The organism is Enterobacter sp. FW301-JW81 (assembly GCF_058788735.1).
The window spans coordinates 1-57,671 of sequence record NZ_JBYTBA010000008.1 but is presented as its reverse complement, the minus strand read 5'-3'; the positions used below and the strand labels follow the sequence as shown (position 1 = coordinate 57,671).

General features: G+C 56.4%; 47 protein-coding genes (1 of these 47 running past the window's edge). 17 read left to right on the top strand and 30 right to left on the bottom strand.

The features are described from left to right. From arnT to AC3WOK_RS20865, 6 genes are all read right to left on the bottom strand, one after another. Positions 1-710: the start of a lipid IV(A) 4-amino-4-deoxy-L-arabinosyltransferase gene (gene arnT / locus AC3WOK_RS20890; RefSeq protein WP_492355062.1), read on the bottom strand. Its footprint begins 946 nt before the window's first position; the window shows 710 of its 1,656 coding nt (coding positions 1-710); its start codon is at positions 708-710; its stop codon lies beyond the left edge, outside the window. After that, positions 707-1,609 carry a 4-deoxy-4-formamido-L-arabinose-phosphoundecaprenol deformylase gene (gene arnD / locus AC3WOK_RS20885; RefSeq protein WP_492355061.1) on the bottom strand — a complete coding sequence of 301 codons (903 nt, stop codon included), beginning with the start codon at positions 1,607-1,609 and terminating at the stop codon, positions 707-709. The genes arnT and arnD overlap by 4 nt, the downstream gene beginning before the upstream one ends. Next, positions 1,606-3,588 carry a bifunctional UDP-4-amino-4-deoxy-L-arabinose formyltransferase/UDP-glucuronic acid oxidase ArnA gene (gene arnA, locus AC3WOK_RS20880; protein ID WP_063958024.1) on the bottom strand — a complete coding sequence of 661 codons (1,983 nt, stop codon included), beginning with the start codon at positions 3,586-3,588 and terminating at the stop codon, positions 1,606-1,608. Before arnA ends, arnD begins: the two co-directional genes overlap by 4 nt. Beyond that, the gene (gene arnC / locus AC3WOK_RS20875; RefSeq protein WP_063428563.1) at positions 3,585-4,568 is read right to left on the bottom strand and encodes an undecaprenyl-phosphate 4-deoxy-4-formamido-L-arabinose transferase; all 984 of its coding nucleotides are present in this window, start codon (positions 4,566-4,568) and stop codon (positions 3,585-3,587) included. Before arnC ends, arnA begins: the two co-directional genes overlap by 4 nt. A gap of 1 nt (position 4,569) precedes the next feature. Next, complete coding sequence (gene arnB, locus AC3WOK_RS20870) at positions 4,570-5,709, bottom strand: UDP-4-amino-4-deoxy-L-arabinose aminotransferase (RefSeq protein WP_063428564.1); 1,140 nt, start codon at positions 5,707-5,709, stop codon at positions 4,570-4,572. Positions 5,710-6,032: 323 nt separating this feature from the next. Beyond that, complete coding sequence (locus AC3WOK_RS20865; RefSeq protein ID WP_059311426.1) at positions 6,033-6,539, bottom strand: phenolic acid decarboxylase; 507 nt, start codon at positions 6,537-6,539, stop codon at positions 6,033-6,035. Positions 6,540-6,638: 99 nt separating this feature from the next. On the opposite strand from AC3WOK_RS20865, the gene AC3WOK_RS20860 reads away from it, so the two are divergent. Together AC3WOK_RS20860 and AC3WOK_RS20855 are read left to right on the top strand one after the other, a co-directional pair. Then, the gene (locus AC3WOK_RS20860; protein WP_492355060.1) at positions 6,639-7,520 is read left to right on the top strand and encodes a LysR family transcriptional regulator; all 882 of its coding nucleotides are present in this window, start codon (positions 6,639-6,641) and stop codon (positions 7,518-7,520) included. A gap of 32 nt (positions 7,521-7,552) precedes the next feature. Continuing rightward, the gene (locus tag AC3WOK_RS20855) at positions 7,553-8,347 is read left to right on the top strand and encodes an SDR family NAD(P)-dependent oxidoreductase (protein WP_045403298.1); all 795 of its coding nucleotides are present in this window, start codon (positions 7,553-7,555) and stop codon (positions 8,345-8,347) included. A 4-nt stretch (positions 8,348-8,351) separates the two neighbouring features. Here the strand turns inward: AC3WOK_RS20855 and AC3WOK_RS20850 are convergent, their stop codons facing one another. Further along, entirely contained in the window at positions 8,352-8,879 is a 528-nt protein-coding gene (locus tag AC3WOK_RS20850; RefSeq protein ID WP_063958020.1) for an NlpC/P60 family protein, read from the bottom strand. A gap of 239 nt (positions 8,880-9,118) precedes the next feature. Here AC3WOK_RS20850 and AC3WOK_RS20845 point away from each other — a divergent pair, with 239 nt between their 5' ends. Further along, positions 9,119-9,778 (top strand): HAD family hydrolase, encoded by a 660-nt coding sequence (locus AC3WOK_RS20845; protein WP_074164600.1) that lies wholly within the window; start codon positions 9,119-9,121, stop codon positions 9,776-9,778. 83 nt (positions 9,779-9,861) lie between these two features. Here the strand turns inward: AC3WOK_RS20845 and AC3WOK_RS20840 are convergent, their stop codons facing one another. From AC3WOK_RS20840 to AC3WOK_RS20830, 3 genes are all read right to left on the bottom strand, one after another. Beyond that, complete coding sequence (locus tag AC3WOK_RS20840; RefSeq protein ID WP_492355059.1) at positions 9,862-10,887, bottom strand: TerC/Alx family metal homeostasis membrane protein; 1,026 nt, start codon at positions 10,885-10,887, stop codon at positions 9,862-9,864. A gap of 169 nt (positions 10,888-11,056) precedes the next feature. Continuing rightward, entirely contained in the window at positions 11,057-11,455 is a 399-nt protein-coding gene (locus AC3WOK_RS20835) for a potassium channel family protein (protein WP_047345691.1), read from the bottom strand. Between the two features lie 109 nt (positions 11,456-11,564). Beyond that, positions 11,565-12,758: a BaiN/RdsA family NAD(P)/FAD-dependent oxidoreductase gene (locus tag AC3WOK_RS20830; RefSeq protein WP_059311458.1), complete on the bottom strand. Its 1,194-nt coding sequence runs from the start codon at positions 12,756-12,758 to the stop codon at positions 11,565-11,567. A gap of 228 nt (positions 12,759-12,986) precedes the next feature. Here AC3WOK_RS20830 and pitA point away from each other — a divergent pair, with 228 nt between their 5' ends. Then, entirely contained in the window at positions 12,987-14,486 is a 1,500-nt protein-coding gene (gene pitA / locus AC3WOK_RS20825) for an inorganic phosphate transporter PitA (RefSeq protein WP_047345686.1), read from the top strand. 54 nt (positions 14,487-14,540) lie between these two features. Here the strand turns inward: pitA and uspB are convergent, their stop codons facing one another. Further along, positions 14,541-14,876 carry a universal stress protein UspB gene (uspB, locus tag AC3WOK_RS20820; protein ID WP_003861224.1) on the bottom strand — a complete coding sequence of 112 codons (336 nt, stop codon included), beginning with the start codon at positions 14,874-14,876 and terminating at the stop codon, positions 14,541-14,543. A gap of 283 nt (positions 14,877-15,159) precedes the next feature. Between uspB and uspA the strand changes: the two genes are divergently transcribed. Then, complete coding sequence (gene uspA, locus AC3WOK_RS20815) at positions 15,160-15,597, top strand: universal stress protein UspA (RefSeq protein WP_003861223.1); 438 nt, start codon at positions 15,160-15,162, stop codon at positions 15,595-15,597. 97 nt (positions 15,598-15,694) lie between these two features. On the opposite strand, the gene rsmJ is transcribed toward uspA, so the two are convergent. Next, positions 15,695-16,447 (bottom strand): 16S rRNA (guanine(1516)-N(2))-methyltransferase RsmJ, encoded by a 753-nt coding sequence (rsmJ, locus tag AC3WOK_RS20810; RefSeq protein WP_059311430.1) that lies wholly within the window; start codon positions 16,445-16,447, stop codon positions 15,695-15,697. Positions 16,448-16,454: 7 nt separating this feature from the next. After that, positions 16,455-18,497, bottom strand: a complete 2,043-nt coding sequence (prlC, locus tag AC3WOK_RS20805) for an oligopeptidase A (protein ID WP_064673676.1) — start codon at positions 18,495-18,497, stop codon at positions 16,455-16,457. A 177-nt stretch (positions 18,498-18,674) separates the two neighbouring features. Here prlC and AC3WOK_RS20800 point away from each other — a divergent pair, with 177 nt between their 5' ends. The 3 genes from AC3WOK_RS20800 to AC3WOK_RS20790 all read left to right on the top strand — a co-directional run bounded on the left by AC3WOK_RS20800 (position 18,675) and on the right by AC3WOK_RS20790 (position 22,773). After that, a complete protein-coding gene (locus AC3WOK_RS20800) occupies positions 18,675-19,517 on the top strand; it encodes a 23S rRNA (adenine(2030)-N(6))-methyltransferase RlmJ (protein WP_047345682.1) in 843 nt (280 codons plus the stop codon). A gap of 71 nt (positions 19,518-19,588) precedes the next feature. Next, positions 19,589-20,941, top strand: a complete 1,353-nt coding sequence (gene gorA, locus AC3WOK_RS20795) for a glutathione-disulfide reductase (RefSeq protein WP_063958017.1) — start codon at positions 19,589-19,591, stop codon at positions 20,939-20,941. Positions 20,942-21,123: 182 nt separating this feature from the next. Next, positions 21,124-22,773 carry an alpha,alpha-trehalase gene (locus tag AC3WOK_RS20790; RefSeq protein WP_059311434.1) on the top strand — a complete coding sequence of 550 codons (1,650 nt, stop codon included), beginning with the start codon at positions 21,124-21,126 and terminating at the stop codon, positions 22,771-22,773. A gap of 93 nt (positions 22,774-22,866) precedes the next feature. Here AC3WOK_RS20790 and AC3WOK_RS20785 read toward each other — a convergent pair whose 3' ends face one another. Next, on the bottom strand, positions 22,867-24,456 hold the full coding sequence (locus AC3WOK_RS20785; RefSeq protein WP_492355058.1) for an STY4199 family HEPN domain-containing protein: 1,590 nt from the start codon (positions 24,454-24,456) through the stop codon (positions 22,867-22,869). Positions 24,457-24,603: 147 nt separating this feature from the next. Here AC3WOK_RS20785 and AC3WOK_RS20780 point away from each other — a divergent pair, with 147 nt between their 5' ends. Together AC3WOK_RS20780 and AC3WOK_RS20775 are read left to right on the top strand one after the other, a co-directional pair. Beyond that, positions 24,604-25,143, top strand: a complete 540-nt coding sequence (locus AC3WOK_RS20780; protein WP_059311436.1) for a GNAT family N-acetyltransferase — start codon at positions 24,604-24,606, stop codon at positions 25,141-25,143. 72 nt (positions 25,144-25,215) lie between these two features. Continuing rightward, positions 25,216-25,554, top strand: a complete 339-nt coding sequence (locus AC3WOK_RS20775; RefSeq protein ID WP_059311437.1) for a lysozyme — start codon at positions 25,216-25,218, stop codon at positions 25,552-25,554. Here the strand turns inward: AC3WOK_RS20775 and AC3WOK_RS20770 are convergent. Together AC3WOK_RS20770 and AC3WOK_RS20765 are read right to left on the bottom strand one after the other, a co-directional pair. Continuing rightward, the gene (locus tag AC3WOK_RS20770) at positions 25,533-26,135 is read right to left on the bottom strand and encodes a helix-turn-helix transcriptional regulator (RefSeq protein ID WP_059311438.1); all 603 of its coding nucleotides are present in this window, start codon (positions 26,133-26,135) and stop codon (positions 25,533-25,535) included. The genes AC3WOK_RS20775 and AC3WOK_RS20770 overlap by 22 nt on opposite strands. Before the next feature lie 173 nt (positions 26,136-26,308). Continuing rightward, positions 26,309-27,067: an SDR family NAD(P)-dependent oxidoreductase gene (locus AC3WOK_RS20765; RefSeq protein ID WP_063958014.1), complete on the bottom strand. Its 759-nt coding sequence runs from the start codon at positions 27,065-27,067 to the stop codon at positions 26,309-26,311. Positions 27,068-27,186: 119 nt separating this feature from the next. Between AC3WOK_RS20765 and AC3WOK_RS20760 the strand changes: the two genes are divergently transcribed. The 3 genes from AC3WOK_RS20760 to AC3WOK_RS20750 all read left to right on the top strand — a co-directional run bounded on the left by AC3WOK_RS20760 (position 27,187) and on the right by AC3WOK_RS20750 (position 30,745). Next, positions 27,187-28,086, top strand: coding sequence for a LysR family transcriptional regulator (locus AC3WOK_RS20760; RefSeq protein ID WP_492355057.1), 900 nt, complete (start codon positions 27,187-27,189; stop codon positions 28,084-28,086). A 50-nt stretch (positions 28,087-28,136) separates the two neighbouring features. Beyond that, complete coding sequence (gene yhjD / locus AC3WOK_RS20755; protein ID WP_047345661.1) at positions 28,137-29,162, top strand: inner membrane protein YhjD; 1,026 nt, start codon at positions 28,137-28,139, stop codon at positions 29,160-29,162. Between the two features lie 260 nt (positions 29,163-29,422). Then, positions 29,423-30,745: an MFS transporter gene (locus AC3WOK_RS20750; RefSeq protein WP_059311441.1), complete on the top strand. Its 1,323-nt coding sequence runs from the start codon at positions 29,423-29,425 to the stop codon at positions 30,743-30,745. A 93-nt stretch (positions 30,746-30,838) separates the two neighbouring features. Here the strand turns inward: AC3WOK_RS20750 and AC3WOK_RS20745 are convergent, their stop codons facing one another. Both AC3WOK_RS20745 and pdeH read right to left on the bottom strand, forming a co-directional pair. Beyond that, positions 30,839-32,881 (bottom strand): AsmA family protein, encoded by a 2,043-nt coding sequence (locus tag AC3WOK_RS20745; protein ID WP_492355056.1) that lies wholly within the window; start codon positions 32,879-32,881, stop codon positions 30,839-30,841. A gap of 65 nt (positions 32,882-32,946) precedes the next feature. Continuing rightward, positions 32,947-33,720 (bottom strand): cyclic-guanylate-specific phosphodiesterase, encoded by a 774-nt coding sequence (pdeH, locus tag AC3WOK_RS20740; RefSeq protein WP_063430571.1) that lies wholly within the window; start codon positions 33,718-33,720, stop codon positions 32,947-32,949. 229 nt (positions 33,721-33,949) lie between these two features. Here pdeH and kdgK point away from each other — a divergent pair, with 229 nt between their 5' ends. Continuing rightward, positions 33,950-34,879, top strand: coding sequence for a 2-dehydro-3-deoxygluconokinase (gene kdgK / locus AC3WOK_RS20735; RefSeq protein ID WP_063430569.1), 930 nt, complete (start codon positions 33,950-33,952; stop codon positions 34,877-34,879). Between the two features lie 62 nt (positions 34,880-34,941). On the opposite strand, the gene AC3WOK_RS20730 is transcribed toward kdgK, so the two are convergent. The 9 genes from AC3WOK_RS20730 to bcsR all read right to left on the bottom strand — a co-directional run bounded on the left by AC3WOK_RS20730 (position 34,942) and on the right by bcsR (position 50,823). Next, complete coding sequence (locus AC3WOK_RS20730) at positions 34,942-36,435, bottom strand: M16 family metallopeptidase (RefSeq protein WP_059311444.1); 1,494 nt, start codon at positions 36,433-36,435, stop codon at positions 34,942-34,944. 227 nt (positions 36,436-36,662) lie between these two features. Further along, positions 36,663-37,949 carry a dicarboxylate/amino acid:cation symporter gene (locus AC3WOK_RS20725; protein WP_492355055.1) on the bottom strand — a complete coding sequence of 429 codons (1,287 nt, stop codon included), beginning with the start codon at positions 37,947-37,949 and terminating at the stop codon, positions 36,663-36,665. A gap of 159 nt (positions 37,950-38,108) precedes the next feature. Further along, a complete protein-coding gene (gene hmsP, locus AC3WOK_RS20720; protein WP_063958010.1) occupies positions 38,109-40,115 on the bottom strand; it encodes a biofilm formation regulator HmsP in 2,007 nt (668 codons plus the stop codon). Positions 40,116-40,235: 120 nt separating this feature from the next. After that, a complete protein-coding gene (gene bcsC, locus AC3WOK_RS20715; protein ID WP_492355054.1) occupies positions 40,236-43,733 on the bottom strand; it encodes a cellulose synthase complex outer membrane protein BcsC in 3,498 nt (1,165 codons plus the stop codon). Continuing rightward, entirely contained in the window at positions 43,715-44,821 is a 1,107-nt protein-coding gene (bcsZ, locus tag AC3WOK_RS20710) for a cellulose synthase complex periplasmic endoglucanase BcsZ (RefSeq protein ID WP_492355096.1), read from the bottom strand. Before bcsZ ends, bcsC begins: the two co-directional genes overlap by 19 nt. 6 nt (positions 44,822-44,827) lie before the next feature. Beyond that, the gene (gene bcsB / locus AC3WOK_RS20705; RefSeq protein WP_492355053.1) at positions 44,828-47,248 is read right to left on the bottom strand and encodes a cellulose biosynthesis cyclic di-GMP-binding regulatory protein BcsB; all 2,421 of its coding nucleotides are present in this window, start codon (positions 47,246-47,248) and stop codon (positions 44,828-44,830) included. A gap of 10 nt (positions 47,249-47,258) precedes the next feature. Continuing rightward, a complete protein-coding gene (gene bcsA / locus AC3WOK_RS20700) occupies positions 47,259-49,874 on the bottom strand; it encodes a UDP-forming cellulose synthase catalytic subunit (RefSeq protein WP_059311450.1) in 2,616 nt (871 codons plus the stop codon). Then, complete coding sequence (gene bcsQ / locus AC3WOK_RS20695) at positions 49,871-50,623, bottom strand: cellulose biosynthesis protein BcsQ (protein WP_059311451.1); 753 nt, start codon at positions 50,621-50,623, stop codon at positions 49,871-49,873. The genes bcsA and bcsQ overlap by 4 nt, the downstream gene beginning before the upstream one ends. Positions 50,624-50,634: 11 nt before the next feature. Further along, positions 50,635-50,823, bottom strand: coding sequence for a cellulose biosynthesis protein BcsR (gene bcsR / locus AC3WOK_RS20690; protein WP_008503237.1), 189 nt, complete (start codon positions 50,821-50,823; stop codon positions 50,635-50,637). Between the two features lie 175 nt (positions 50,824-50,998). Here bcsR and bcsE point away from each other — a divergent pair, with 175 nt between their 5' ends. The 3 genes from bcsE to bcsG are packed head-to-tail and all read left to right on the top strand — an operon-like array spanning position 50,999 to position 54,424. Beyond that, positions 50,999-52,561, top strand: a complete 1,563-nt coding sequence (bcsE, locus tag AC3WOK_RS20685) for a cellulose biosynthesis c-di-GMP-binding protein BcsE (RefSeq protein WP_063430555.1) — start codon at positions 50,999-51,001, stop codon at positions 52,559-52,561. Beyond that, a complete protein-coding gene (gene bcsF, locus AC3WOK_RS20680; protein WP_047345648.1) occupies positions 52,555-52,752 on the top strand; it encodes a cellulose biosynthesis protein BcsF in 198 nt (65 codons plus the stop codon). Before bcsE ends, bcsF begins: the two co-directional genes overlap by 7 nt. Then, positions 52,745-54,424: a cellulose biosynthesis protein BcsG gene (gene bcsG / locus AC3WOK_RS20675; protein WP_447856478.1), complete on the top strand. Its 1,680-nt coding sequence runs from the start codon at positions 52,745-52,747 to the stop codon at positions 54,422-54,424. Before bcsF ends, bcsG begins: the two co-directional genes overlap by 8 nt. Positions 54,425-54,478: 54 nt before the next feature. Here the strand turns inward: bcsG and AC3WOK_RS20670 are convergent, their stop codons facing one another. The 3 genes from AC3WOK_RS20670 to murB are packed head-to-tail and all read right to left on the bottom strand — an operon-like array spanning position 54,479 to position 57,475. After that, a complete protein-coding gene (locus tag AC3WOK_RS20670; RefSeq protein ID WP_492355095.1) occupies positions 54,479-55,471 on the bottom strand; it encodes a family 8 glycosyl hydrolase in 993 nt (330 codons plus the stop codon). Between the two features lie 16 nt (positions 55,472-55,487). Beyond that, on the bottom strand, positions 55,488-56,450 hold the full coding sequence (gene birA, locus AC3WOK_RS20665; protein WP_059311454.1) for a bifunctional biotin--[acetyl-CoA-carboxylase] ligase/biotin operon repressor BirA: 963 nt from the start codon (positions 56,448-56,450) through the stop codon (positions 55,488-55,490). Further along, complete coding sequence (gene murB / locus AC3WOK_RS20660; RefSeq protein ID WP_059311455.1) at positions 56,447-57,475, bottom strand: UDP-N-acetylmuramate dehydrogenase; 1,029 nt, start codon at positions 57,473-57,475, stop codon at positions 56,447-56,449. The genes birA and murB overlap by 4 nt, the downstream gene beginning before the upstream one ends. Positions 57,476-57,671 lie beyond the last annotated feature (196 nt).

Sequence of the window (57,671 nt, the reverse complement as noted above, 5' to 3'; positions counted from 1 at the left end):
AAGTAACGCCAGAAGTCAGGCTCACGCTGCGCAATGGCCAGCGCCCACGGCAGGACAATCAGCACGCAGCTCAGGATCGCAAGCCAGCCAAATATCAGCACCTCTTTCCAGCGCTTCTGGGCAATCACCCATGGCAGCACGCCAATCACCGGTACCGCCAGCGCCAGGAAGCCTTTGGTCATCACCCCCATCCCGCACGCCAGCCCAAGCAGCACATAGCCACCCGCTTTTCCGGCAACGGTTTGGGCCTGTGAGGCCAGCCAGAAGCTGCACATCGCCGCCACCAGCCACAGGGTGATGATGGGATCCAGCACCGCATAGGTCCCAATGCCATACACCAGGAACAGGGTCAGGAAGATAAGGCCGGAGAAAATGGCCGTCCGCTTATCCCGCCAGAGACGCCAGGCCATCCAGATAACCAGCAGCGCCGTTAACCCGGTACAGAATATGGACCCGGCGCGCACGGCAAGGTTCGTATGGCCAAACAGGAGTTGCCCGATACTGTTGATCCAGTAGCCGGCAATCGGTTTTTCAAAGTAACGCAGCCCCATAAAATGCGGGACCACCCAGTCTCCGGATGCCAGCATTTCGCGACTGATTTCCGCATAGCGCGTTTCATCAGGCTGCCACAGCAGGCGGATATCGACGGGAATAAGGTAGTAAACGATAAACAGTGCGAGAAGCGCTAAGCCATAACGGGCTGTTTTCATGGGGCCGAACTCACGGTTTGTTGATAGCCAAGCCAGCCTTCCCGGCCAGCCAGTTCATTACGTACCACCTTGCCCACGGGCAGGGTGCTGAGGTCGTCTGGCAGCAGCTCGCTCAACGGGCAGAATTCAATGCCATCCTGAGCGGCCATCGTCAGCAGCGCATCGAAATCGTGCTGATACGCAATTCCTTCCACCTCTGCATGGATGGTATAGACCGGCGTACCGGCGTCACGATGGATGCAGTCCAGAATATAGCGATTGAAACCCTCAGCGTTCACCTCGCGCCCGACGACTTCATCCCAGGTAGGAAGCGTGACCGGAATTTGCACCGTACCGTAGCGATTGTCCCCTAAAAGCGGCAAAAAGGGCCCGGTTCCGCGACAATCGCTGTTGTAGCGAAAGGCGAACGCTTCTTTGGCTTTCACGACGCGTTGATCCGCACGCCATCCTGCCACGGCGGAGCAGCGCACGGGCTGGCCGGTAATGGCCTCCAGCTCCAGCATCCCGCGCTCGACCTCACGGGACAGGCGCGGGATGTCCCAGACGCCAGCCCAGGCCTGCCAGGCATGGTGATCCCAGGCATGCAGGCCAATCTCGTGGTGCTGCGCCGCCTCACGGATAACGGCCTCATTACCCGCGCCGATGCGCCTGCCGGGCCATGCGGTGCCGGCCAGCAAAATATCCCAGCCGTAGAGGGATGCTGCGCGCGAGCGCAGCATTTTGAACAGAAACGCCGGTTTAACCAGACGCCATAAATGGCGTCCCATGTTGTCAGGCCCCACGCTGAAGAAAATGCTGGAACGCACACCGTGCTTGCTCAGCAGTTCCAGCAGTTTGGGTACGCCGTCACGCGTTCCCCTGAAGGTATCGACATCAATGCGTAAACCGACTTTTCTCATGAGGCCTGATCCGAGAGCTCCACGGTGCGCAGGAAGAAATCGAGCGTTTCATCGATGGTCTGCTCCATCTTCACCGTCGGCGTCCAGTTCAGGCAGCGCTTCGCATTGCGAATGCTTGGCTTACGGTGCTCAACGTCCTGATACCCTTTGCCGTAGTAGCTGCTGCTTTCCACTTCGCGGAAACCGGCAAACGGCGGGAACTTATCGCGCAGCGGATGGCGCTCAAAGCTGGCCAGCAGCATCTCTGCCAGCTCGCGAATGCTCGCTTCGTTTTCCGGGTTACCGATGTTGATGATTTCACCGTTGCAGCGGTTATCTTTGTTTTCGATGATGCGGAACAGGGCTTCGATACCATCGCTGATATCCGTAAAGCAGCGTTTCTGCTTACCGCCTTCGATAAGCTTAATAGGAGAGCCTTCAACCAGGTTCAGGATCAGCTGGGTGATTGCGCGGGAGCTACCGATACGCGCCGCGTTCAGGTTATCCAGACGAGGGCCCATCCAGTTGAACGGACGGAACAGGGTAAAGCGCAGACCTTCTTTCTCGCCGTAGGCCCAAATCACGCGGTCCAGCAGCTGCTTGGAAACCGAGTAAATCCAGCGCTGTTTGTTGATCGGCCCGACCACCAGGTTGGAGGTGTCTTCATCGAAGTTTTTATCGGTACACATGCCGTACACTTCAGAGGTGGACGGGAAGATGATGCGCTTGTCGTATTTCACGCAGTCGCGAATGATCTTCAGGTTCTCTTCGAAGTCCAGCTCGAACACGCGCAGCGGGTTACGGGTGTACTCGATTGGCGTCGCAATGGCGACCAGCGGCAGCACCACGTCACATTTTTTAATGTGGTACTCGATCCATTCAGAGTGGATGCTGATGTCCCCTTCCACAAAGTGGAAACGCGGGTTGTCGAGGAAACGGCTGATGGCATCCGCGCCGATATCCAGGCCATAGATTTCGTAGTTATCGTCTTTGAGCAGGCGTTCGGTCAGGTGGTTACCGATAAAGCCGTTCACGCCGAGGATCAGCACGCGGGTGCGGCGTTTGATAGCAACCACCGGCGCGCTGGTGATCAGCGCCCCTGCTACCAGACCCAGAGACTGCGCCAGCTGGGTACCCTGAACGTACAGGCCGTTGTCGGTTTGCCCGGTGACGATCTCCAGCGCCTGCTCGCCGCAGCTCACAATCAGCGGAGAGACAGAGACGACGGTGCCCGGTTTAGCGGCCGGGATGTCATCACGCACGCGAGATTTCCAGACGATAAATTTGCTGACGCCCGCAAAGCTGTATGCGCCTGGCCACGGATCGGTCACGGCACGCACCAGGTTGTGCAGCTGGCGAGCCGGCTTGTTCCAGTCCAGACGGCCATCTTCCGGCGTGCGGCGGCCAAAGCAGCTTGCCTTGCTCTCATCCTGCGCGGTTTCGCTGAAGGTGCCGCTGAGGATGGAGGGAAGCGCATCACGCAGCAGCGTCTGCGCCGTCGCATTCAGCTTTTGATGCAGCTGCAGCGCGGTTTCGTCTGCATCAATAGCGATCTTCTGCTGTGCCACGATAGCGCCCGCATCCGCGCGGCGCACCATGCGGTGCAGCGTCACGCCCGTTTCCGCTTCACCGTTTACCAGCACCCAGTTCAGCGGGGCGCGGCCACGGTAGGCAGGCAGCAGAGAGCCATGAAGATTAAAGGCCCCTTTTGCGGCCAGACCTAAGATCTCGTCGGACAGCAGGTTGCGATAGTAGAACGAGAAAATCATATCCGGCGCGAGCGCGCGGATGCGCTCCACCCACAGCGGGTGGTTGACGTCGTCCGGCGCATACACCGGAATCCCGCGCTCGGCGGCGATACGCGCCACGGAGCCGAAAAAGTTATTTTCTCCGGCCGCGTCCGGATGGGTAAAGATTGCAGCAATATCATAGCCCGCTTCCAGCAGGGCCAGTGTGCCCGTGCACCCCATATCGTGATACGCAAATACGACAGCTTTCATGGGTGAATTTCCTCTTGAGATGCTTTGTGTTCCTGACGGACAACACGTTGAATAAAGTAGCGCGGACGCGCGCGAACATCGTTATAAATTCGGCCAATGTATTCACCGAGGAGCCCCATCCCGACAAACTGGGCGCCGATGAACATAAACAGCACGGCAAACAGCATAAAGACCCCTTCCGCCGCCCACTGCGGGCCAAAGACCAGTCGCAGCACGACCAGCAGAACGGACAGCGCAAACCCGGCCAAGGCGATGATGCTGCCGAAAACGCTCAGCAGACGCAGCGGCGTGGTGGTCAGGCAGGTGATGAGGTCGTACATCAGGTTGATGAGACGCATAAAGCTGTACTTCGACTCCCCGTGCTCGCGCTCGGCGTGCAGAACCGGAATTTCCGTTGCCTTACGGGCAAAGGTGTTGGCGAGGATCGGAATAAAGGTGCTGCGTTCATGGCAGTGAAGCATGGCGTCGATAATATGGCGGCGGTAGGCGCGCAGCATGCAGCCGTAATCGCCCATCGCTTTACCGGTTGTGCGCTGGATAAGACGGTTAATGGTCCGCGAGGCCAGCTTACGGAACAGACTGTCCTGGCGGTTTTGACGCACCGTGCCGACCACGTCGTAGCCTTCATCAGCTTTAGCAACCAGGCGCGGGATCTCTTCCGGCGGGTTTTGCAGGTCAGCGTCCAGAGTGATGACCAAATCGCCCGTGACGTGGCTAAACCCCGCCATAATCGCCGAGTGTTGGCCGTAGTTACGGTTGAGCAGCACCGCAACAATATGGCTGCCTTCAGCCTGTGCGGCTTCGGTCAGCATCAGCGCGGAATTATCGCTGCTGCCGTCATCCACCAGCAGAATTTCGTAAGCCTTGCCCATCGTGTCGCAGGCGGCCGTTGTGCGGCGGATCAGTTCGGGCAGGCTCTCCTGCTCGTTATAAACCGGGATGACCACGGAAACTTTTTGTACGGGCGGTGCACTGAACATATCAATGTCCTGCAAGCTGATGGAGTGCGGTAATGACGCGGGTTGTGTCGTCATGAGTCATATCCGGGAAAAGAGGGAGAGAACAAATACGCGCGCTATTCCATTCAGAATTCGGGAGCGATACATCAGGAAAACGCTCGCGGTAGTATTTTTGCGTGTGGGCCGCGCGGAAATGGAGGCCGGTGCCGATGCCTTTCTCTTTCAGGGCCGCCATCAGGCTGTCGCGGGAAATTCCGCAGCGCGCTTCATCCACGCGAATAATAAACAGGTGCCAGGCGTGAACGTGCGGCCATGACGGAATAGTCAGCGGCTGGAACGGCGTATCGGCAAGCTCTCGCAGGTAGCGTTCAGCAATGTCCTGGCGGCGCTTGTTGGCCTCTTTCAGTTTGCCCAACTGCACCAGCGCAAGCGCGGCATTGATATCCGCCAGGTTGTATTTATAGCCCGGCGCGATCACTTCCGCCTGCGGCGCACGACCGAGCGTCTGGCGGTCATAGGCATCCACGCCCAGACCGTGGAATTTCAGACTGCGGATCCGCGCAGCAAGCTCGGCATTATCCGTAACCACTAAGCCGCCTTCTGCGCAGGTCATATTTTTAATGGCGTGGAAGGAGAAAATCGCCGTCCCTTTCCAGCCCACATGACGGTTCTTGTAATACGTTCCGGCGGCATGGGCCGCATCTTCAATTACCGGAATACCGTGACGTTCACCGATGGCATGGATAGCGTCAATTTCACACGGCGCGCCGGCGTAATGAACGGGAATAATGGCTTTGGTACGTGGAGTAATAGCGGCTTCAACGGCTTGTGGCGTCACCATCAACGTATCTTTATCCACATCAATCATGACCGGCGTTGCGCCCAGCAAAACGATCATATTTAGCGTGGAGACCCAGGTTTGCGAGGGAGTAATGACTTCATCGCCCGGGCCAATATCCAGCGCCATCAGCGTAACGTGCATTCCCGCAGTGGCTGAACAGACGGCAATCGCGTGTTGATTCCCGGTAAGTTGACAGAATGCCTCTTCAAGTTCCTGATTCTTAGGCCCCGTGGTGATCCAGCCCGACATCAAAACGTCCTGAATGGCCGCAATTTCCTCAGCGCCCATCGACGGTCGCGAAAAAGGCAGAAAATCACTCATTATTAATTTCCTTGCAATAAAAATGGCACGTTTTTGATATTAACCAAATGCCAGCCCGTTTATTTCAACGAACCATAAACTCGTCTCAAAGTAGCTTTCTTTTCTTAGGAAAAAATTAAGACAACATTTACAACGTTATAAAACAACTAGCAGATAGTTTAAAAACAACAAGTTAAATAAATATGAATTTTTTTTAATGTGATCATCTGCAACATTTTGAAATGAATTGATTTAAACCAACCATAAACAAACAAAAAAAATCCCGGCTATTCCAAAATAGTATGGAATAGCCGGGAACTTTTCTTTTTAGTTAATTGTCGCGCTTATTTTAAGTTATCTGGAAAGTTTTTTGGTAACTCGCTGGCCGCGCAGGCGATGACGCTTTCATTATTTGCACCGCAGTCGCGTACAAAGGTGATTGTCGCAAATTCATCAATGACCTCCGTTGGATACGCGGGGCCTGCATCGCGATAGCTGTTCATCAGCGGAATGTGGTCGTTCTGGAAGCAGACTGTTTTTTCCGGGTTGTTCATGACCCAACGCGGGAAGAAGATGGTGCCGTGGAACAGTTTGTCGCCCAGGTTCACGATCAGGCTGACGTCGGTACCGGTTGGCTCGGTCCAGGAAATTTTATAGATGCTTTCCCCTACCCGCACGATGTAAGCCTGCTGATCTTTCACCCAACGGTTGGCCACAAGACCGCTGTGAATACGGTAATCAAGCGTGGTCTCATTTTTTACATAAATCTCGTAATTCCAGCCGTTATCGTAGGTATAAACAAGGTGTTTACCAATAAAGCCGCTTAAGTCGTGTTTGTCGAAGGTGTTCATAAAATGTCTCCTTTGTTTTGATGAGACGATCGTACCCCTTCAAAAAATGAATGAATAACGCTATGTTTTAATCAAATCCATCCAAATTTTAGATAAATTATGCATAAGACGACTCTCGAACAATGGTCTTTACTGGCGAAAGTGGTTGAGGCGGGCAGCTTCGCCAAAGCCGCGGAAGAGACCCACCGCAGCCAGTCCTCGGTCAGCTATAACCTGTCGCTGCTGCAGGAGCGGCTCGGCGTGGCGCTGCTGGTACCGGAGGGGCGACGAGCAGTATTAACGCCCGCCGGGGAGCTCCTTCTCAACCAGGTTAAACCGCTGCTGAAGGCGTTTTCATACGTCGAGACGCGCGCCGGGACCCTTCGCAACGGGATGCGCACGCGGCTGGATCTGGTGGTAGACACGGTTTTCCCGCGTCGACGCCTGTTTGCCATTCTGCGTCAGTTCCAGCAGCGGTATCCGCAAACCCAGGTGCGTCTCACCGAAGTGTTGGAAACGTCCCGCGCCGATGCCATTAATGACGAAGCCGATGTGATGGTCTTAACCCGCCGCCAGGACGTGACCGGCCTCGGCGAATGGCTGATGAATATCGACTTTGTTGCCGTGGCGCATCACCAGCATCCCCTCTTTCAGCTCGACGCGCCGCTTAACGACGACATGCTGCGCCCGTGGCCGCTCATCCAGATTGCGGACAACCAGACGGCCGCGCGCGCGGCCGGCGAGTCGTGGACGTTTTCCACCATCGATGCCGCCATTGAAGCCGTCGTCTCTCAGGTCGGGTATGGCTGGCTGCCGGAGGAACGCATCCAGCCCCTGCTGGATCAAGGCGTGCTGAAGCGGCTGCCGCTGAGCCACGGTGCGCGCAGGGCAACGCCGCTTCACCTCATCGTTAAGCGCTCCCTCGCCCCGCTGGATGAGCAGGTAGAGGCGCTGTTGCGGCTTTTTAGCCAGGAGCCCTCATCCTCACCTGCTACGCTTTAAGGTCCGAGCGTTAAAACGATAAGGAGCAGATGATGAAAATCGACTTTGCGGGAAAAGTGGCGCTGGTAACCGCCTCAACCGGCGGGATCGGCTTCGCCATTGCCAGAGGTCTGGCAGAGAGCGGTGCGGAAGTGATCGTCAATGGCCGCAGCACGGAATCGGTGAATAAGGGCATTCAACAGCTCCAGCAGGTGGTGCCCGGCGTGCAGGTGCGTGCCGCGATTGCCGATCTCAGCACGGCCGAAGGGGTCGAGTCGCTTCTGAAGGTTGCGAATAATGTCGATATCCTGGTCAACAACGCCGGGATTTACGGCCCGCAGGATTTCTATGCCACCGACGATGAAACCTGGGAACGTTACTGGCAGACCAACGTCATGTCCGGCGTGCGCCTCTCCCGCGCCCTGCTGCCGGGCATGGTGCAGAAAGGCTGGGGACGCGTGGTGTTTATCTCCTCCGAGTCGGCCTGCAATATCCCGGCGGATATGATCCACTACGGCGTGACCAAAACGGCGCAGCTCTCGCTGGCGCGCGGGCTGGCGAAGTTCGTGGCGGGAAGCGGGGTGACGGTCAACAGCGTATTGCCGGGGCCAACGATGTCTGACGGTTTCGCGGAAATGATGAAGGATGAAATCGAAAAAACCGGCAAATCGCTGGAGCAGCTGGCGAAAGAGTTTGTGATGGCCAACCGCCCCAGTTCGGTTATCCAGCGCGCGGCTACGGTTGAAGAGGTGGCCAATATGGTGATTTATGTCTGTTCGACCCAGGCCTCCGCCACCTCGGGCGCGGCGTTGCGCGTCGATGGCGGCGTCGTGGATGACATCATCTGATCCGTCAGGCTGCAGCGCCTGCTATGCGGCGGGCGGTGATGAAGTGTTCCTGCCAGTAGCTGTCAGTCAGGGTTGAAACCGTTACGCCCTGGCTGCTTGAGGCATGAATAAACTGGCTATCACCAATATAAACGCCGACGTGCTTGCGGTGCGGACCGGTCTGGAAGAAGACCAGGTCTCCGGGCCTCAGGCGGTATTGTGCCACCTGCACACCGCGATGGATCTGCTCGCTCGTCGTGCGCGGTAAATCAAGGTGCGCCGCATCGCTGAACAGATGCTGCATGAGGGCGGAACAGTCCACCCCACGTTGCGTGGTTCCGCCCCACTGGTACTGGGTTCCCTTCCATTTCTGGTATTGGTCAAGAATTCGGGAGCGTAGCGGCCCCGTTTCCTGGTGCACCAGCGCAGTCTTCGCCGGGGATACCGCCAGCTCGCTGTTCATCGATAACATCGACGCAGGCAGTTGAAAACTTAATGCAGAGAACGAAGCAAAACTTAACGTGAGGAGTGAAATAAGCGATCTGAACGTCATATCAAAAGAGAGTCTGTGAGTGAATTTATCCTTACCTGTGAGGGACAATGGGCCCTCTAAATATCTTGCGATGTGGCGATAATATAGACAGTTCATTTCTTCACCAATCTTTATCGGGACCAAAAATGGACTCACGTTGAGATCGCAAGATCGAGAAAAAAATGGTTGTGATGTAAGGACTGTCCAGGTAAAGCAGGTAAACTGATCCACAGAATGTGTATTTCAGCTAAGACGTATTTATGACCAACATGATTGCCGACGAGACGGTGGCGAAATCCAACGTGCTCTCTGTCTTTGACTTTGACGGGACATTAACCCACCACGACAGCTTTATTCCTTTCCTGCGTTTTGCCTTTGGTAAACGTTACTTCGCGGGTCGTCTGGTGCGTATGGCGCTGCCCACGCTCCACTGCGTGCGTCGCAAGCTGACGCGCGATGAGCTGAAGGAAGTGCTGATTAAAACGTTCCTGACGGGCGTGGATGAACACTGGCTACGCCAGCAGGCAGAGGCGTTTTGCGAAAAATACTGGAGCAAACTAATGCGTCCGGAGGGCGTGATGGCCGTCGCCGCAGAGGTGAATTCCGGTGCGGAAGTGACCATCTGTTCCGCGTCTCCGGCGCTGGTGCTCCAGCCGTGGGCCGACAAGCTGGGCATTAAGCTGATTGGCACGCAGCTGGAAGTGAAAGACGGCAAGCTGACGGGGCGCATTACGGGCAATAACTGCCGCTGCGCCCAGAAAGTGGCAAGACTGGAAAAGGTGTATGGCGATCTGAACGCCTATCATCTGCGCGCCTGGGGCGACACCCGCGGCGACCACGAGCTGCTGGCAGCTGCGCAGGATCCACACTGGCGGCATTTCCATCACCCGCGCAAGCGCCGGAATTCACCCATCAAGTAGCCTTTTGCCGGGTGGCGGCTGCGCCTTACCGGGCCTACATTCGAACCGTAGGCCCGGTAAGCGAAGCGCCACCGGGCGGTACATCAAGCCTCATGTTTCCCCGGGAACATCACGCTCGCAATAATCCCCAGCGCCAGCACGCCGAGCACGACAAACAGGCTTGCCGTGGCGCCAATGTTGTAACCGTGATGCCAGAAGTGATCGGTGGCATTTAGTCCCAGCTTGAACGCCACGAAGAACAGCAGCAGCACGACGGCTTTTTCGAGGTGCACCAGATACTGCTTCAGCGCTTCCAGAACAAAGTAGAGCGTACGCAGGCCGAGAATGGCGAACATCATGGCGCTGTAGATAATCAGCGGCTCGCGGCTCACGGCAATAATGGCCGGTACGGAGTCAAACGCGAACATCACATCAGAGAGCTCGACGACGGCCACGCAAAGCAGCAGCGGCGTCGCATAGCGCTTCGCCTTCTTAACGCGTCCCACCGTCACGTCCTGGTTTTCCGGTTTTTCGAGCTCCGCATCCACCTCTTTCTGCGTCAGAATAAAGGCATTGCTGCTAATTTTCGGCCAGACAGGATAGAAGCGTTTCACCAGGCGATAAGCGAGATGGCCCGAGTAGTCTTCCACTTCGTCACTCTCTTCGTTGCGTTTGAGCATCATCACCGCCGTCCAGCCGACGACCAGCGCGAAGATCACTTCTACGTAAGGCCCCAGACTCAACAGGCTTGTACCAATCGCCACAAAGATGCCGCGGAACACTATCGCACCCAGCACGCCCCAGTAGAGCACGCGGTGGCGATACTTATCCGGCACGCCGAACCAGGCAAAAATCGCCATCATCACAAACAGGTTATCGACGGAAAGCACCTCTTCCAGCGCGTAGCCGGTGAGGAACAGGCTCGCCATCTCTGCGCCGTGGTGAACATACAGGAACCCGGCGAACGCCATCGCCATCATGACCCAAAAGAGGGACCACATCGCGGCGCTTTTCAGCGAGATCGGTTTATCGTGACGATGCATAAAGAGGTCGATAAACATCGCCCCAACGGCCATCACGACAAAGACAACAACGGTTTCAGTCGGGAAACCGAGATGAGCAGCAGACATACAAAACCCTTTTGGCAGACAAAACACAACACCATGCAAACTGGCGTAAACCAGGAACAGAAAAGGGTGGACTGTTAATCAGCCTTTTCACCCTCAAAGCCGCAGCCCTGTCGGCTGCGTAAAGAGGAGTGTACTTTACCTTACCAGGCGGGGATCGCGCATCTGCCGTTTAGGCGCTCATGCCACGCAAACGCTGCAGCACCGCCACCAGAACCGCCACAGACCAGCCGACCATCAACGCGCCCACCAGCCCTTCCACCCCGCCGATAAGCCGCCAGTGTTGGGGTAACGTGACATCGCCGTATCCCACCGTGGCGTAACTGACCAGCGAAAAGTAGAAACTGGTGTTCCAGTCCTTAAACGCGTCAATGACAAAATAAAACGCAGCAAACAGCCCTGCCTCAAGAAGATGGGCGAAGATCATGGAGATAACGATGCCGACATTACGTAAAACAATACGAACCGCAGAATCGACTTCTAACGTAATGAATTTCAATACCCCGAACATCCACAGCGAATGAATCACCACGGTAAGGGTAAGCAAAATAATAATACTGAGTAGCTGCATGACGCGTGCTCTGACCAAAAGGGATATGGCCCCACGAACGCGGCGGGGCACCTGGTCGAAGCTTAGTTGAGTGGAGAGGAAAAGTTGGTGCAATAATTGCGTTGCGTGATTATTTCTCTGCCAGCGCCTGTGCGCAGGCCCAGGCGCTTGCCCATGCCCACTGGAAGTTGTACCCGCCGAGCCAGCCGGTAACGTCCATCACTTCGCCAATAAAATAGAGCCCCGGCACGTTGCGGGCTTCCATGGTGCGGGAAGAGAGTTCATGCGTATCCACCCCACCCAGCGTCACTTCCGCCGTGCGGTAGCCTTCGGTGCCGTTTGGCTGCACGCGCCAGTTTGTCAGCGTCTCGACCAGCGTCTCCTGCTCGCGGCTGTTAAGCTGCTTGAGCGACACATCCGGGATCTGCCCCAGCGCCTGCAAACATTCCACCAGACGTTTCGGCAGCTGCATTGCCAGCGTGTTTTTCAGGCTTTGATTAGGGTGCGCGGCGCGCTGCTCGTTGAGAAACGCGTCCAGATCGCAATCGGGGAGCAGGTTAACCGTAACAAACTCCCCCGGCTGCCAGTAGCTGGAAATTTGCAGTACCGCCGGGCCGGAGAGGCCGCGATGGGTAAAGAGCAGGTTTTCGCGGAACACCGTACCGTCTTCAGCGGTAATGACTGACGGAACAGACACCCCGGAAAGCGTCTGGAGCTGTTCCAGCAGCGGTTTATGCAGCGTAAACGGCACCAGACCGGCGCGGGTCGGCAGAACCTTCAGGCCAAACTGTTCGGCAATCTTATAGCCGAACGGGGAAGCGCCCAGCCCCGGCATGGAAAGCCCGCCGCTGGCGATCACCAGGTTATCGGCACTGACACTTTCACCGTTGAGCTGCAGCGTGTAGCCCTGCTCGTCGCGCGTGACCTCCAGCACCTCCGTGCGCAGGCGCATCACCACACCGCCCTTTTCGCACTCGGCCACCAGCATATCGACAATCTGCTGCGCGGAGTCGTCGCAGAACAGCTGGCCCAGCGTCTTCTCATGCCACGCGATGCCGTGCTTACCAACAAGATCGATAAAATCCCACTGGGTGTAACGCGCCAGCGCCGATTTGCAAAAATGACGGTTCTGGCTCAGATAGGCCGCAGGCTCAACATACAGGTTAGTAAAGTTGCAGCGCCCGCCGCCGGACATCAGGATCTTACGACCTGGCTTTTTACCGTTATCCAGCAACAGCACACGACGACCCGCCTGTCCGGCCATCGCCGCACAAAACATACCCGCCGCACCGGCGCCAATTACCACGGCATCAAACCTTTCCACGTCAAAATCCTCTTTGTTAACTGCCGCGGATTGTAAAGTTTCCTCTGTGGTCACACCAGCGTAAAAAGATATTACAAAGCCATTCCATTGAAATTTAAAGAATAACCTTTCAGGCACTTTTCCCAAATCAGGTGGTATGTCAAAAAAAGTCTATATTTCACTTTGCCCGCCGTGCATTTGTCCTGGATAATGCGCCGCGTTCATGTCCTCAAAATGGCGTAACGTCCTATGCTACATTTGTTTGCCGGCCTGGATTTACATACCGGGCTTTTATTATTGCTTGCTCTGGTTTTTGTACTGTTTTACGAAGCGATCAACGGCTTCCACGACACTGCAAACGCAGTAGCAACGGTTATTTACACCCGCGCAATGCGATCGCAACTTGCGGTTGTTATGGCGGCGGTATTTAACTTTTTTGGTGTCCTCCTGGGCGGACTGAGCGTTGCGTATGCCATCGTGCATATGCTGCCAACGGATCTGCTGCTTAACGTTAGTTCTGGCCATGGCCTCGCTATGGTGTTCTCAATGCTGCTTGCTGCAATTATCTGGAACCTCGGTACCTGGTATTTCGGCCTGCCTGCATCCAGTTCTCACACTCTCATCGGCGCGATTATCGGTATCGGGTTAACAAACGCCCTGATGACCGGTACATCGGTTGTTGATGCGTTAAATATCCCGAAAGTACTGGGGATCTTTGCCTCACTCATCGTCTCCCCTATTGTGGGTCTGGTGGTGGCTGGCGGGCTGATCTTCATCCTGCGTCGTTACTGGAGCAACACCAAAAAACGCTCCCGTATTCACCTGACGCCAGCAGAGCGTGAAAAGAAAGACGGCAAGAAAAAGCCGCCATTCTGGACGCGTATTGCTCTGATCATTTCCGCTATCGGCGTGGCTTTCTCACACGGCGCGAACGATGGTCAGAAAGGCATTGGTCTGGTGATGCTGGTACTGATTGGCGTCGCACCGGCAGGATTCGTGGTCAACATGAATGCCTCTGGCTACGAAATCACCCGTACCCGTGATGCGGTGAACAACGTCGAAACCTACTTCCAGCAGCATCCCGAACTGCTGAAGAAGGCGACCGGCGTTGACCAGTTAATCCCTTCTCCGGAAGCGGGTGCCACGACTGCACCAGGCGAGTTCCACTGCCATCCGGCAAACGCAATTAACGCGCTGGAACGTGCGAAAGGCATGCTGGGCAATATCGAAAGCTATGACAAACTGTCCGTTGAGCAGCGTGGCCAGCTGCGTCGCATTATGCTGTGCATCTCTGATGTGACGGATAAAGTGGCGAAACTGCCTGACGTGAATGCTGACGACCAGCGTCTCCTGAAGAAACTGAAAGGCGATATGCTCAACACCATTGAGTACGCGCCAATCTGGATCATCATGGCCGTCGCGCTGGCGCTGGGTATCGGTACGATGATTGGCTGGCGTCGCGTGGCGACCACCATCGGCGAGAAGATCGGTAAGAAAGGCATGACCTATGCGCAGGGTATGTCCGCGCAGATGACGGCGGCGGTGTCTATCGGTCTGGCAAGCTATACCGGTATGCCGGTCTCAACGACCCACGTACTCTCCTCGTCCGTGGCAGGTACCATGATTGTTGACGGTGGCGGCCTGCAGCGCAAAACCGTGACCAACATTCTGATGGCCTGGGTGTTCACCCTTCCGGCATCCATTCTGCTCTCTGGCGGTTTGTACTGGATCTCGCTGAAGCTGATCTAACCGGCTGAGTGCGACAAAAAAGCGGGTCAGGAAACTGACCCGCTTTTTTTATACTCAGTGCCAAATCATCAATGCAATCATACTGACCACGACCAGCCCGCACAGGGCGCTGGTCAAAATGAACTGACGACGCAGGCGCTCGCAACGACGGATAAACTCTTCATCGTGATGATCGCGGTAGCGCTGGTAGTAGATGTATCCCACCAGGCGCATCTGTTTGCTGGGCTGTCCATGCGAGGTGAAGAAACCTCCACCGTCCACATACTGATAAAGCAACGGATCGCAACCACGAAGTACCACTAACAGCGCACGTAACGATGAGAAGTAGCGCGCCATATTCACTATGCAAACTACGCATAACGCCCAAAACAATGCGACGGTGCTAATCATACATCCTCCCCGGCGTCCGCCCATGAAGCAAGGCTCCTGAGCTACCGCACCCCAATGCCCTGACAGACAGTTCAGTGAAAGAATGACTAAAAGTCGATCCGGTTCGCGTTTTAATATCCGAACGGCTCATTAAATAGTGTAGGAGATCCGTTAATTTTTTTGCCACAAGGTTAATCGTTATCAACACCAAAGCTTGAAAAATATGTTTAACTGGGCCGTAATGAATGTATCAGACGACGGCATTCGCATTTAGTCATCGATAACTTAAGGAAGGAGTAACACTATGGCTTACAAACACATTCTCATCGCGGTAGACCTCTCCCCGGAGAGCAAAGTGCTGGTTGATAAAGCGGTATCCATGGCACGCCCCTACAACGCGAAAGTTTCGCTGATCCACGTTGATGTGAATTACTCCGACCTCTATACCGGTCTGATCGACGTGAATCTTGGCGATATGCAGAAACGCATCTCCGAAGAGACGCACCACGCCCTGAGCGAGCTGTCCACCAACGCGGGTTACCCTATCACCGAAACCCTGAGCGGCAGCGGTGACCTGGGTCAGGTACTTGTGGATGCGATTAAGAAATACGATATGGATCTGGTGGTTTGCGGTCACCATCAGGACTTCTGGAGCAAGCTGATGTCTTCAGCGCGCCAGCTGATTAACACCGTTCACGTGGATATGCTGATTGTTCCACTGCGTGATGAAGAAGACGAGTAAGTGCATTAAATGCCCCTCACCCTAACCCTCTCCCATAGGGAGAGGGAATAGATCGAGAACGTAGGCCGGGTAAGGCGAAGCCTCCACCCGGCTTTTTTTATTCCGGCGTACCCGAATAAATATCAAACCGGTGCCCTTTGGTGGTCACCGCATTGGTCGTGGCAACGTCCGCCAGCGGCGGCGCATAGTCAGGGCGCTTCACCACCACCCGCTTTGTCGCGAGCTGACGAGCCGGCTCGAGCAGGCCGTCTGCATCTAAATCCGGCCCCACCAGCGACTGAAACACCCGCATCTCTTTTTTCACCAGTGCGCTTTTCTGCTTATGCGGAAACATCGGGTCGAGATAGACCACCTGCGGGCGCGGGGTGATATCGGTCAGCGCCGTCAGGCTGGAGGCGTGGATCAGCTGCAATCGCTCCTGCAGCCACGGGCCGATTTCCGGGTCCGCGTAGCCACGGGTCAGGCCATCATCGAGCAGTGCAGCCACCACCGGGTTGCGCTCCAGCATCCGCACGCGGCAGCCGACAGACGCCAGCACAAACGCATCGCGCCCCAGCCCCGCCGTGGCGTCCACCACGTCCGGAAGATAGCTCCCTTTGATGCCGACTGCTTTGGCTACAGCCTCACCGCGACCGCCGCCGAACTTGCGCCGGTGCGCCATGGCGCCGCCGACAAAATCGACAAAAATCCCGCCGAGCTTCGGTTCGTCGCGCTTGCGTAATTCGAGATGCGCTGTAGTCATCACCAGCGCCATCGGGTTTTCTTCATCGTGCTCCAGCCCCCAGCGGGCCGCCAGAACAGATAAGGCGCCGTCTCCGGCGCCTGTTTCATCTACTAAGCAGATCTTCACGTAACAATCAGCCTTTGATCCCGTAATGCTCAAGCATCGCATCCAGCTGAGGCTCGCGGCCGCGGAAGCGTTTGAACAGCACCATTGGCTCTTCAGAACCGCCTCGGGTCAGGATGTTGTCGAGGAACGACTGGCCGGTTTCGCGGTTGAAGATCCCCTCCTCTTCGAAGCGAGAGAAAGCGTCTGCCGCCAGCACGTCGGCCCACAGATAGCTGTAGTAACCCGCCGCATAGCCGCCTGCGAAAATGTGGCTGAAGGCATGCGGGAAGCGGCCCCAGGTTGGCCCTGGGATCACGGCGACCTGCTTTTTAATCTCGGCCAGGGTTTCAAGGATTTTCGCCCCCTGCTCCGGGCTAAACTCGGCGTGCAGGCGGAAGTCAAACAGGCCGAACTCCAGCTGACGCAGGATAAACATCGCCGCCTGGTAGTTCTTGGCCGCCAGCATTTTATCGAGCAGCTCTTTCGGCAGCGGTTCGCCGGTTTCATAGTGACCGGAGATAAACGCCAGCGCGTCCGGCTCCCAGCACCAGTTTTCCATAAACTGGCTCGGCAGCTCGACCGCATCCCACGGCACGCCGCTGATGCCGGCCACGCCTGCAGTTTCGATGCGGGTCAGCATATGGTGCAGACCGTGACCGAACTCGTGGAACAGGGTGATCACTTCGTCGTGGGTAAACAGCGCAGGCTTGCCGCTCACCGGGCGGTTGAAGTTACAGGTCAGGTAAGCAACCGGCTTTTGCAAAGATCCATCGGCTTTACGCATCTGGCCGACGCAGTCATCCATCCACGCCCCGCCGCGCTTGTTCTCACGGGCGTAGAGATCGAGGTAGAAGCTGCCGCGCAGTTCGTTTTTCTCGTCATACAGCTCGAAGAAGCGCACGTCCGGGTGCCAGACGTCGATATCGGTACGCTCTTTCGCGGTGATGCCATAGATGCGTTTTACCACTTCAAACAGGCCGTTAACGGCTTTGTTTTCCGGGAAGTACGGGCGCAGCTGCTCGTCGCTGATGCTGTAGAGGTGCTGCTTCTGTTTTTCGCTGTAGTAGGCGATATCCCATGGCTGCAGCTCGTCTACGCCGAACTCCGCTTTCGCGAAGGCGCGCAGCTGGGCCAGCTCTTTTTCACCCTGCGGACGGGCGCGTTTCGCGAGATCCGTCAGGAAGTCGAGCACCTGCTGCGGGTTTTCCGCCATTTTGGTGGCGAGAGATTTGTCGGCGTAGTTTTCAAAGCCCAGCAGCTGCGCCAGCTCGTGGCGCAGGGCGAGGATTTCCGCCATCACCGGGCTGTTGTCCCACTTACCGGCATTCGGCCCCTGATCGGAAGCGCGGGTGCTGTACGCGCGGTACATCTCTTCGCGCAGGGCCTGGTTGTCGCAGTAGGTCATCACCGGCAGGTAGCTTGGGATATCCAGCGTTAACAGGAAGCCTTCCTGCTCTTTCGCTTCGGCCTGCGCTTTTGCCGCCGCCAGCGCGCTTTCGGGCATACCTGCCAGCTCCGCTTCGTCGGTAATCAGCTTCGTCCAGCCCATGGTGGCGTCGAGCACGTTGTTACTGTACTGGTTGCCCAGTTCGGACAGGCGCGCGGCAATTTCACCGTAGCGGGTCTGCTTCTCTTTTGGCAGGCCAATCCCGGAAAGCTCGAAATCACGCAGGGCGTTATCGACGGATTTTTTCTGCGCGGTGTTCAGTTCGGCATAGTGGTCGCCGTCGCGCAGGTCGCGATACGCCTTGTAGAGCCCTTCGTGCTGGCCGACCCAGGTGCTGTACTCAGAGAGCAGCGGCAGGGTCTGTTCGTAGGCTTCGCGCAGTTCCGGGCTGTTTTTTACCGAATTCAGGTGGCTCACCGGGGAGAAGATACGCCCCAGAACGTCATCCACTTCGGCCAGCGGCTGACACAGATTTTCCCAGGTGTACGGCGCGCCCTGCGCGACCACGCTTTCTACCGCCGCGCGGCAGTTGTCCAGCGATTGCGTAACGGCTGGAACCACATGCTCAGGGAGGATTTTAGAAAACGGTGGCAACGAAAAAGGCGTCAGTAATGGATTGGTCATAAACGCTGTCCTGTTGAATTTGATGAATGAAGCGCGCATCCGGCGCTGTGCATATTGTTCAGTAATGGGGTTAAGTGTAGAGGATTTCAATAGCCCCGCTTACCGGGCCTGCGGGTAATCTGCGCCGTTCTGCTGTAAACTGTGGCAAATCGTCATTTCAGCGGAAAATCATTACCCATGCTCAGTTATCGCCACAGCTTCCACGCAGGCAACCACGCCGACGTCCTTAAACACACCGTTCAGAGCCTGATCATCGAATCGCTCAAAGAGAAAGAGAAGCCGTTTCTCTATCTGGACACCCACGCGGGCGCGGGCCGTTATCAGCTGAGCGGCGAGCATGCCGAGCGCACCGGTGAATACCTTGAAGGGATCGCCCGCATCTGGCAGCAGGACGACCTGCCTGCGGAGCTGGAGCCCTATATCGGCGTGGTGAACCACTTCAACCGCAACGGTCAGCTGCGCTACTACCCGGGATCACCGCTGATTGCACGCCAGCTGCTGCGCGAGCAGGACAGCCTCCAGCTGACCGAGCTGCACCCGAGCGATTTCCCGCTGCTGCGTTCCGAATTCCAGAAAGACGGCCGCGCCCGCGTGGAAAAAGCCGACGGCTACCAGCAGCTGAAAGCCAAGCTGCCGCCGGTTTCACGCCGTGGGCTGGTGCTGATCGACCCGCCGTACGAAATCAAAACCGACTATCAGGCGGTGGTGACCGGCATCCACGAAGGCTACAAGCGCTTCGCCACCGGGACATACGCCCTGTGGTATCCGGTGGTCCTGCGCGCGCAAATCAAACGTATGATCAAAGACCTGGAAGCGACCGGCATCCGCAAAATCCTGCAGATCGAGCTGGCGGTACGCCCGGACAGCGACCAGCGCGGCATGACCGCCTCGGGCATGATCGTCATCAACCCGCCGTGGAAGCTTGAAGCGCAGATGAACAACGTGCTGCCGTGGCTGCATAAAAAGCTGGTGCCAGCCGGCACTGGTCACGCCACCGTCAGTTGGATCGTGCCGGAGTAATCGCAGCCATCGGTGGAAACTATTGATTTCAGGTATACAATCGCGGCAATTCACGATTAAGGATAACAGCTATGACTAAGCATTATGACTACATCGCAATCGGCGGCGGCAGCGGCGGCATCGCCTCCATCAACCGCGCGGCCATGTACGGCCAGAAGTGCGCGCTGATTGAAGCAAAAGCGCTGGGCGGCACCTGCGTGAACGTGGGTTGTGTACCGAAGAAAGTGATGTGGCATGCGGCGCAAATCCGTGAAGCTATCCATATGTATGGCCCGGACTACGGCTTTGACACTACCATCAACCACTTCGACTGGGACAAACTGATCGCCAGCCGTACCGCCTACATCGACCGTATTCACACCTCATACGACAACGTCCTGGGTAAAAATAACGTCGACGTTATCCACGGTTTCGCCCGCTTTGTGGACGCCAAAACGATCGAAGTGAACGGCGAGACAATCACCGCCGATCACATTCTGATCGCCACCGGCGGTCGTCCGAGCCACCCGAACATCCCGGGCGTGGAATACGGCATCGACTCCGACGGCTTCTTTGAACTGCCTGCCCTGCCAAAACGCGTTGCCGTTGTTGGCGCGGGCTACATTGCGGTAGAACTGGCCGGCGTGATTAACGGCCTGGGGGCGGAAGCGCACCTGTTCGTGCGTAAACACGCGCCGCTGCGCAGCTTTGACCCGCTGATCGTCGATACGCTGGTTGAAGTAATGAACGCCGAAGGCCCAACCCTGCACACCCACGCCGTGCCAAAAGCGGTCGTGAAAAATGCAGACGGCAGCCTGACCCTGGAGCTGGAAGATGGCCGCAGCCAGACCGTCGATTGCCTGATCTGGGCGATTGGCCGTGAACCTGCGAACGATAACTTCAACCTCGGCGTGACCGGCGTGAAAACCGACGAAAAAGGCTATATCGTCGTCGATAAATTCCAGAATACCAGCGTACCGGGCATTTATGCGGTCGGCGATAACACCGGTGCGGTTGAGCTGACCCCGGTAGCCGTTGCGGCGGGCCGTCGTCTCTCCGAGCGCCTGTTCAACAACAAGCCGGACGAGCATCTGGATTACAACCTTATCCCGACCGTGGTCTTCAGTCACCCGCCAATCGGCACCGTCGGCTTAACCGAGCCGCAGGCGCGCGAGCAGTATGGCGACGACCAGGTGAAAGTGTATAAATCGGCCTTCACCGCGATGTATACCGCCGTCACCTCTCACCGCCAGCCGTGCCGCATGAAGCTGGTCTGCGTGGGTCCGGACGAGAAAATTGTCGGCATCCACGGCATTGGCTTCGGCATGGACGAGATCCTGCAGGGCTTTGCCGTGGCGCTGAAGATGGGCGCAACGAAGAAAGACTTCGACAACACGGTGGCGATTCACCCGACGGCGGCGGAAGAGTTTGTGACCATGCGTTAATCCTGATGCCCCTCTCTTGAGGGGCATTTTTTTTAACATTCATAAATCGTTGCAAAACGAATGCTCCGAAAATAGTGATCTACCGCACATATCCCTCCCCATCTACCGAAGCGAATGTCTACGCTTATAAGACGCCCGGATAAACCTGTCTTTAGAACGCACAACCGGAGGTCCTTATCACCATGTTCAACCAGAAACTACAGGCTACCGAGAACATCGAGTTCGAGATTGCAGAAGAGCTGCGCTACGAGACCGATCCCTGCGAGTTAAAACTGGATGAGATGATCGAGGCGGAGCCGGAACCGGAAATGATTGAAGGGCTGCCCGCGTCGGATGCGCTGACGCCCGCAGACCGCTATCTTGAACTGTTTGAACACGTGCAGTCGTCGCGGCTGTTTGCGGACAGTAAAACCTTCCCCGACTGCGCGCCGAAGATGGACCCGCTGGACATCCTGATCCGCTATCGCAAGGTCAGACGCCACCGGGATTTCGACCTGCGCCAGTTTGTGGAGAACCACTTCTGGATGCCGGAAACGTACAGCACAGAATATGTCTCCGACCCGGGCCTCTCCCTGAAAGAGCACATTGATAATCTGTGGCCGGTGCTGACGCGCGAGCCGCAGGACCATATTCCCTGGTCTTCTCTGCTGGCGCTGCCCCAGGCCTATATCGTCCCCGGCGGGCGATTCAGCGAGACCTACTACTGGGATTCCTATTTCTCCATGCTGGGTCTGGCGGAGAGCGGGCGCAACGATCTGCTGAAGTGTATGGCGGATAACTTCGCGTGGCTTATCGAGCGCTACGGGCATATCCCCAACGGCAACCGCACCTATTACCTCAGCCGCTCTCAGCCGCCGGTCTTTGCGCTGATGGTGGAGCTGTTTGAGGAGGACGGCGTGCGCGGTGCGAAACGTTATCTTGATCACCTCAAAATGGAGTACGCCTTCTGGATGGATGGTGCGGAGTCGCTGCTGCTTAACCAGGCTTACCGCAGCGCCGTGCGTATGCCGGACGGTTCATTGCTTAACCGCTACTGGGACGACCGAGACACCCCGCGCGACGAATCGTGGATTGAGGACGTGGAAACCGCCCGCCACTCTGGTCGTCCGCCCAATGAGGTGTATCGCGACCTGCGCGCGGGCGCGGCGTCAGGCTGGGATTACTCGTCCCGCTGGCTGCGCGATCCGTCGCGGCTCGCCAGCATCCGCACGACGCAGTTTATCCCCATCGATTTGAACGCCTTCCTGTTCAAGCTGGAAAGCGCCATCGCCAACATCTCGGCGTCGAAAGGGGATAAAGAGACGGCCGACCTGTTCCGCCAGAAAGCCAGCGATCGCCGCGAGGCGGTGAACCGCTATCTGTGGGATGAGGAGAGCGGCTGCTACCGAGATTACGACTGGCGACGCGAAGAGCTGGCCCTGTTTTCTGCCGCCAGCATTGTGCCGCTGTACGTTGGCATGGCGACCCACGAGCAGGCCGAGCGCTTGTCGGATGCGGTCAAAGCGCGGCTGCTGACGCCGGGCGGAATTCTGGCTACCGAATACGAAACCGGCGAGCAGTGGGATAAACCCAACGGCTGGGCGCCGCTGCAGTGGATGGCGATCCAGGGATTCAAGCAGTACGGCAATGACTCGCTGGGGGATGAGATCGCCTGGAGCTGGCTGCATACGGTGAACCATTTTTATAAGACGCACCATAAGCTGATTGAGAAGTACCACATCGCCAGCAGTACGCCGCGCGAAGGGGGCGGGGGTGAGTACCCGCTTCAGGATGGCTTCGGCTGGACCAACGGCGTGGTGCGCCGGCTGATTGGGCTGTATGGGGAGCCTTGATTGGGGTGCGGTCTGATCCCCTCACCCCGGCCCTCTCCCAATGGGAGAGGGAGAAAGATGCAGGCCCTCTCCCAATGGGAGAGGGAGAAGCGATCAGCGGATCACCTCATAAATGGCAGACTGAATGGACTGCCATTTTTTCGTCGTGGCATCCGGCTGCGACTGCGCGCGGCGGGTTGCCATGTCGAGATCGTGCTGCTGGCGTTTGACCACGGCAGGCACGGTGCAGAAGGCTTTAAGATACTCTTTACGAACCGAGGTCAGAGATTCGCCGTTCGACATGGCGTGGCTGAGCGTGTTGATGAAGCGGCGACACGGCTTCTCTTCCACCATGTTCTGCCGGTAGCGTAACATCAGCTCCAGCACATCGTCATAGCCTGCCGACATCGCCTCTTCGGTCCAGGAGAGTTTCCAGTCCAGCCCGCCCTGCAAAAAGAGCTGCGCCACGCGGGTATCGTTGCGGTTAATGGCCGAGCGGAAGTTATTCTCGTCCCAGGTCACCCCCATCCGCGTTAGCGTCTCGCGCGAGGAAGGCGTCTCGCGCATTTCCTGTGGAGGAGGCGCTTCTGCTGCACTGACGGGCGCAGGCTGCGGTTTGCTGCTGGTCACCAGCCAGAATCCCCCCGCCACGATGGCAATCACCATGACGCCAACCGCCCCCCATAACGCACCGGAAATGAGCTGCTCGCGTTGCTCGGGCGTGCGCGGCGCGCGCTGGGTCGGCTTTTCAATAGTGTCACGAACCTCAAACAGATCCCCGCCGGTGACCCGATCCATTTTCTGCGCCTTTTCCCAGAAAGTGTGTAACTCGCTGGCATCCACCGCCATGAATCCGGCCGGATTGACGCGCGTTCTCCCCTCTTCAAACGCGCGTTGAACCGGCCGCGCGATCTGCGTGTAGTAGTTATCCAACAGCTGAACTTGCGCCGAACTTAACGTTTTCTGAACGGTAATGTTGTTGCGAATTTGCCGAATGTCATCGAGGAAGGTTTGCAGGGTTTTACGCGGTTCAACCAGCAGCGTCAGCATGGACGGATCGCTGAAAAGCGAAGCGTAATAGCGGCTGAACTCTTTTTTATCCACCAGCAACTGCGCCAGTTCACTAAACATCATGCCGCTCAGGACGTCGTTGATCTCGCCGAGTTTAAGCCAGCGCCTTACGCGGTCAGCGTTAAACAGGGTCTTCAGATGGTTGTTCAGCCGCACCTGATCGGGCCAGGCCTGCTGGATGAGCCCTTTGATCATGAGCTCTATCGCGCGGACCTGCTTTTGCGCCTGCTGCTGCTGAAGCTCGCTTCCCGGTGCCAGGTCCGTGCTGTAGGTCAATAGCGGCTGCTGCAGGCGGAGATGTTCCAGCGCGGTCACAAACCGCATCGCCGCAATAAGCTGGTTTTCACTCACGTCCTGTCCGCTTTCATATTGCGGCACGCGCTGCTGCAGCAGGCGCAGCTGGAGCGTAAATTCCGACATCTCGGCATCATTAAGGTTGAGCTTCTTCGCAACGGCTCCCCAGCCCCCCAGGGCTAATCGCGCGCTGTCCAGCTGTTCCAGGAACCAGCGTGGATCTTTGCCCTCAGAAGCATGTACATTCAGAAGAAGCAAAATTTCCACCGACGCATGGCGAATGACCGCCAGACAGTGTTCGAACTGTTCGCGAATATGATGTGATGTGCTGAGGGTCATTATTTACCTTAAGTGACAACGAAAACATCGAAATGGGCACGTGACGGCCTTTTTTCTTTTTATTTATACGAGGTTAACCATACCTGACTTTCTGTTGAAATAAAGTGACAACCCTAAAATCATTTAAAAAGTGTCAGGAGAATCTGAATGCCTGTTTTAATCACCCCTCGCCTTCACTGCTCGCCTCTGCAGGAACAGGACTGGCCCTTTTTTCTGGCGTTGCAGCAGCACCCTGACGTCATGCGCTTTGTGGCGGAAGACCGCCCCGTTGCCGCCATTCGCGAGGCGTTTGATGCTCGTCTGACACCCTGGACGCCAGGCAGCGCGCACTGGCTGTGTCTCGTTGTCCGTGATGCCCTATCCCGTGCTCCGCTGGGGGTTACCGGGTATATTCATCGGGAGGAGGATTGCGCTGAGGTCGGTTTTCTTTTCGCACCCGAGGCACAGGGAAAAGGCTACGGCTTCGAATCCCTGCAGGCGCTTTGCCGCTATGCCTTTGAAGAGGGGGGTATACGCCGACTCACCGCCACCGTCACGGCGGGGAATGTCGCCTCAAGACGTCTGCTGGAAAAAGCCCACTTTTGCCTGGAAGGGGAATTACGTGAGAGCTATTTCCTCGCGGGGCGCTGGCATAATGACTGGTTATTTGGTTTATTACGGCAGGAATATCTGAATAACAATTCCTGATCAACAGCCATTTGGCGGATATTTATCGTAAATCGTTTCCTCTACAGTGTCGCGACTTAAGAGGAAACGAATATGAAAGGTCATACGCTGAAAATATCTTCTGCCGCCATTGCGTTAATTAAAAAACATCAGGGTCTTTCGCTGGAGAAATACCGTGACGAAAACGGATTGTGGGTTATCGGCTATGGACATGAGATTCGCGAGAGGGAAAAATTCCGCGGCCTTATTACTCCCCTGCAGGCGGAATATTTACTCCAGGAAGATATTCAGCTGTGTGAGACGCTGCTGCGGGAAATGTGTACACGCCCATTAACCCAACAGCAGCATGACGCGCTGGTAATGATGATATTCAGTTCTGGAGAGGTACCTTCACTCCAGAACGCGAACTTTCAGGCCATCGCCCGGGTATAGAACATGGCAGCCTGCGTTCTGTTTTTCACGTCCAGCCGCCGGAAAAGCGCCTCGAGGTGCGCTTTTACCGTGGCAGCACTGATGTTGAGATTGCGTCCAATCTCTTTGTTTGACTCCCCCGCCGCCAGCAGTTTCAGTACCTCCCGCTGGCGCTCGCTTAACGCTGATAGCGCCTGCGGCGACGAGGGCTGTCGGACCCACTCTCCCGGAAAACAGACCATCCCTCGGGACACCGAGTCCAGCACGGCGGAAAAGCGCTCGGGGCTGGCGTTTCGGGGAATAATGGCCATGACGTTTCGCTGCCGCAATTGCTCCACCCATCTGGCCTCTTTTTTCGCTAACACCATCACCACGCGGATCGCCGGAAAGCGATGCATGAGCGCTTCCAACCACGCTGTCTCCTCGTTCTGAATGACATTCCCGTCAATCAGGACGATAGCAGACGGCGAAGCGGATACCTGAGCCCATAAATCTTCTGTCTGACAGGTCCCTGTCATATTTATTTCCGGAATGAGCTTCTGCAGACTGTGTATTGCTCCATGAATAAATATTGACTGCCTGTCAAACATGATTACTCGCATCGTTTTTCTCCCTCTGAGAATAGCGAAGGGGGATTCTACAGAGGCATTTTTTAAGAAAAAACTCAACGAACGGAGACGTTACAAATCCCGCCGGGTTCTTTATATCTGTCAGTATTTAGACACATTCACCTTAAGGATTTCCTTAAGAGGATCCTTCCCCTTAAGCCCAGGCATCACAGGAACATACCACCTGACACCTCAATGCGCTGCGCGTTCATCCAGCCCAGTTTATCGCTGAGCAGCGCCGCAACGGCATCGCCAATATCGTCCGGCAGCCCCACTCGTCCCAGCGCCGTCTGCGCGGCCAGCATCTGATTCAGCTCCGCGTTGTCGCGAACGCGTCCGCCGCCAAAGTCCGTTTCTATCGCACCGGGCGCGATGATATTGACGGCGATCCCGCGCGCGCCCAGCTCTTTCGCCTGGTAACGCGTCAGCACTTCCATTGCCCCCTTCATGGCCGCATAGGTCCCTGAGCCCGGCTGGGTAAAACGGGCCAGCCCGCTGGAGACGTTGAGGATCCGCCCACCGTCGGCCAGCAAGGGCAACAGGCGCTGCGTCAGGAAGAAGGGCCCCTTGAAATGGATGTTTAATGCCTCATCAAACTGCGCTTCCGTGGTGTCGGCATAGGGCGCGTATAATCCCGTTCCGGCATTGTTTAATAAATAATCAAAGTTTTCACGCTGCCAGACCGTCTTCAGGGTTTCCTGAAGCTGGCAGGCAAAATGGTCAAAACTGGAAATATCCCCGACGTTGAGCTGTAATGCCGCCGCGTTAACGCCTTTTTCCTGAATTTGTTGCACGACTTCCAGCGCTTCCTGCTGGCTACGGTTGTAGGTGAGGACAATTCCCGTGCCGTCTGCCGCCAGCTTTAAAGCAGCGTTTTTACCCAGACCACGGCTACCACCCGTCACTAATGCGATACGTTCAGTCATCATAAACCTCGTTTTGGCTGTTATGGAGATTGAGAAAGAGCTTATTAGGTGATAGAAAATCAATAAAGAGGGGTTAAAACGCTTCACTGTTTCAACAGAAACAACAATGAGCTTCGTCTATGGATAAAATTCACGCAATGCAGCTGTTTGTCCGCGTCGCGGAACTGGAGAGTTTTTCGCGCGCGGCAGAAACATTAACCCTGCCGAAAGGCAGCGTTTCACGGCAAATTCAGGCCCTGGAAAACCGGCTGGGCACCCAGCTACTGCACCGCACCACGCGGCGCGTCAGCCTGACGCAGGACGGCATGGTCTATTACGAACGGGCAAAAGATCTGCTGGCAAACCTTGATGAACTCGACGGTATGTTTCAGCACGACCCCTCCAGCATCAGCGGACGGCTCCGCGTGGATATGCCCGTTGGCGTTGCTCGAAATTTAGTCATCCCCAAACTGCCTGCTTTTTTGCAGCACTATCCGGGCATTGAGCTGGAGCTCAGCAGCAGCGATCGTCTGGTGGATGTTATCCGCGAAGGATTTGACTGTGTGGTGCGCGTCGGCACGCTGAAGGATTCGGGGCTTATCGCCCGCCCGCTGGGCAAGCTGTCGGTGATTAACTGCGCCAGCCCGGACTATCTGACGCGTTTTGGCTACCCGGAAACGCTGGACGATTTAGGCTCCCACGCCGTTATTCACTACGCCGCCACGCTGGGAAGCCGCCCGCAGGGCTTTGAATTTTATAACGGCAGTACGACACAGTGGATAAAAACGGGAGGGGTATTAACCGTTAACAGCACGGAAACCTACCATGCTGCCTGCCTTGCCGGGCTGGGCATCATCCAGGTTCCGCGCGTGGGGGTGCGTGATTCGCTGCGCGCGAAGAAACTGGTTGAGATCCTCCCGCAATATCGGGCAGAGCCGATGCCTGTTTCCCTGATTTATCCCCACCGCCGCAACCTCTCCCGCCGGGTACATCTGTTCATGGAGTGGCTTACTGAACTCACAAAAGCTTACGTGGACTAGTCGCAAGCTATAATTCAATAACATCCAGCCAAACGAAAAGGAAAAGACGCGTGACGCCGGAAAACAACCCGCAACGACCCACCCAACATTTAGAGTATGATCCCATCAAAAAGATGGAAACCGAGCCAGAAGAGGCCAAATCGCCTGGCACCGCCAGCAAAGCGCTGGGAACCGTCACCGGCATAGCCGAGAGAATTCAGCAGTTTCCCATGGTGGCGCATCTGATCCGCGCGACCGAGCGCTTTAATGACCGCATGGGGAACCAGTTTGGCGCTGCAATTACCTATTTTTCCTTCCTGTCGATGATTCCGATCCTGATGGTGTCATTTGCGGCGGCCGGTTTTGTGCTCGCGTCCCACCCGACGCTGCTGCAGGATATCTTCACGAAGATCCTGAATAACGTCAGTGACCCGACTCTTGCCAGCACGCTCAAAAGCACCATCAATACCGCCGTTCAGCAGCGTACCACGGTCGGGATCGTCGGTTTGCTGATTGCCCTTTACTCAGGCGTTAACTGGATGGGCAACCTGCGCGAGGCCATTCGCGCCCAGTCGCGCGATGTCTGGGAGCGTAAGCCGCAGGACCAGGAGAAAATTTGGGTTAAGTATCTCCGCGACTTTATTTCGCTGATTGGCCTGCTGGTCGCCCTCATCGTGACGCTCTCCATTACCTCGGTGGCGGGTTCGGCGCAGCAGATGATTATCTCTGCGCTCTATCTTGATTACATCGAGTGGCTGAAGCCCGCCTGGCGCGGCATTGGGCTGGCCATTTCCATCTTCGCCAACTACCTGCTGTTCTTCTGGATCTTCTGGCGCTTGCCCCGCCATCGCCCGCGTAAGAAGGCGCTGATCCGCGGCACGTTGATTGCGGCGATCGGCTTTGAAGTCATCAAAATCGTGATGACCTACACCCTGCCGTCACTGGTGAAATCCCCTTCCGGCGCGGCGTTTGGCTCGGTGCTGGGGCTGATGGCGTTCTTCTATTTCTTCGCGCGTCTGACTCTGTTCTGCGCGGCGTGGATTGCCACTGCTGAGTACAAAGATGACCCACGGATGCCGGGCAAAACGCACCGGTAACCCCACTCTCGGGCTGAAATTTCAGCCCGATTCATCATTTCAGCATATAAATCCAGCCCGTAACTTTTATTTAACCGAAAACCAGTTTTATTGACTGATATTAGAAAACTGTGAAGCATTTCATAGACGAGTTTTGGCTGGCCTGAAAATTATCCGCTTTTTGTTGCTTTTATCGCCAGCGCGCGGCTTTGTTACAGATTGAAATGTCGCTTTTGCTGTGCGTAATATGGCCTTTCGTTCGACAAAAATAAGAAAATATTATGCAAGCAACAGCCACCACACTCGACTCCGGAACGGAAAACGTTCCGGTAAACTCGCGCAATAAAGTTGTCGTCGCATCGCTGATTGGCACCGCCATTGAGTTCTTCGACTTTTATATTTATGCCACCGCTGCGGTCATCGTCTTCCCGCATATCTTCTTCCCGCAGGGTGACCCGACGGCGGCCACGCTGCAGTCTCTGGCCACCTTTGCTATCGCGTTTGTGGCGCGTCCGATTGGTTCAGCGGTCTTTGGTCACTTTGGCGATCGCGTTGGCCGTAAAGTGACGCTAGTTGCTTCGCTGCTGACCATGGGAATTTCCACCGTGGCCATCGGCCTGCTGCCAACCTATGAAACCATCGGTATTCTGGCACCGGTCCTGCTGGCGCTGGCGCGTTTTGGTCAGGGTCTGGGCCTGGGCGGTGAATGGGGTGGCGCGGCGCTGCTGGCGACCGAGAACGCCCCGGCGCGCAAGCGCGCGCTGTATGGTTCATTCCCGCAGCTTGGCGCACCGATTGGCTTCTTCTTTGCGAACGGGACGTTCCTGCTGCTCTCCTGGCTGCTGACGGACGAACAGTTTATGAACTGGGGCTGGCGTATCCCGTTTGTCTTCTCAGCCGTACTGGTGCTGATTGGCCTGTACGTCCGCGTTTCTCTGCATGAGACCCCTGTCTTCGCGAAAGTTGCCGCGGCGAAAAAACAGGTGAAAGTGCCGCTGGGCACGCTGCTGACCAAACACGTCCGCGTGACCGTGCTGGGCACGTTTATCATGCTGGCAACCTACACGCTGTTCTACATCATGACGGTTTACTCCATGACCTTCAGTACCGCCGCCGCGCCGGTTGGGCTGGGGCTGCCGCGTAACGAAGTGCTGTGGATGCTGATGATGGCGGTGATTGGCTTTGGCGTGATGGTACCGATTGCGGGTCTGCTGGCGGATAAATTTGGCCGTCGCGCGAGCATGATTGCGATCACCACGCTCATCATTCTGTTTGCTCTGTTCGTCTTCCCACCGCTGCTGGGATCGGGTAGCCCGGCGCTGGTCATGGCCTATCTGCTGATTGGCCTGAGCCTGATGGGGCTGACCTTCGGTCCGATGGGTGCGCTGCTGCCAGAGCTGTTCCCGACGGAAGTCCGTTATACGGGTGCCTCTTTCTCTTACAACGTCTCGTCTATCCTGGGCGCGTCCGTTGCGCCATATATCGCCACCTGGCTGCAGGCGAACTACGGTCTGTTCTATGTAGGCGTCTATCTGGCGGCCATGGCGGCGCTGACGCTGATTGCGCTGCTGCTGACGCATGAGACTAAGCATCAGGCTCTGTAAGCTAATGCCGGGTGGCGGCTATGCCTTACCCGGCCTACGATTCAAATGTAGGCCGGGTAAGCGCAGCGCCACCCGGCAATAACAGACCGCACCTTACTTCTTCATCTGCGACAAAATATTCCGGCACTGATTCGCTTCGCCTTCTGACGGTGAAATCAACGCCAGCAGCGCTGCGGCCGGGGTGACCAGCGTCGCAAGGGCTGCTGCCACCGCGCCGCGAGCAATCAGCGGGCCAGGCTTCACGCCCGCCTGCGGATTTTTGAACGTTCCGCGCACGTAAAGCGGCGAGCGCAGGGTGATGATTCGGACACCCTTACTTTCCGGGTCAATCGTCAAATCAAGCTGCTCCGAAGCCATGCTGGCGGTACCGGTCACGTTAATAACCGCGTTTTCCGTGTCGAAGGCGAAAATCTGCGGACGCGCCACGCCGTTAACCAGATCAAGATTGGCTGCCGCACAGTTCACCCGCACCTCATCGTCACCGAAGATTTGCCCGATAACGTAGTTACCCACGTTCAGGCCCAGGATCTCCATCAGGTTGCGGCTCACCAGACCGTCGTTCATCAGCAGCTTGAGGTTGCCGTTACTGCTTCCCAGCAGGGCCGCCACGGAATTGCCCACGCCGCGAATGTCGGCATCGCCGTTCATTTCACCGAGGGTTTTCTGCATCAGCTCCACGTTGGGCATCAGTTCTTTCAGCTTGAGCCTGCGGGCCTGAATTTCGGCTCGACCCTGCATTGGCTTTTTATCGCCTTCGAGGTGAATGTTCGAGGAAATTGTCCCGCCCGCCATGCCAAACTTCAGCGGCTGCAGGCGCAGGTCGGCATTTTTGAGAAGGATATGGGTCGAAAGATTGCTGATCGGCAGCGTACTGCCATGTTCAATTTTTCCGCCTTTGAAGCGCACGTCCGCGTCCATCACGTCCCACTTATCGGTCTCAAAGCGGTCATAGGGCAGCACTTTCCCGGCCGGCTGGAGATCTTTCTTCACCTCTTTTGACTTCGTACCTTTACCGGAATCGACGCCGATCAGCGGGCCCAGGTCGGCCAGCCGCAGCTGACGGGACTCGACATCCCCTTCCAGTTTAGGGCGCGGTTTTCCGGTGGTGTACGTCAGCGAGCCGTGAATGTCGCTGTCGCCGATGCGGCCGTTAAAATCCCGGTAGTCAAAAACAGAGGCTTTTTCGGCGCCGATTTTGGCGACCAGATGCCCGTCCGTTTCAAACGGCGGGGTATCCGGCAGCAGCACACCGGTCAGATCGTACAGCTCGCCCAGTGAATCACCGGCAAATTTGAGCCGCAGGTCGACGCCGCCCATATTCATCGGATCGTTGACCGTCCCCACGAACGCCACGCGGGTGTTCCCGGAACGGAAGTCCGCCTGCACCGGGAACGGCGTGCCTTCACTCCGCAGCGCCAGCATGCCGCCCATTTTCCCTTTTCCGCTCAGCGGCTGGCCGTTGTAGCGCCCTTTTGCCGTCAGGCCGAAAACATAGTCACCTACGCTTGCCGCGTCGCCTTTCGCCTTCGTGCCCGTGACCTCGCTAAACGGCAGCGGCTTGCCCAGCGGATCGACCAGGATCTCTACATCCGCCTTGCTGACTTTGTCGTCGATAGCGATCCGTCCGCGATCGAACAGAATGTTGTCGAGACGGAATGACCAGGAGGAAGGCTGGGCATGCGGATCTTTTTCGCCGTCGCTGGCGAGGTTAAACGTCCAGTTGTTGTTTTTTTCTGAGAGGCGGATCAGGCGCGCATCGGGCTTCTGAAGTTTGATCCACGGCAGATAGACCGTTTTGGTGAAGAGCGCGAGCGGGGCCAGCGTGGCTTCAACGCGAGGGAGGTGAACCATGGTCACTTCCGGGATATCCGGCGGGTTGCCGAGAATAATGTCGTCGGCATGAACGTGCGGCCAGGGGATCCAGCTTCGCCAGCCTCGCTCCTCTTTCTGGCGTTCCCATACCACCCCTAAATCACCGCGTATGGCGAAGGGACGATTCAGTTCGGTTGAGACTTTCTGGTTGATGGTCGGCTTAAGGCGGTTCCAGTCAAACGTCGCAATAATGATGATCACGATCGCGATCAACAACAAGAAAATCCCTGCTGTCCAGGAGATTACCCTGGTTGTTTTAGTCATTTTTATCCCCTTTCCTGATGACCTGTCCTGTAAAACTATAGTCCAGACAAAGGGAAGCGGGCTTATCAGAGCGTTGTTATCACGCTTTCGAGGCGATCCATGGGTACCGGGCGAGAGAGGAAATAGCCTTGTGCCGCCGCGGCGGGGGAGTTTTGTACATCACGCCACTCTTCCAGCGTTTCCACGCCTTCAACAATCACGCCCTGGCAATAGCGGTTCATCAGCTGTAATAACAGCGTGAAGAGATTCCGCCCTTCCGGGGTTTGACGCAGCATAATGAACAGATCGCGGGCCACTTTAATGTAGTCGTAACGCACTTCACTCAAGGCGGAGAAGTTCGCCATGCCGGTGCCAAAGTCGTCCAGCCACAGCGGGCCAAATTCGCACATCGACGCAAACGAGGAGTCCTGCGGCAGACGGACATGCTCCACCAGCTCAAAGCGCATCCACGGCAGGGTCGCGATCAGCTCCTGTAATTTCGCATTCTGACGCAGCGCCAGCAGGGTTGGACCATCGACGTTGACCGAGGCGAGGATATCGTGCTGTTCGAAAAAGGACTGCTTCGTCGCCAGCATACGGAGCTGCTCTTCCAGCACATCCAGACGCTGGCGAACGGCCACTTCGGCAAAATAGCGATCCGGCGCGATACGCTGAGAAGGGTTTGATGGGTGCGTCACAACGGTCAAAATTTCGATGGCCATCAGTCGACCGTCTGTTCGGTAGATCGGCTGATAAGTGTACGCACGCTCACATTGCAGCCAGTAGCGATGCTCCTGCAAGTTCTCAATACTTGCCTCAGGCGTAGTGCTCAGCCGCTGGATAACCTGCTCTGACTTCATTTCAGATGTCCTGTTGTTGGGATAGCCTTTCTGGACTCGTCACAGGATTATCGGCGCGGCAATTGAGAACTTTATGTTCAATTCATCGTGAAAATGAAATTAAGATGACAGAAAGGGGCAGGAACACGCGCTGGCTCAAATAAAATAATGGAACGTTGTTTTAATATAGTTGACCAGTTAATTCACCCAGCGCACACTACCGAAAATTACTCTGTTCAGGTTCACGACTATGTCTAAAAAAATTGCCGTGATTGGCGAATGCATGATTGAGCTGTCACAAAAAGGCGCGGAAGTCAGCCGCGGATTTGGTGGCGATACGTTAAACACGTCCGTTTATATTGCCCGTCAGGTTGCGCCTGAGGCGCTCACCGTGAACTACGTTACCGCCCTGGGCACGGACAGCTTCAGCCAGCAAATGCTCGAGGCCTGGCAGAGTGAACGCGTTGAAACATCGCTGATTCAGCGGATGGAAAACCGCCTCCCGGGGCTTTACTACATCGAAACCGACAGCACCGGCGAACGCACGTTTTATTACTGGCGTAACGAAGCCGCGGCCAAATTCTGGCTGGAGAGCGACGCTGCCGCTGCCATCTGCGAAACGCTGGCGACATTTGATTATCTCTATCTGAGCGGGATCAGCCTGGCGATCCTGAGCCCTACCAGCCGTGAAAAACTGCTCTCGCTGCTGCGCGAATGCCGCGCGAACGGCGGGAAGGTCATTTTCGATAATAACTACCGTCCACGCCTGTGGGCCAGCCGCGAAGAGACGCAGCAGGTCTATCAGCAGATGCTGCAATGCACCGACATCGCGTTCCTGACGCTCGACGATGAAGACGCCCTGTGGGGTGAGAAGCCGGTTGATGAAGTGATTGCGCGCACGCAGGCGGCTGGCGTAAGCGAAGTGGTGATCAAGCGCGGTGCGGAGTCGTGCCTGGTTGCGGTGGCGGGTGAAGCGGTGGTTGACGTCCCGGCGGTGAAGCTTGCCAAAGAGAAAGTGATTGATACCACGGCGGCGGGTGATTCATTCAGCGCGGGCTATCTGGCGGTACGCCTGACGGGTGGAACCCCGGAAGCGGCGGCACGGCGTGGGCACCTGACGGCCAGCACCGTTATTCAGTATCGCGGGGCGATTATTCCGCGTGAGGCGATGCCTGTTTAAGTAAGGTGCGGGCTGATGCCCTCACCCTAACCCTCTCCCACAGGGAGAGGGCATCTTTAAGATTACTGCCCCTGCGGAATATCCGTCGCGTCCGGGTGTAAATCATCAGCCGTGGCGGCCTGCGCCGGCTGCGGAGTGGTCGCCATAATGGAATCCCAGGTCGTCTGAAGTTCCTTCATGTCATATTCCGGCTCGCCCTTCGGTTGCAGGAGGATCAACGCCATCTCCTGCGACAGCTGCTGACGGAGGTCCTGATTGAGCATATCGACGGTCAGACCGTTCAGGAAGTCCTGACGAAGCTTCTGGTACTGTTCCGGCGCAATATCCACCACCTGATTCTGCAGGGAGCGAATACGCTGGCTGATCAGAATGTCGGTATCGGCACGAGCGTAGGTCGCAAACAGCTTCTGAAGCTCGAGTTTTTTCTGCGCCAGAAGGGCGTTGAACTCCTCTTCGGAAAGCCCCTCTTTACGCACTTTTGCCAGCTCTTTCGCGACCACACCCAGATTCGCATTCAGCTTATCGCCCGGCGATTCAACGTTAATCGCGCATTGCGCACGCTGGAACAGCACGCGGCAGTCAAAGCCAAGCCCGATATTCTTCATATTGTTCTTACTGAGCGTCTGCTGAACGTGCCAGAACAGCGCTTCACGGGCCAGATCGGCACGCCAGTAGCGCAACAGCGCCGCGGACTCACGAATTGGCTGCCAGGCGGTATCCCACATCACGGAGAGTCGGTCCTGACGCACGGTGTCCGTCATAATGCTGACCGGCTCTGCACGCAGCGGGGAGAGCGTTGGAACAGGTGCCGGCGATTCACGCTTGCCTTTCAGATCGCCAAACGCTTTGTTGATCTGCTCAATTACCGCGCGGCTGTCCACGTTGCCCACCACGATCAGCGTCATTGCGTCCGGGGTGTACCATTTCTGGTAGTACGATTTTACCTGTTCGGCGTCCACTGGCTGTTTCAGCGGTTCGGCCGGATCGTGTCCCAGTAACGTCGAGCCTTTCAGGCGGTAGCGCCACCAGCCCTCTTTGGTATCTCCAGGCCAGGTCGCCACCATGTCACTGTTGCTCAACGCGTAGTTGACGGTATCCGGGGTAATCGCCAGGTTGCCAGAGGCATCGGAGAGATACGTCAGCGCTTCTTTAAGCAGATCGTTACGGTTATTAGGCAGGCTCAGGTTAAACATGGTGTAGTCATACGAGACAACAGCCGGTGGGAGTGGGCGTTTCGGATCGATGGCCTGTTGCCAAAGCGAACGCACCTGAACTGCTTGCAGGCTGCCGCTCTGAGTGAGCGCCAGCCGGGGAATAAAGTGGCTAAAACCGGTTTGCTGGGTGCTTTCCGTGAGGGAGCCGGTATTAACAGACAGACGGATTTCAATACGGTCGCTGGGACGTTGCGGAGTGGCTAACACCTGCCACTGAAAACCGTTCGCTAATGTCCCTTGTTGCCAGGCCGGGTCTGGCTGGAGCGCATCTGCCTGCACATAACTGGCTGCTGCCATCATCAGCAAACCGCCGGTTAAGAGTCGAATTTTTGTGCCCTGCATGTGAACCCCTGATCAACATTCCTGGTTAAAAAAGAGTGTCTCGCGACGCGCTTCACTCTTAAAGATGACGATGAAAACACGTCGATTAGACCGCGCGTTCGGCAAAACGTCACGGTCAGAAGTGAAATATACCCAAAAAAAATCTTGTCGAATTATGACAGGTACGAACAGTTATTATGCGCAGGAGCCCGCATCCCGACAAGGGAATACGGGCATTTGTGACAAGATTAAGAGGATAAACCAGGATTTTTGCTGTCACTTGGACGATTATTCAGAGTATCGTCGAGCTTTTTGTGATCCAGCTCTTTCACCCATTTCGCCACCACTACCGTTGCCACGCCGTTACCCACCAGGTTGGTTAACGCACGCGCCTCGGACATGAAGCGGTCAATACCCAGAATCAGCGCCAGACCCGCCACCGGCAGGTGACCCACTGCAGAGATGGTAGCCGCCAGCACGATAAAGCCGCTGCCCGTCACGCCAGCCGCACCTTTAGAGGAGAGCAGGAGCACCACCAGCAGGGTAATCTGATGGAAAATATCCATATGGCTGTTGGTCGCCTGCGCGATAAACACGGCCGCCATCGTCAGGTAGATCGAGGTACCATCAAGGTTAAAGGAGTAGCCCGTCGGGATCACCAGCCCGACCACCGATTTACGGCACCCCAGCTTTTCCATCTTATCGAGCATGCGCGGCAGCGCCGATTCTGAAGAGGACGTCCCCAGAACAATCAGCAGCTCTTCGCGAATGTAGCGGATAAATTTGAAAATGTTGAAGCCTGTCGCGCGGGCAATGGAGCCCAGCACCACCACCACAAAGAGGATACAGGTGATATAGAAGCAGATAATCAGCTGACCCAGCTGCACCAGCGTACCGACGCCATATTTCCCGATGGTAAAGGCCATCGCACCGAAGGCCCCAATCGGCGCCAGGCGCATGATCATATTGATGATGCCGAAGATCACCTGCGAGAAGCTTTCGATCACATTAAAGATAAGCTGGCCTTTGCTGCCCAGACGGTGCAGGGCAAAGCCAAACATCACGGCGAACAGCAGCACCTGCAGGATGTTACCGCTGGCGAACGCGCCGATGACGCTGCCCGGTATCACGTCCAGCAGGAAGGCCACCACGCCCTGATCCTTCGCCTGTTCGGCATAAACCGCAACCGCTTTGGCATCCAGCGTTGACGGGTCTACGTTCATACCCGCGCCCGGCTGCACCACGTTGACGATGATCAGACCGATAATCAGCGCAAGGGTACTGACCACTTCAAAATAGAGAAGCGCCACTGCACCGGTACGGCCTACCGCCTTCATGCTTTCCATGCCAGCGATGCCCGTCACGACGGTACAGAAGATCACCGGGGCGATGACCATTTTAATGAGCTTAACGAACGCGTCGCCAAGCGGTTTCATTTGCGTGCCCAGCTCGGGGTAATAGTGACCCAGCAGAATACCGATGGCGATGGCTGTCAGGACCTGGAAGTAAAGACTTTTGAAGAGTGAGGTTTTCATAAGGTGTCCTTGGGAAGAAAAACCACAGGCTTTGTAAGGTTATGGTTAACCTGCGGCTTTAAAATAACACCCACATAACAGGACAGAAATAAACTCAGTTCAAATTTGAAACACAAATGTTAAGAACTTTGAGCTGGCTCGCACAAGCCAGCAACAAAATTACACATTTGCGCGATTGTCAGCGCCAGAAAGGTATCGTTCTTCAAAGACATCCGAAGGCACAGCAGGTGCAAAAAGGAAGCCCTGTCCGCTCTCCACGCCCGCCTCTGCCAGCCAGCTGCGCTGTGCTTCAGTTTCAATGCCCTCGGCAATAAGATGCAGGTTGAGGCTGCGCGCCATCTGGATAATCGCCTGCACCATGCTGCTGTCGCCCGGCAGGCCGTCGACAAACGCTTTATCAATTTTTAACACATCTACCGGCAGGGTTTTCATGTGCTGAAGCTGGCGCAGCCCGGCGTATCCCATGCCAAAATCGTCCAGCGCAATGCGAATGCCGGCGTTACGCAGCGGCTTCAGAATCGCAACCGCTTCATTCGGGTCGTCAATGCGCCGACTCTCTGTGACTTCCAGGGTCAATGTATCAGGCTTGATGCGGTAACGATGGATCAGCTCCAGCATCTCTGAAACCATGGTCGGGTGCATCAGCTGCAGGGCAGACAAATTGACCGACAGGGGCAGCGTTACGCCGCGCTCCTGCCAGGCGGCAAGCTGACGGCACGTCTCTTCCAGCACCCAGTAGCCGACGGTGACCATTAGACCGCAGGACTCAATGCGATCGATCAGCCCCTCCGGCAGCTCCCATGAACCATCCGGCTGCTGCACGCGCAGCAGCGCCTCGGCGCTTTTCACCTCTCCCGTCAGCAAATTCACCTGCGGCTGTAGCCAGAGGGCAAACTGGCGGTTATCCAGCGCGGTCAGGATGTCGCTCTCTTCCGTGAGGCGCTGCTGCGCCTTTTCCATCTGTTCCGGGTCGAAGAACTGGATCTGATTTTTGCCTTTGCGCCGGGCGGTGAACGCCGCCGAGAACGCGCGATGATAAAGCTGCTCTGCCGTTAAATCGCCATAGTACATGGCAATACCGATACTGGCGCTCGGACGCAGCTGGATGCCCTGAATGGGCAGCCGCTCATTAATGACAGTGAGTACTTGCTGACCTAATGTGATCGCATGCCATGGCTCTTTCACGCCGTTGGCAATTACCACCAGGTCGTAACCGCTGACCTGGGTCAGCACCATGCGCGGGGCAAGGACAGACTTCACTTTTTCCACGAGGGTCAGCAGCAGCATTTCGCGCTGGCTCTCCTTGAGCACGCCCGCCGTGTCCTGCAGGGTTTCACAGGCGATCGCCATCAGCGCCGTGGTTTGCTGGCGAGCAACGGTCTGCTCCAGCATCGCCATCAGGAAGGCTTTATTCGGAAGCTCCGACACCGGAAAGCGCGTGGCGCTGCTGCTTAGCTCATCCTGCTGACGCTGGATACGCTGCTGATTAAGGTTATAGCTGCGCACCAGCATACCAATCTCATCATCATGATGAAGGCGCGGCAGCGTAAGCTGATGGCCCATCTGGTCCTGTGGTGAAAGCGTGTTCAGCTCCCGGGCAATATGGCGCAGCGGATGAACAATCAGCCGGTTAATGCACCAGGTTAGCGCCACGCTGAGAATAAGCGTCATAAGTAAGCAAGTGGTCACTAACGTAACCACCCAGCTCATGACGAATTTATACATGCGGTATGAGTCCGCCTGTAATACCAGGTAGGCCAGCGGCTGCGGATTAGCAGGACGTTCAAGCGAATAGACGGGAAGCGAAATTTGTACCGGCAATTCAAACAGGCGCATCACCATCATCGGGACGGGACGCTCCGGGATAAAGCTCATCCGCAGCGCCTGAAACTGGTTGGGCAGTACGACGTCGGCCCGGCTAACAATACCGGCGGGCTGAATGCGTTTTAAAATGGTTTCCGCTTCGGGAATATCCCCTTTCAGGATAGAGGCAGAAAGCGGGCCGCGCACCGAGCGGGCGATACTTTCTAACTGCGAAGCCGTGTTATAGCGATTCTGCTGTACGGAATGAAACAGCAAAATTACGCAGAAGAGCAGTACAAACAGCATTGTGACGGCTGACACCATCGCCATCTGTTTGATCGTTAAAGAACGGCTAACACGCAAAATGACTCTCCACAAAACTCGAAGCGCAGGGGCGCACCAGGGTGTAAACCTGGCGCGCCTGAGTATACCCGATTGCTGCGCTATTAAGAGAGACTTACAAATGGATTAAGTAAAATCCGATTACCAGTCCGCGTAAGGGATGAGCGGCTGCGGCGGTAAGTCCATATCGCCCTGCCAGCCTGCGGCAGAGTAGCGTACATAGATCAGCGCATGGCTTGGGGTATAGTCCTTCGCTTGCTGAATATCCACGCCCATGCCGACAAACCAGTTGGAGGTCACCCGACGTTCGATAATGGCTCGCGCGGTGTAACCGGTGCCGGATGAGCTACTGCCCGTTTCTGGATCGTGTTTATCGGAATACATCGGGTCACCATTGGCATCGACCTGGTTATCAGGGATCAAACTCTGGATCGGATAACGCATTCCGTCTTTGGTTTTCGAGTGGGACCAGGACACGGATCCCCCCAGCTCCCAGGACCAGTTCTCGGTGCGTTTACGCCAGGTCACCGGCAGCGCGAAGGAGACATATTCCTGCGGGCTGTAATAACCGCCCTGACCCAGGGTATAACCGCTCAGGTCCTTGTCGTAGTGCCAGAGCATATTGGAGACGCCGACCGTCAGGCGCTCATTGTTTTTATTAATGAGCTTGTAGTAGTAACCCGTCATCCAGCGAACGCGCCAGTTATCCTCCACATTTTTACCCGTCAGCGTTTCCGCGTTCAGGCTTGACCAGACGCCGTGCGCCTCCCCTTTGTCGTAGCTCATGCTTACGCCGCCGCCGGTGGCGCGCACGCCGCCCCACGTGGTGCCGGTATTGGTATCTTTTTGCCCGGCAAAGGCCAGCAGAGAGCTGGAGATTGGCCGGCGATGAGCGTTAACGGTATAGCCGATAGGCCCCAGATCGCTGCTGTAGTTAACACCCCCCACCACGTCGACGACGTCAAAGCCCATCGGCGTGGTGCCGATATCCATTGCCCAGGTTTTGTTCTGCCAGCCGACGGCAACGCTCGCGCCATTGTCTGACTGATGGGTGTTGCCGCTACACGGTGTTGCAGAACAGGTGCCCCAGTTCGGATCGTACTTCCCATCTTTCGTCGCAAACGAACCGGCATCCATATTGACCAGATCGCTGCGGAAGAACATCCGTCCATCAGAGAGCGGCGCATCAACCTGCAGCATGGTGGTATGCGCTTTCAGGTCAGAATACCCGCCCGTACCGCTGGAGCCCCAGTAATCGTGCTGCAGCGTGACGTTAACATCCTGCTGACGGTACAGGTCACCGGCGTCGCTGCGCACGCCGCGCTTCAGCCAGTCGTCTTTTTCATCGTTACGCGTCAAGCGGGTGAAACTGTCGTTATCAGCCGGACGAGTCGTCGTAATGCCTGTCGACACCATCGCATCTTTATAGGTTTCCAGCGCCTGCTGTGGCTGGCCATTTTGCGCCTGGAAACGCGCGGCATCACGCAGTACCAGCGCGTTTTCCATGGAGGCGGGCTGCGATTTAGCCTGCGGAATAATTTTGTTGAAGGTCTGCTCTGCGGCGGCGGAATCGCCCAGGCCTGCCTGCGCCATCGCGATCCGGCGCTGCATATTGAGCGACAGCGGCTGACCGTTTTGCGCGGCGGGCAGCTTCGCCAGCTCCGCGCGCGCGGCATCCCTGTTACCTTGCGCACTGTAGATTTCGGTCAGGCCGAGGATTGCGTCTTCGTTCTGCGGCTCGCGCTGAAGCACGGTGCTGTAGGCCGTTTTCGCCGCGTCCAGATCGCCACGCTGCTGCGCCCAGTCCGCCAGCGTGAGGTCGATACGGGTAGAGGCCGGCTGCTGGCGCAGAAGATTCTCCGCCTCCTGCTCTTTGCCGCTGTCGCGCAGACGGTTGGCGGTTTCCAGCACCTGATTGCTTTGCAGGCGATCGGCGAGCTCCTGGATATTGCCGTTCCACTGGCTGCGCGGCAGCGTGTCCAGATGCGCCAGCGCGGCCCGGTCCTGATCGTTTCCGGAAAGATACAGCCCGTTGGCATAGACCTGATCCGGATCGGTTGGTTTCTGGCTGGCAAGCTGACGCATCAGGGTATCCGCCTGGCTGCGCTGGCCCGCGCTGTAGAGATCGCGCGAGAGGCGATACGTTATCCACACGTCGCCGGGAGAGAGCGCCAGACGACGACGCTGAATGTCGGCAGCCTGCGCGTATTTCCCCTGATTCTCCAGCTGTTCTGCCTGGGCGGACAGCTGCTCGTTGGTCAGGCTACGTTCAATATCATCAATACTGCGGCGCTGGCTGGCGGAGAGAGACTGGATAAACTGCGAAGCCTTCTCCGGAGACTGCGCGCGGTAAATCCCGGCCAGACCGCGGACCGCATTGCTGTTGCCGCTGTCCATACGCAACGCCTGGCGATAATAGCGCTCCGCCGCGTCGTTATCTTTGCGTGACGCAGCGGCATCTCCCAGCCCCAGCACGGCATAGCTGTCGGTATTGTCGATATTGCGTGCCTGCTGATAGTAACGCTCCGCCTGGGCCGGGTTATTCGCCTTCAGCGCCGCATCGCCCTGCTGGATCAGCAGCCAGTAACGGTTAACCTTCAGCAAACTGTCCCATTTCCCCCGGTTATCGCTTTGCGGATCGAGGGCAATCGCCTTCTCAAACTGTGCCACCGCGCGGGCGCGGTCGCCTTTCTGGGAATAAGCCTGTCCAAGGGCTCCCACCGCTTCACTGTCGGCATGGTTGGCGCTGACGGCTTTTTGCAGCTCCGCCACCGCCTTGCTCCCCTGTCCGGCATCCACCGCCGCCAGCCCTTCCGCTTTTGCGCGGAACGCCGGGTCAGCGAGCTGTTTTTGCTGCGCTTCGAGCTGGGCACGCGCCGCCGCGACGCTATCGCCGTCGCTGAACACGCTCAGGTATTTTTGCAGCGCGCTGACGCTGGCGCTGCTGGCAGGCTGGTCTTTGATTTGGTCATACCACATATCAGACGCCTGATTGCGGCCATTGGTTGACCTGGACATCTCCTGCAGCACCGCAAAGCCTTCATCACGCCGCCCGCTCTGGAACAGAAGCTGGGAGAGCGTCGCCTGCAGCTGCGTGTTGCCGGGGCTGCTGGTATTTATTTTCTTGAGCTGATTGATGGCCGCACTGCGGCGGGCAGGATCTTTCGCCACGACGTTCCAGTATTCCGTCGCCACGTCGCCGCCCGGCGGGTTGCCGTCAAACAGCTTGTCGTAGGCGGCAATCGCCTCCTGCGTGTGTCCCGTTGTGGCGAGCAATCGCGCCTGCTGTAGCTGCTGGCGGCCGTCCGGAGTAGAAAGCAGCATCGTATTGCGCGAGGACTGGTACGCGCTTGAGCCTGGAGCGATCCCTTTCAGACGATCCAGCTCTTTTTGCGCACCGGCGTTATCGCCCTGGCGCAGCAGATAGCGGAAGCGTGCGGCAATCACGTCAGGGTTGTTCGGATCAATCAGCTCAAGGCGATAGAGCGACTGACGAACCAAATCCTCACGCTGTGTCGATTCACCCAGACGAACCTGCTCCAGCAGCTGTTTCTGCTGCGGTGAGTTGGCGGCCTGGGCCCACGGCATCAGTGCCAGGCCAAGCGATAAACTGAGTAGATTTACTGTGAACTTGCGCATTCCTGGCCCCAATCCGGTATTAATTCACCTTTAGCGGTGAAGCGAAAACGATGCTGATCCCATCCCTGACCAAAGAGAGTCAGTACGTAACTGTAATAGGCGTTATTATCGGGAAAATGGTCTGCAACGCGCTGGCGCTGAACCGCCTGGGCATCGCGCTGTTGTAAAAAAGGCAGCATGGCGGCAGAGAAACCGACCGGGCCGTTACCCGTGTGTTTTCCACTCGCCACATCCATTTTCTCAGGCGGCACACCCCGTTTCATCGTCATTGCCGCCATAGGCTGGAAGCGCGCCAGCAGCGGGGCCTTCTGAGGATCTTTATCACTCATCATTCCCACCCAGAGATAAACGCGGATGGCGTCGTAGCCCCCCACCAGCGATTTATCCTGCTGTAACCGCCAGCCTCTGTTTTGCTGATACTGCACCCAGTCCGGCGAAAAACCTTTTGGCGCACTCTCCAGCAGCAGGCGCAGATTGGTTTCACGAATCTGGGTCCACGGAGCACCAAAGCGCGTGAAATAACGCGCCAGCTGCGGAGGAAGATAGCTGGGATTAAAGCGCCAGGCGTGTTCATCGGCAAAACCGACTTTACCTGGAAGCAGCATTGCGCCGAGCCCCGGGACTTTCACCACTTCCTCGCCGGCAATGCGCTTAAGCAGCGCCTTACCCGTGCGGGTATAATCCGGGTGTTTCCACAGCCGACCCGCTTCGAGCAGTGACCAGGCGATCCAGACATCGGCGTCGGAGGCGGAGTTGGTATCAATCACCGCCCACGTTTCTTTATCTTTCTGACCCCAGAGCCAGGCTGGCAGACGATCGTTGAGATTACCGCCGGCAAGATTATCGCGCGTCCACGCCAGCAGCTGGTCAAACGCGTTGCGATCGTTCGCTGCCAGGGCAAAGAACAAGGCGTAGCTTTGCCCTTCAGAGGTCGTTATTTTGCGCGTGTCGCTGGGATCGATGACGCGCCCGCCCTCGCTGATGTAATCCTTTTTAAACTGCTCCCAGGCAGGCCAGGTACAGGCGGCGCGAAGAGGGAGCGCCGCCAGCATCAACGCTGCTAATGCACACCAGCGAAAGGCTTTCATCACATCTTACTCATCCGGGTTCAGACGACGACGGCTGATGATTCGCAGCAGACGCCACAGTACCCATGCCAGCAAGATCACACTGACCGCCGCCAGGATAGCCAGCAGAACCGGATGGTTAGACAGCGCATACCACAGGCGTTCGAACCATGGCAGATGGCCGACGTAGTACACATCGCCCACGCGCAGGCTATTGACGCCGGACTCGCGGATCACCGACACAGAGCCAAACATCGCGGCACGTTTACCGCTGTCGTTCATGGCCGTATTAAGCAGTTCGTACCCGCGCGGGCTGTCCGCAAGGAGAACCACCACGCTGCGCTGGTCGTTGTAAGGGGACTGGAAGCCCACCACCGCAGCCATTGCCCCCTGAGACGTTACGGTCGTCTGCGCGCTGGCCTGACGATCGTTCACATCCGGCATGATGCTCGGGAACTCGGTCTGGCGCAGCGGCGTGTTAACCCAGGACTGGGCCGCTTTCACCAGCAGATCGATGCGTTTATCATCCTTCAGCTTGTCCGGGATGCTACCGATCACCAGAACATCAGCGTCTTTGTTCTGAATCTGGCTGCCATCGTCCGTCAACGTGACGTTAATTGCCGGCAAGCCTGTCTGCCCGCCAACGGTCGCCATGGTGTCCAGCAGGGTTGTCACCTGCCCTTCGCTTGGCGCTTTTGGCATCACAACGATGGACTCAGAGAGGTCGGCCATGCGGCTGAACGGGAAGCCCGCATTGGCAAAGGCGCGCAGATCCGGCATCGCCAGGAAGTGATAGTACTTCGAGAAGTCGATGGTCGACTCATCGCCAATCACGACGTGGTTCTGCACCGGCTGGAAGGTGATGCAGTTTTCCGCCGAACCGCCAGGCATCGGGTTCATGTACTGGAAGTCAAAGCGCAGCTGATTTATTGCGCCAAGCTTCAGAGCCGGGATAGAGACATCCGTTTTACCGTCCAGCAGACCCTGCAGCACCGGCAGGCGAAGCATCAGGCGGTTAGTATCCTGTGTGCTTTGCAGGCTGAACGACTGCAGGAACTGGTTGTTCAGGCTGATATCCATGCGCGAGCTGTCTTTGGTGGCTGGCGCGGTATAACGGTAGTTCAGGTTGATATCAATGCCGTTAGTACGCAGCAGGTAGAGATCCGGCGGCAGATTCAGCGACAGGCTAATCGGTGCGGGCTCGAGACCCGTCGCCTGCAGCTGTTCCTCATAGGTTTTCAGCTCGCCAAATGTCACCGCACGGTCGGTACGCACCCAGTTTGGCGCATCGTAAGGTTTACGGGCCAGCAGCGGCTTGACCTCATCCACCACGACGCTGTTGCCGCGGAAAAGGACGTTGCCCTGGGCAATCGCTTTTGCGGCCTGCACCAGATCTTTATCGTCACGACCAAAGACCACCAGCAGCTTCACGTACGGGTTTTCCGGGTGGCTTATCATTTCCACGGTTGGCGCTTTGACGTCCGGATGATCGCGCAGGAAGGCCGGGCGCTTCGCGTTGGTCGCAAACACAATGGCATTTCTGTCCGGCAGTTTGTCATACATCGCCGGGAAGCTCTGACCACGCCAGCCGGCGCGGGAGCCAAACCAGGAGGCCACAATGGTGGCCGCCAGCTGTTCGGTCACGTCCGGGGACGACGCAAACACCATCGGCAGAGTAAGCGGACGGTTATCACGTGGGTCGAAGAACGGAACCGGGAAGGCCGAGAGATCGTTTTTCAGCGCCAGCGACTGGTAGGTCATCTGCAGCGAGGAGTTACGCCCGACGTCCATCCACAGCGTGTTGCTGGCAGGGTTTTCGCAGACATCGCGGTAGTGACCGACAAACTCCAGGCGGATACGGTTAAAGTCGGTGATGAACAGCGGGTTGATCGGCACCTGCGCCTGCGTTTTCTTACCGAGCTGCTCTTTCGTGACCGGCAGAACGTCCATCAGCTCGTCATTCAGGTAAACCTTCAGCTGAGACTGCGTCGGCAACAGCGATGGCGACGGGGTGTATTCAAGGTTCAGCATCGCATTAGAGACGACCTCATCGCTGCGCATGCCAAATTCAATGCCGCCGTTAGGATTGATGCCGCGCAGCACCATGCTGCCCGGAGGCGGTGCAATTTGCGCGAAGGTCAGCTTCACGTCCCGCGACGGCGCGTTGTCCGCGACGACGGGCGCATTCGCGCCCCGAACACCCGGCATCACCTGCCCGACGACCTGGCTGTCTGCCGGCAGGGTATTCCCCTCCGTTGGCTGGTTCGGCATGATGTTTTCTGTTTGACCAGGTGCCGCAGTGACAACCGGATCGGTTGCTTGCGCGACGACAGGTACCGTTGGCGCAGGCGTTGCCGCTGCGTTATCAGGTGCCGCGTTAGCCATTGTTGCGGGGAACGCATTCATCCCCATTGCCACTGCACATAACCAGGAAAGTTTTGTTTTCATCGCGTTATCATCATTGTTGAGCCATAACCGGGTCCGCCTGCTTCGCCTCATCTCGCTCAGGACGACGAGGAATGAACGACACGACCCAGGAAACCAGCGAAGTAAGTGACCGGAAAATTAATTTCACCGACGACGGGGCAAATTCTGCAAGGTGACGATAGCCACGGAACCCCAGCTTCAGAATATCCAGCAGGCTTTCCAGTGGTTTATCTTCCGGGAAGCTGTCCTGCCAGAGAGCCCACGTGTCCGCGCGGGCAAACGTACACTGCACAAAATCAATATGTTGCTTTTTGGTCAACGGCATCAGCTGCAGACCGACTTCATTGCCCGCCACACGAACGACCTGCGTCGGGAAGACGTACTCCTGCTGACCGCGCTTAAGCAGCAGGTTCACTTTCTGCCCTTCCAGCACCTTCGCCTGGCCGTTGATTTTGATTCCCAGACCGCCGTCAGAGAAGTCGTGCACGGTACAGGAGAAGAGATGTCCATCTTCACGGGCAATCGCCGCAGGCATGCAGATTTCAACGCGATGCGCGCGACGAACCTGTTTGCTCTCCACCGATACCGCCACCGCGCCACCGAGGATGATCAGGTTGTAGAAGACCCAGGCCATACTCACGAATACGGTGAGGATCTCGTTTTCCGGGCCGTAGAAGTAACGCCAGATACCGGCGATGACGCCCACAATATTCAGCAGTACCAGGAAGATATACGGACGGGAGATCACCCAGTCGACGTACTCCTCTTCCACCAGACCGCCCTTCGCGGTGACGTTAAATTTACCTTTGTGCGGGTTAATCAGCGCCACCATCGTCGGCGGCGCGATGTACCAGGCCAGCACCGTTTCGTAGATTTCACTCCAGAAGGAGTGGCGGTATTTACCCTGAATCTTCGAGTTCGTCAGGCTCGCGTGGATCATGTGCGGCAGAACAAACAGCGCAATCATCAGCGCCGGGGCGTAAATGATATAGGCGTGAAGGAGCAGGAACGCCAGCGGCGCGGTCAGGAAGATCAGCCGCGGGATACCGGATAAGAAGTGGAACATGGCGTTGACATAGCAAAGACGCTGCGCCAGCTTGAGCCCTTTCCCTATCAGCGGGTTATCGAGACGGAAAATCTGCACCATGCCGCGCGCCCAGCGAATACGCTGACCAATGTGCGCCGACAGTGACTCCGTTGCCAGACCGGCGGCCTGAGGAATACGCATATAGGCGGAGGTATAGCCACGACGGTGCAGGCGCAGAGAGGTATGCGCATCTTCCGTCACCGTTTCAACGGCAATACCGCCAATTTCATCCAGCGGTTTACGGCGGATAACCGCACAGGAGCCGCAGAAGAAGGTGGCATCCCACATGTCGTTACCGTCCTGCACCAGGCCGTAGAACAGCGTGCCTTCGTTCGGGGTTTTACGGAAACGGCCAAGGTTACGTTCAAACGGATCCGGCGAGAAGAAGTGGTGCGGCGTCTGCATCATCGCCAGCTCTTTCTCTTTCAGGAACCAGCCCATGGTCATCTGCAGGAACGAGCGCGTCGGCACGTGGTCACAGTCAAAGATCGAGACAAACTCCCCTTTGGCATACTTCAGCGCGTTGTTGATGTTCCCGGCTTTAGCATGCTCGTGAGTCGGACGGGCGATGTACTCGACGCCAACCTCCTCTGCAAACTGGCGAAACGCCGGTCGGTTGCCGTCATCCAGGATCCAGACTTTAAGTTTATCCTTTGGCCAGTCGATGCCCAGCGCGGCATAGATGGTGTTCTTTACCACGCTCAGGTCTTCGTTGTAGGTCGGCACGAAGAGATCGACGGTCGGCCACTGCGTGGTGTCTTTTGGCAGCGGAACCGGCTGGCGGTTGAGCGGCCAAATCACCTGGAAATAGCCCAGCACCAGCACAATCCAGGCGTAGGTTTCAGCAAAAAGCAGCACCAGGCCGCACACCAGGCTGACCGGATCGTCCCAGTTCAGGGTGGAGGTATAACGCCACCAGATGTAGCGACAGGAGACGGTCAACGACAGCACGATCAGCATCAGCGCCGAGAAGCGGCCCGGAATACGGCGAACCAGCAGCGCCACGCCCCACAGCAGGATCAGGAAGGTGAACTGCGCCAGAGGGTTAAAGGGTTGCGTAATACAGACCAGCGCCAGGATGAGCGAGAACACGACGATGACGCCGAGAATAAAACGCCGCAAGCCCGGGTGGAGATGCCCGAGCTCTTTATGGTTATCCAGATGGCTGGTTTTATCGCTTACGCTGCTGGGCAGCCTGTCCAGCCACTGATGGTAGCGTTCACGTAGCTGCTGCACGCGGGAGAAGCTGCGCCAGTGCGGCGTTTTTTTCTCCGAGCGGGAGGAAGTGGCCACCAGCCAGATGGCCTGAATGAGATAGCGCGCCGGATCCAAAGGCCGCGGCCGGTCGGGATTAATATGCGGATATAATTCACTGTGCCGTGCACGTATGCGCTGCCAGCGTGGGTGTTCGAGTGGAATGAACATCCAGGCCAGAATCATCCAGAAACAGCCGAGCGCGGCGCTAAATGCCGAAGCACCATGCCGGCGGAAATGCCGGTAACGTTCGCTCAAGCGCGAACTGACCGGTGGGATGAGTAACCAGCTGGCGAGACGACTCATACAGCGCTCCCTGCACGCTCCGCCCCGCTGGAGAAGTTCAGCAGACACCAGTTAGCCAGCGTCAGGATCTCTTCTGCCGCCAGTGAGTCGCTGCGGTATTCGCCGAGCGGTTGCTTAGACGCAAGGCATTCAGCCATGCCTTCATCACGATGAATGACAACAGGAAGCAGGCGGCGCTGGCTTTGCAGCCACACCTGATACAGATCGTCCTGGATCTGGCTGCCAATGCGTAAATCGTTAATCAGGATATGGCCGTTTTGCGGTAATCCTTGCTGATGCAGGCGGATATGGCAGTTTGCATCGACGTTGACGATCGAGAGGACATGGTCGCACTGTGCGATAAGCTGTCGGGTCAGCGTGCCGGCGCCGTGCGGCAGATCCAGCAGGATCCACTTATACTGCCCCTTTTCTTTCAGGCTTTGCAGCGCAAGCGTGAACTGCGAAAACAGGCGCTGATATGCGGCTTCATTCTCACGTTCTGAGGTGGACAGTTGGCCAAACGGCAGTAGATCAAGCTGGGAGGTATAACGCATACCGGCATCCCGCCAGTCTTTATCATCAAGCAGCGCGCGGGCCCAGCCCTCTTCGCGGGTAAAGTCGACATTAAACGACATACGCAGCAAATTATCGGCGCAGGCGTCAATAACCAGCACCGATTCACCTAAAAGCTGTAATGACCACGCCAGCGCCGCGGTAACAGATGTGGTACCCACACCGCCACGGACGCCCTGTAATCCGAGTATGGCCATCAATGGCTCCCTTATTGTTGATGGGCGAATTCAGCTAATAACGGCCAGCGTTTAATAGCCGCGGCCAACTGTTCCCTCTGGGAAATATCGGTGTAATCTATTTCAGGTAAAGAAAAGGCCTGCGTCAGCGCCAGAAAATCATTTTGGAATGTATAGCCCAGGGTCGAGTCGACTGGGGTTCCGGGTTCGTTATTATCCATTCTTTTTCCATCCCTTTGAGGAAAATCGCACGCTAAAGAAGTTGCGGGGCTTCCTGCCCTGACAAATTTCATTTACATGCTAAATCTGATGTTCTTTAATTTCAATGTTAGGTTTATTTCTACGCTTTCGCTAGTAAACTGAGATACAGATAAATTAGACGAAAAGAGGGACACCGTGGACTCCATATTTTCTATTGGCATCCAGTCATTATGGGACGAATTGAGCCACATGCCAGTCGGAGGAGTCTGGTGGATTAATACGGACCGTAATGAAGATGCTATCAGTCTGGTAAACCAGACAATTGCTGCTCAGGATAAGGATTCCCGCGTGGCCGTCATTAGCATGGGTGAAGATCCGAAGAAAATTATCACGCTTGAAAGTGACCGCGGCCCCCAGACGGTGCGATTATTTTCCATGACATCGGAAGCCGATAGTCTATACTTTTTGTCCCGCGATGTTCAGTGCACTATTGATCCGGATCACTATCTAGTGATCCTGAAATGTGCAAATAACGTTCTGCAAAATATCCCTGCTGAAAAACTGTTGCCGTGGCTGGAAAAAATCAATAAATGGGCAAAATTTCAAAATTGCACGCTATTGATAGTCAATCCCGGCAGTAATAATGACAAGCTGTTTTCACTTTTAATGGGCGAATATCGCTCCCTGTTCGGTCTGGCAAGCGTGCGTGACCAGGTGGGCAGCTATCTCTACGATATTGCGTTCTGGTGTAATGAAAAAGGTGTGAGTGCCAGGCAACAGCTTACGCTGAAACATATTGAGGGCGAGTGGCACCTGGCGCAGCAGGAAGAAACCGTGGTGCAACCGCGCAGTGATGAAAAACGCATCCTGAGCCATATTGCAGTGTTAGAGGGCGCGCCCGCCCTGTCGGAAAACTGGTCACTGTTTGACACTAACGAAGCCCTCTTCCATGAAGCCCGCACAACCCAGGCGGCAACGCTTATTTTCTCGTTGATGCAGAATAACCAGATTGAGACGCTGGCAAGGCAAATCCACACCTTACGCCGCCAGCGCGGTAGCGCGTTAAAAATTATCGTGCGCGAAAATAATACCAGCCTGCGCGCCACCGATGAGCGCCTGCTTCTGGGCTGCGGTGCCAATATGGTTATTCCATGGAATGCTCCCCTGTCGCGCTGCCTGACGCTTATCGAAAGCGTTCAGGGCCAGCAGTTTAGCCGCCACGTACCGGAAGATATTTCCACGCTGCTCTCCATGACGCAGCCAATGAAGCTGCGCGGATACCAAAAATGGGATACCTTCTGCGACGCCGTTGGGAACATGATGAACAACACGCTCCTTCCCGCTGACGGAAAAGGGGTTATGGTTGCCCTGCGCCCTGTGCCGGGTATTCGCGTTGAACAGGCTCTCACCCTGTGTCGCCCAAACCGTACCGGGGACATCATGACCATTGGCGACAATCGGCTGGTGCTGTTTTTGTCCTTCTGCCGGGTCAACGATCTCGATACGGCGCTTAACCACATCTTCCCCCTGCCTACCGGGGATATTTTCTCAAACCGTATGATTTGGTTTGAAGATAATTCTATCAGCGCGGAGCTGGTGCAGATGCGCGCGCTCCAGCCTGAACAATGGGCTAAACCGCTTACGATGACGAGCGATGTCAAACCTATCCTCAATGCCAGACATGATGGACACGTCTGGCGTCGGGTGCCGGAGCCCCTTCGCTTATTAACAGACAACGCGGAGAACGCACCATCATGAATATCAGCGATATCATTCAACTGGTTATCTTCTGTGCGCTGATCTTTTTCCCGCTTGGCTACTATGCACGCCATTCCATACGCCGTATCCGCGATACGGCCAGAGTGCTGTTTGTAAAACCTCGCTACGTGAAACCAGCCGGAACTCTGACACGGGCATCACACGTCAAGGCAGACCGTAAACATGACTAATTCTACCTATACCGCTTCGTCACCCTCGCCGCTCTGGCAATACTGGCGCGGCCTATCCGGCTGGAACTTCTACTTTCTGGTGAAGTTTGGTCTGCTGTGGGCAGGCTATCTGAATTTCCATCCCCTTCTCAACCTGGTGTTTATGGCCTTCCTGCTGATGCCTCTGCCGAATATCAGGCTGCATCGCTTACGCCACTGGGTAGCCATCCCTCTCGGCTTTGCGCTGTTCTGGCATGATACCTGGCTACCGGGGCCGGACAGCATTATGAGCCAGGGCTCGCAGGTGGCAGGCTTCAGTGCAGACTATATGCTTGACCTGGCTGAGCGCTTTATTAACTGGCAGATGATAGGCGCGGTCTTTGTGCTGCTGGTTGCCTGGCTGTTCCTGTCACAGTGGATCCGCGTCACGGTGTTTGTCGTCGCGATTATGATCTGGCTTAACGTGCTGACGCTGGCGGGTCCAAACTTTTCGCTGTGGCCTGCCGGTCAGCCAACCAGCACGGTGACCACCACCGGGGGAAGTGCAGCGGCAACCGTTACGACGGCAGGCGATACGCCCGTGGTGGGCGATATCCCAACTCAAACTGCACCGCCGACTTCAACAAACCTGAACGCCTGGCTCTCCAGTTTCTACGCCGCGGAAGACAAGCGACAGACGAAATTCCCGGACGCGCTGCCGGCGGATGCTCAGCCGTTTGAACTGCTGGTGATCAATATCTGTTCCCTCTCCTGGGCGGACGTAGACGCCGCCGGGTTAATGTCGCACCCGCTGTGGTCGCATTTCGACATTCAGTTTAAAGATTTCAACTCTGCCACCTCGTACAGCGGACCGGCGGCCATTCGTCTGCTGCGTGCTAGCTGCGGTCAGCCATCGCACAAGAATTTGTATCAGCCAGCCGGCAACCAGTGTTATCTGTTCGATAACCTCTCAAAGCTGGGCTTTACGCAGCATCTGATGCTGGGGCATAACGGCCAGTTCGGTAACTTCCTGAAAGAGGTGCGCGAAGAAGGGGGTATGCAGGCGCCGCTGATGGATCAAACCGGGCTGCCGGTCTCTCTGCTGGGCTTCGACGGCTCGCCGGTTTATGACGATACCGCCGTACTGCAGCGCTGGCTGCAGACCATCGAAAAAGACAATAATCCGCGCAGCGCGACGTTCTTTAACACCCTGCCCCTTCACGACGGTAACCACTTCCCGGGCGTGAGCAAGACAGCGGATTATAAAGTGCGTGCGCAGAAGCTCTTTGACGAGCTGGACGCATTCTTCACGGAGCTGGAAAAATCAGGCCGTAAAGTGATGGTGGTTGTGGTACCTGAGCACGGTGGCGCGCTGAAAGGCGACAGAATGCAGGTTTCAGGCCTGCGTGATATCCCAAGCCCGTCGATTACCAACGTGCCTGCGGGCATTAAATTCTTTGGTATGAAAGCACCGCATCAGGGCGCACCGATTGAGATCGCTCAGCCAACCAGCTATCTGGCGATCTCAGAACTGGTTGCCCGTGCCGTAGACGGGAAGCTGTTTGTAGAAGACAGCGTGAACTGGGATCAGCTCACCAGCAAACTGCCGCAAACGGCAGAAGTCTCCGAGAACGCCAACGCGGTGGTGATTCAGTATCAGAATAAACCGTACGTTCGCCTGAACGGCGGGGATTGGGTACCGTATCCGCAGTAAGGCCCCTCACCCTAACCCTCTCCCCATTGGGGAGAGGGAATAGTCAGTGCGTTATTATTGCGCTGAAATCCACACCAGCATTTTCAGACTTGCCGAGTAGTAGTCGTCCTTAGACGTGATCTCGGGTTCTCCGGAAGACTCTCCCATCGTTAAATCACGTACCGCCAGCAGGCCGCCTTCCATCATGTAGGGAGCATATTCGTTGGTCGTGACGTTAACCCAGGCGGGCGTTTGTTCCCGGGGGAACTGACCGAACCAGGCTTTCCACGGCGTCAGCAACGGGCTTTTTTTATCAGACCAGGCCACGTACAACGGAATACGAATCGCGTCGTAGCTCATCCTCGGTGGCCAGCCTGTGGCCGGCGCCAGCTTGCCGCCTGATGTCAGTGAAACCCAGTCAGCGGGCAGATTAGCTTTGCCCGAGCCCATTTTGCCCAGCAGGTGTTTCCCGTCCTTAATCAACTCATGCCAGACCGGTAAATGACTGCGCCCGGCAAAGGCCTGCCAGGCCGGAAAAACGAAATAGGAAGGATTAAGGACTACTTCACCCTCAAGCTTAAATCCCTGGGCGCCGGGCAGCATCACGCGGTAACCCGCATAGCGGATTACGCTGTGGTCAATCAGGGCTTTTGTAATCGCATCCGATTCAGCGCCGTAGCGTTTGTCATGCCAGCGGGCATCCGCTTTTAACAACGCCCAGGCAATCAGCACATCGCCATCTGCGGCGTTGTTTTTGTCGGCGACCGGGTTGGTCTCTGCGGGGTTATAACGCCAGTAAAACAGGCCGTTCTCTTTGTTCTTCAGCTGGCTGGCTGTCCATTGCCAGAGCTTATCGAACGTGGCTTTATCGTCATTGGCCACCGCCATCAGCATGGCAAAACCCTGGCCTTCCGTATGCGAAACGCCGCCATTGCCGGTATCGACAATGCGGCCTTCCGGTTTGAAAAAGCGTGCTTTGTAACTTTCCCAGGCCTGACCCGCCTGAGAGAGAGGAGAAAAAAGCACGCTCATCATCACAGCCAGCGTCGCGCAGACGGGTTTTCGCATCATTCACTCAATCCGGTTATTCGGCACTTCGCAGTGAAATCTCACCGCCTACCCAGGGTTTGATCGCGCCACCCTGCTCCAGAAGCAGCGCGCCCTGAGCGTCGATACCGCGGGAAGTCCCGTAGATCTCTTTATCACCAATCAGCAATTTCACCGGACGGTTAATAAAGTTATCCAGCTTTTCCCAACGAGACAGGAACGGTGCCAGCCCTTCCTGTTCAAAAAGCGTGAGCGAGCTGCGCAACTCTTTAATCATACGTACGGCGAGGGTGTTACGATCGATGACAATGCCCGCCTCCTGAAGGTTAGTCCAGGCCTGATTCACCACATCATTTTGGACATTGCGCATGACCATATTGAGGCCCGCGCCAATGACGATTTGCGCCGCATCACCGGTTTTTCCCGTCAGTTCGACAAGAATACCGGCAAGTTTACGATCGTTCAGGTACAGATCGTTCGGCCATTTTACGCGCACTTTATCCGCACCCAGGTCGTGCAGCACTTCCGCCATGACAATGCCGATGACCAGGCTCAGGCCAATGGCAGCGGCCGGGCCCTGATCGAGTCGCCAGTACATGGAAAGATAAAGGTTAGCGCCAAAGGGCGAGAACCATTTGCGGCCGCGACGGCCACGCCCGGCCTGCTGATATTCAGCAACACAGGCATCGCCGGATTTCAGCTCAGGCAGGCGATCCAGCAGATACTGGTTCGTAGAATCAATCACAGGCAGCACCGCAACATTGCCCTGTCCAATCTGGCTGCGGATCGCTTCTTCATTCAGCAATTGAATAGGTTCCGGCAGGCTGTACCCTTTTCCGGGTACCGTGAACACATCGACACCCCAGTCGCGGAGCGTCTGAATATGTTTATTGATGCCGGCGCGGCTCATGCCTAGCTGCTCACCCAACTGCTCGCCAGAATGAAACTCACCGTCAGCGAGGATGCTAATCAGGGTTAAAGGGATGGTATTGTCTTTCACGCGATGGCCTCCACGGCATTGACTTCACCAGTGCGGCCAATGAAGCGGACTTCCGGCTCCAGCCAGACGTTAAACTTTTCGCCCACGCGCTGGCGAACATCATGTGCCAGCTGTACAACATCATCGCTGGTCGCATCGCGCTGATTAATCAGTACCAGGGCCTGCTGCTGATGAACGGCAGCACCTCCGACAGACGTGCCTTTTAGCTGACATTGATCGATAAGCCATCCCGCAGCCAGCTTCACGCTGCCATCCGCCTGAGGGTAATGTGGCGCAGCTGGCCATCCTTCAAGAAGGACTTGTGCATTTTCGCTGCTGATAACCGGGTTTTTGAAGAAGCTTCCTGCATTTCCGTTGATTTTTGGATCGGGAAGTTTGGTCATCCGCATATGGCAAACCGAGTCAAAAACGTCGCGGGGGGTCACGGTAGCCGGATCGAGACGCGTTAAATCACCGTAGGTCAGCACGGGCTGCCAGTTCTTTGACAGACGCAGCCCCACGGCAACGATCGCGTAGCGATCCTGATATTCATGTTTGAAGATACTGTCACGATAGCCAAAACGGCACTGTTCAGCCGTTAAACGCTTAGCCGTTCCGGTCGCCAGTTCGATGCAGTCGACATATTCACAGACGTGTTTCAGTTCAATACCGTAGGCACCGATGTTTTGAATAGGTGACGATCCGGCGCAGCCAGGAATAAGCGCGAGATTTTCCAGCCCCGGCATCCCTTTTTCGAGGGTAAATTGCACCAGATGATGCCAGTTTTCTCCGGCCCCCACGTGCAGGTGCCAGCTATCGGTACGCTCTTCCACATCAATTCCCATGATGCGGTTAACGATCACCGTTCCCGAAAAATCTTCAAGAAACAGGACATTACTTCCTTCGCCCAGAATCAGTACAGGTTCATTATTTTCTGTTGCGCTTTGCCATGCGTTCAGCAACTGCTGTGCGGTTTCGGCACGTACAATGTTCTTAGCATTCCGTTGAATGCCAAAGGTATTCCAGGGCTTAAGGGAGTGGTTCATAGACGCTATCCTGATGCAAAAACGCAGGTAGTTTACCGTATAAGCAGGGGATTGGGGGATTAGTTTGTGCAGCGTAGAAACGCAAAAAGGCCATCCTTGCGGATGGCCTCTCTACTTATTTGATGCCTGGCAGTTCCCTACTCTCACATGGGGAGACCCCACACTACCATCGGCGCTACGGCGTTTCACTTCTGAG

Coding starts and splice junctions, on each gene's coding strand:
- arnD (WP_492355061.1), bottom strand. CDS start 1,609: ATGAGAAAAGTCGGTTTACGCATTGATGTCGATACCTTCAGGGGAACG.
- arnA (WP_063958024.1), bottom strand. CDS start 3,588: ATGAAAGCTGTCGTATTTGCGTATCACGATATGGGGTGCACGGGCACA.
- arnC (WP_063428563.1), bottom strand. CDS start 4,568: ATGTTCAGTGCACCGCCCGTACAAAAAGTTTCCGTGGTCATCCCGGTT.
- arnB (WP_063428564.1), bottom strand. CDS start 5,709: ATGAGTGATTTTCTGCCTTTTTCGCGACCGTCGATGGGCGCTGAGGAA.
- AC3WOK_RS20865 (WP_059311426.1), bottom strand. CDS start 6,539: ATGAACACCTTCGACAAACACGACTTAAGCGGCTTTATTGGTAAACAC.
- AC3WOK_RS20860 (WP_492355060.1), top strand. CDS start 6,639: ATGCATAAGACGACTCTCGAACAATGGTCTTTACTGGCGAAAGTGGTT.
- AC3WOK_RS20855 (WP_045403298.1), top strand. CDS start 7,553: ATGAAAATCGACTTTGCGGGAAAAGTGGCGCTGGTAACCGCCTCAACC.
- AC3WOK_RS20850 (WP_063958020.1), bottom strand. CDS start 8,879: ATGACGTTCAGATCGCTTATTTCACTCCTCACGTTAAGTTTTGCTTCG.
- AC3WOK_RS20845 (WP_074164600.1), top strand. CDS start 9,119: ATGACCAACATGATTGCCGACGAGACGGTGGCGAAATCCAACGTGCTC.
- AC3WOK_RS20840 (WP_492355059.1), bottom strand. CDS start 10,887: ATGTCTGCTGCTCATCTCGGTTTCCCGACTGAAACCGTTGTTGTCTTT.
- AC3WOK_RS20835 (WP_047345691.1), bottom strand. CDS start 11,455: ATGCAGCTACTCAGTATTATTATTTTGCTTACCCTTACCGTGGTGATT.
- pitA (WP_047345686.1), top strand. CDS start 12,987: ATGCTACATTTGTTTGCCGGCCTGGATTTACATACCGGGCTTTTATTA.
- uspB (WP_003861224.1), bottom strand. CDS start 14,876: ATGATTAGCACCGTCGCATTGTTTTGGGCGTTATGCGTAGTTTGCATA.
- uspA (WP_003861223.1), top strand. CDS start 15,160: ATGGCTTACAAACACATTCTCATCGCGGTAGACCTCTCCCCGGAGAGC.
- prlC (WP_064673676.1), bottom strand. CDS start 18,497: ATGACCAATCCATTACTGACGCCTTTTTCGTTGCCACCGTTTTCTAAA.
- AC3WOK_RS20800 (WP_047345682.1), top strand. CDS start 18,675: ATGCTCAGTTATCGCCACAGCTTCCACGCAGGCAACCACGCCGACGTC.
- gorA (WP_063958017.1), top strand. CDS start 19,589: ATGACTAAGCATTATGACTACATCGCAATCGGCGGCGGCAGCGGCGGC.
- AC3WOK_RS20790 (WP_059311434.1), top strand. CDS start 21,124: ATGTTCAACCAGAAACTACAGGCTACCGAGAACATCGAGTTCGAGATT.
- AC3WOK_RS20785 (WP_492355058.1), bottom strand. CDS start 24,456: ATGACCCTCAGCACATCACATCATATTCGCGAACAGTTCGAACACTGT.
- AC3WOK_RS20780 (WP_059311436.1), top strand. CDS start 24,604: ATGCCTGTTTTAATCACCCCTCGCCTTCACTGCTCGCCTCTGCAGGAA.
- AC3WOK_RS20775 (WP_059311437.1), top strand. CDS start 25,216: ATGAAAGGTCATACGCTGAAAATATCTTCTGCCGCCATTGCGTTAATT.
- AC3WOK_RS20770 (WP_059311438.1), bottom strand. CDS start 26,135: ATGCGAGTAATCATGTTTGACAGGCAGTCAATATTTATTCATGGAGCA.
- AC3WOK_RS20765 (WP_063958014.1), bottom strand. CDS start 27,067: ATGACTGAACGTATCGCATTAGTGACGGGTGGTAGCCGTGGTCTGGGT.
- AC3WOK_RS20760 (WP_492355057.1), top strand. CDS start 27,187: ATGGATAAAATTCACGCAATGCAGCTGTTTGTCCGCGTCGCGGAACTG.
- AC3WOK_RS20750 (WP_059311441.1), top strand. CDS start 29,423: ATGCAAGCAACAGCCACCACACTCGACTCCGGAACGGAAAACGTTCCG.
- AC3WOK_RS20745 (WP_492355056.1), bottom strand. CDS start 32,881: ATGACTAAAACAACCAGGGTAATCTCCTGGACAGCAGGGATTTTCTTG.
- pdeH (WP_063430571.1), bottom strand. CDS start 33,720: ATGAAGTCAGAGCAGGTTATCCAGCGGCTGAGCACTACGCCTGAGGCA.
- kdgK (WP_063430569.1), top strand. CDS start 33,950: ATGTCTAAAAAAATTGCCGTGATTGGCGAATGCATGATTGAGCTGTCA.
- AC3WOK_RS20730 (WP_059311444.1), bottom strand. CDS start 36,435: ATGCAGGGCACAAAAATTCGACTCTTAACCGGCGGTTTGCTGATGATG.
- AC3WOK_RS20725 (WP_492355055.1), bottom strand. CDS start 37,949: ATGAAAACCTCACTCTTCAAAAGTCTTTACTTCCAGGTCCTGACAGCC.
- bcsC (WP_492355054.1), bottom strand. CDS start 43,733: ATGCGCAAGTTCACAGTAAATCTACTCAGTTTATCGCTTGGCCTGGCA.
- bcsZ (WP_492355096.1), bottom strand. CDS start 44,821: ATGAAAGCCTTTCGCTGGTGTGCATTAGCAGCGTTGATGCTGGCGGCG.
- bcsB (WP_492355053.1), bottom strand. CDS start 47,248: ATGAAAACAAAACTTTCCTGGTTATGTGCAGTGGCAATGGGGATGAAT.
- bcsA (WP_059311450.1), bottom strand. CDS start 49,874: ATGAGTCGTCTCGCCAGCTGGTTACTCATCCCACCGGTCAGTTCGCGC.
- bcsQ (WP_059311451.1), bottom strand. CDS start 50,623: ATGGCCATACTCGGATTACAGGGCGTCCGTGGCGGTGTGGGTACCACA.
- bcsR (WP_008503237.1), bottom strand. CDS start 50,823: ATGGATAATAACGAACCCGGAACCCCAGTCGACTCGACCCTGGGCTAT.
- bcsG (WP_447856478.1), top strand. CDS start 52,745: ATGACTAATTCTACCTATACCGCTTCGTCACCCTCGCCGCTCTGGCAA.
- AC3WOK_RS20670 (WP_492355095.1), bottom strand. CDS start 55,471: ATGCGAAAACCCGTCTGCGCGACGCTGGCTGTGATGATGAGCGTGCTT.
- murB (WP_059311455.1), bottom strand. CDS start 57,475: ATGAACCACTCCCTTAAGCCCTGGAATACCTTTGGCATTCAACGGAAT.